General features: G+C 60.3%; 53 protein-coding genes and 4 tRNA genes (2 of these 57 only partly in view). 26 read left to right on the top strand and 31 right to left on the bottom strand.

The genetic code is table 11. The features are described from left to right. The 4 genes in view from rpoS to surE are tightly spaced (at most 2 nt apart) and all read right to left on the bottom strand, a layout consistent with a single transcriptional unit that may run on beyond the window. A protein-coding gene (gene rpoS / locus NZ453_RS04760) for an RNA polymerase sigma factor RpoS (protein ID WP_263769248.1) crosses the window boundary here: on the bottom strand, positions 1-257 show its 5' portion. The gene continues 703 nt to the left of window position 1, outside the view; 257 of the gene's 960 nt are visible here — the first part of the coding sequence; the start codon lies at positions 255-257; its stop codon lies beyond the left edge, outside the window. 2 nt (positions 258-259) lie between these two features. Beyond that, a complete protein-coding gene (locus NZ453_RS04755) occupies positions 260-1189 on the bottom strand; it encodes a peptidoglycan DD-metalloendopeptidase family protein (RefSeq protein WP_263769247.1) in 930 nt (309 codons plus the stop codon). Beyond that, positions 1186-1842, bottom strand: coding sequence for a protein-L-isoaspartate(D-aspartate) O-methyltransferase (locus NZ453_RS04750; protein WP_263769246.1), 657 nt, complete (start codon positions 1840-1842; stop codon positions 1186-1188). Before NZ453_RS04750 ends, NZ453_RS04755 begins: the two co-directional genes overlap by 4 nt. Continuing rightward, positions 1839-2582: a 5'/3'-nucleotidase SurE gene (surE, locus tag NZ453_RS04745; protein WP_263769245.1), complete on the bottom strand. Its 744-nt coding sequence runs from the start codon at positions 2580-2582 to the stop codon at positions 1839-1841. Before surE ends, NZ453_RS04750 begins: the two co-directional genes overlap by 4 nt. Positions 2583-2862: 280 nt before the next feature. Here surE and NZ453_RS04740 point away from each other — a divergent pair, with 280 nt between their 5' ends. Continuing rightward, positions 2863-4053: an aldose epimerase family protein gene (locus tag NZ453_RS04740; RefSeq protein ID WP_263769244.1), complete on the top strand. Its 1191-nt coding sequence runs from the start codon at positions 2863-2865 to the stop codon at positions 4051-4053. A 271-nt stretch (positions 4054-4324) separates the two neighbouring features. On the opposite strand, the gene NZ453_RS04735 is transcribed toward NZ453_RS04740, so the two are convergent. The 5 genes from NZ453_RS04735 to mnmC2 form a co-directional block, all read right to left on the bottom strand. After that, complete coding sequence (locus NZ453_RS04735; protein ID WP_263769243.1) at positions 4325-4864, bottom strand: TRAP transporter small permease; 540 nt, start codon at positions 4862-4864, stop codon at positions 4325-4327. A 40-nt stretch (positions 4865-4904) separates the two neighbouring features. Continuing rightward, the gene (locus NZ453_RS04730) at positions 4905-6194 is read right to left on the bottom strand and encodes a TRAP transporter large permease (RefSeq protein WP_263769242.1); all 1290 of its coding nucleotides are present in this window, start codon (positions 6192-6194) and stop codon (positions 4905-4907) included. Positions 6195-6310: 116 nt separating this feature from the next. Beyond that, positions 6311-7288 carry a TRAP transporter substrate-binding protein gene (locus NZ453_RS04725; protein WP_263769241.1) on the bottom strand — a complete coding sequence of 326 codons (978 nt, stop codon included), beginning with the start codon at positions 7286-7288 and terminating at the stop codon, positions 6311-6313. A 302-nt stretch (positions 7289-7590) separates the two neighbouring features. Beyond that, positions 7591-8889, bottom strand: coding sequence for a 23S rRNA (uracil(1939)-C(5))-methyltransferase RlmD (rlmD, locus tag NZ453_RS04720; RefSeq protein WP_263769240.1), 1299 nt, complete (start codon positions 8887-8889; stop codon positions 7591-7593). Positions 8890-8965: 76 nt separating this feature from the next. After that, entirely contained in the window at positions 8966-9676 is a 711-nt protein-coding gene (gene mnmC2 / locus NZ453_RS04715; RefSeq protein ID WP_338051142.1) for a tRNA (5-methylaminomethyl-2-thiouridine)(34)-methyltransferase MnmC2, read from the bottom strand. 197 nt (positions 9677-9873) lie between these two features. Between mnmC2 and NZ453_RS04710 the strand changes: the two genes are divergently transcribed. Next, positions 9874-10878, top strand: coding sequence for an ABC transporter substrate-binding protein (locus NZ453_RS04710; RefSeq protein ID WP_263769239.1), 1005 nt, complete (start codon positions 9874-9876; stop codon positions 10876-10878). Positions 10879-10896: 18 nt separating this feature from the next. On the opposite strand, the gene NZ453_RS04705 is transcribed toward NZ453_RS04710, so the two are convergent. Next, entirely contained in the window at positions 10897-12303 is a 1407-nt protein-coding gene (locus NZ453_RS04705) for a sensor histidine kinase (RefSeq protein WP_263769238.1), read from the bottom strand. After that, entirely contained in the window at positions 12300-12971 is a 672-nt protein-coding gene (locus NZ453_RS04700) for a response regulator (RefSeq protein ID WP_263769237.1), read from the bottom strand. The genes NZ453_RS04705 and NZ453_RS04700 overlap by 4 nt, the downstream gene beginning before the upstream one ends. Positions 12972-13241: 270 nt before the next feature. Between NZ453_RS04700 and NZ453_RS04695 the strand changes: the two genes are divergently transcribed. After that, complete coding sequence (locus NZ453_RS04695; protein WP_263769236.1) at positions 13242-14552, top strand: CitMHS family transporter; 1311 nt, start codon at positions 13242-13244, stop codon at positions 14550-14552. Between the two features lie 146 nt (positions 14553-14698). On the opposite strand, the gene feoB is transcribed toward NZ453_RS04695, so the two are convergent. Genes feoB through NZ453_RS04680 form a run of 3 tightly spaced genes read right to left on the bottom strand, consistent with a single transcriptional unit; the run spans position 14699 to position 17628 of the window. Further along, positions 14699-16579 (bottom strand): ferrous iron transporter B, encoded by a 1881-nt coding sequence (gene feoB / locus NZ453_RS04690; RefSeq protein WP_263769235.1) that lies wholly within the window; start codon positions 16577-16579, stop codon positions 14699-14701. Further along, positions 16576-16875 carry a FeoA family protein gene (locus NZ453_RS04685; protein WP_263769234.1) on the bottom strand — a complete coding sequence of 100 codons (300 nt, stop codon included), beginning with the start codon at positions 16873-16875 and terminating at the stop codon, positions 16576-16578. The genes feoB and NZ453_RS04685 overlap by 4 nt, the downstream gene beginning before the upstream one ends. Positions 16876-16899: 24 nt before the next feature. Then, positions 16900-17628 carry a transporter gene (locus NZ453_RS04680; protein WP_263769233.1) on the bottom strand — a complete coding sequence of 243 codons (729 nt, stop codon included), beginning with the start codon at positions 17626-17628 and terminating at the stop codon, positions 16900-16902. 286 nt (positions 17629-17914) lie between these two features. Between NZ453_RS04680 and NZ453_RS04675 the strand changes: the two genes are divergently transcribed. The 5 genes from NZ453_RS04675 (at position 17915) to cphA (ending at position 26346) form a co-directional block, all read left to right on the top strand. Then, complete coding sequence (locus NZ453_RS04675; RefSeq protein ID WP_263769232.1) at positions 17915-18373, top strand: ferritin-like domain-containing protein; 459 nt, start codon at positions 17915-17917, stop codon at positions 18371-18373. 194 nt (positions 18374-18567) lie between these two features. Then, complete coding sequence (locus tag NZ453_RS04670; protein ID WP_275983057.1) at positions 18568-20919, top strand: cyanophycin metabolism-associated ABC transporter; 2352 nt, start codon at positions 18568-18570, stop codon at positions 20917-20919. Continuing rightward, positions 20916-21389: a cyanophycin metabolism-associated DUF1854 family protein gene (locus tag NZ453_RS04665; RefSeq protein WP_263769230.1), complete on the top strand. Its 474-nt coding sequence runs from the start codon at positions 20916-20918 to the stop codon at positions 21387-21389. Before NZ453_RS04670 ends, NZ453_RS04665 begins: the two co-directional genes overlap by 4 nt. 129 nt (positions 21390-21518) lie before the next feature. After that, a complete protein-coding gene (locus NZ453_RS04660; RefSeq protein WP_263769229.1) occupies positions 21519-23690 on the top strand; it encodes a cyanophycin synthetase in 2172 nt (723 codons plus the stop codon). A gap of 73 nt (positions 23691-23763) precedes the next feature. Then, positions 23764-26346, top strand: coding sequence for a cyanophycin synthetase (cphA, locus tag NZ453_RS04655; protein WP_263769228.1), 2583 nt, complete (start codon positions 23764-23766; stop codon positions 26344-26346). A gap of 379 nt (positions 26347-26725) precedes the next feature. Here the strand turns inward: cphA and ahbB are convergent, their stop codons facing one another. Then, complete coding sequence (ahbB, locus tag NZ453_RS04650; RefSeq protein WP_263769227.1) at positions 26726-27697, bottom strand: siroheme decarboxylase subunit beta; 972 nt, start codon at positions 27695-27697, stop codon at positions 26726-26728. 385 nt (positions 27698-28082) lie between these two features. Here ahbB and NZ453_RS04645 point away from each other — a divergent pair, with 385 nt between their 5' ends. The 7 genes from NZ453_RS04645 (at position 28083) to NZ453_RS04615 (ending at position 32424) form a co-directional block, all read left to right on the top strand. Then, a complete protein-coding gene (locus NZ453_RS04645) occupies positions 28083-28556 on the top strand; it encodes a hypothetical protein (protein ID WP_263769226.1) in 474 nt (157 codons plus the stop codon). 13 nt (positions 28557-28569) lie between these two features. Further along, entirely contained in the window at positions 28570-29190 is a 621-nt protein-coding gene (locus NZ453_RS04640; RefSeq protein WP_263769225.1) for an SCO family protein, read from the top strand. A gap of 57 nt (positions 29191-29247) precedes the next feature. Continuing rightward, positions 29248-29727, top strand: coding sequence for a copper chaperone PCu(A)C (locus tag NZ453_RS04635; RefSeq protein ID WP_263769224.1), 480 nt, complete (start codon positions 29248-29250; stop codon positions 29725-29727). Positions 29728-29793: 66 nt separating this feature from the next. After that, a complete protein-coding gene (locus NZ453_RS04630) occupies positions 29794-30522 on the top strand; it encodes a FadR/GntR family transcriptional regulator (protein ID WP_263769223.1) in 729 nt (242 codons plus the stop codon). Between the two features lie 8 nt (positions 30523-30530). Then, positions 30531-31244 (top strand): FadR/GntR family transcriptional regulator, encoded by a 714-nt coding sequence (locus NZ453_RS04625; protein ID WP_263769222.1) that lies wholly within the window; start codon positions 30531-30533, stop codon positions 31242-31244. Positions 31245-31357: 113 nt separating this feature from the next. Next, positions 31358-31687: a YchJ family protein gene (locus tag NZ453_RS04620; RefSeq protein ID WP_338051141.1), complete on the top strand. Its 330-nt coding sequence runs from the start codon at positions 31358-31360 to the stop codon at positions 31685-31687. Continuing rightward, entirely contained in the window at positions 31684-32424 is a 741-nt protein-coding gene (locus NZ453_RS04615; protein ID WP_263769220.1) for a pseudouridine synthase, read from the top strand. Before NZ453_RS04620 ends, NZ453_RS04615 begins: the two co-directional genes overlap by 4 nt. A gap of 37 nt (positions 32425-32461) precedes the next feature. Here the strand turns inward: NZ453_RS04615 and NZ453_RS04610 are convergent, their stop codons facing one another. The 5 genes from NZ453_RS04610 to NZ453_RS04590 form a co-directional block, all read right to left on the bottom strand. Then, the gene (locus NZ453_RS04610; protein ID WP_263769219.1) at positions 32462-33628 is read right to left on the bottom strand and encodes a metallophosphoesterase; all 1167 of its coding nucleotides are present in this window, start codon (positions 33626-33628) and stop codon (positions 32462-32464) included. A 231-nt stretch (positions 33629-33859) separates the two neighbouring features. Then, the gene (locus tag NZ453_RS04605; RefSeq protein ID WP_263769217.1) at positions 33860-34735 is read right to left on the bottom strand and encodes an alpha/beta fold hydrolase; all 876 of its coding nucleotides are present in this window, start codon (positions 34733-34735) and stop codon (positions 33860-33862) included. 54 nt (positions 34736-34789) lie between these two features. Continuing rightward, positions 34790-36208: a tRNA lysidine(34) synthetase TilS gene (gene tilS, locus NZ453_RS04600; RefSeq protein ID WP_263769216.1), complete on the bottom strand. Its 1419-nt coding sequence runs from the start codon at positions 36206-36208 to the stop codon at positions 34790-34792. Continuing rightward, complete coding sequence (locus tag NZ453_RS04595) at positions 36177-37145, bottom strand: acetyl-CoA carboxylase carboxyltransferase subunit alpha (protein ID WP_263769215.1); 969 nt, start codon at positions 37143-37145, stop codon at positions 36177-36179. The genes tilS and NZ453_RS04595 overlap by 32 nt, the downstream gene beginning before the upstream one ends. A 130-nt stretch (positions 37146-37275) precedes the next feature. Next, on the bottom strand, positions 37276-38268 hold the full coding sequence (locus NZ453_RS04590; RefSeq protein WP_263769214.1) for a DMT family transporter: 993 nt from the start codon (positions 38266-38268) through the stop codon (positions 37276-37278). A 77-nt stretch (positions 38269-38345) separates the two neighbouring features. On the opposite strand from NZ453_RS04590, the gene NZ453_RS04585 reads away from it, so the two are divergent. Then, the gene (locus NZ453_RS04585; RefSeq protein WP_263769211.1) at positions 38346-39248 is read left to right on the top strand and encodes a LysR substrate-binding domain-containing protein; all 903 of its coding nucleotides are present in this window, start codon (positions 38346-38348) and stop codon (positions 39246-39248) included. A gap of 30 nt (positions 39249-39278) precedes the next feature. Here NZ453_RS04585 and NZ453_RS04580 read toward each other — a convergent pair whose 3' ends face one another. Next, entirely contained in the window at positions 39279-39896 is a 618-nt protein-coding gene (locus NZ453_RS04580) for a DNA-3-methyladenine glycosylase family protein (RefSeq protein WP_263769210.1), read from the bottom strand. Between the two features lie 119 nt (positions 39897-40015). Beyond that, a complete protein-coding gene (locus NZ453_RS04575; protein WP_263769208.1) occupies positions 40016-41248 on the bottom strand; it encodes an aminotransferase-like domain-containing protein in 1233 nt (410 codons plus the stop codon). A 289-nt stretch (positions 41249-41537) separates the two neighbouring features. On the opposite strand from NZ453_RS04575, the gene NZ453_RS04570 reads away from it, so the two are divergent. Next, complete coding sequence (locus NZ453_RS04570) at positions 41538-42755, top strand: EAL and HDOD domain-containing protein (protein WP_263769207.1); 1218 nt, start codon at positions 41538-41540, stop codon at positions 42753-42755. Between the two features lie 20 nt (positions 42756-42775). On the opposite strand, the gene NZ453_RS04565 is transcribed toward NZ453_RS04570, so the two are convergent. The 3 genes from NZ453_RS04565 to NZ453_RS04555 are packed head-to-tail and all read right to left on the bottom strand — an operon-like array spanning position 42776 to position 44319. After that, positions 42776-43186: a GIY-YIG nuclease family protein gene (locus NZ453_RS04565; RefSeq protein ID WP_263769206.1), complete on the bottom strand. Its 411-nt coding sequence runs from the start codon at positions 43184-43186 to the stop codon at positions 42776-42778. Beyond that, positions 43128-43784 carry an MBL fold metallo-hydrolase gene (locus tag NZ453_RS04560; RefSeq protein ID WP_263769205.1) on the bottom strand — a complete coding sequence of 219 codons (657 nt, stop codon included), beginning with the start codon at positions 43782-43784 and terminating at the stop codon, positions 43128-43130. Before NZ453_RS04560 ends, NZ453_RS04565 begins: the two co-directional genes overlap by 59 nt. Further along, a complete protein-coding gene (locus NZ453_RS04555; protein WP_263769204.1) occupies positions 43777-44319 on the bottom strand; it encodes a DUF2242 domain-containing protein in 543 nt (180 codons plus the stop codon). Before NZ453_RS04555 ends, NZ453_RS04560 begins: the two co-directional genes overlap by 8 nt. A gap of 285 nt (positions 44320-44604) precedes the next feature. Here NZ453_RS04555 and NZ453_RS04550 point away from each other — a divergent pair, with 285 nt between their 5' ends. Together NZ453_RS04550 and NZ453_RS04545 are read left to right on the top strand one after the other, a co-directional pair. Beyond that, positions 44605-45750, top strand: coding sequence for a glycerate kinase (locus NZ453_RS04550; protein WP_263769203.1), 1146 nt, complete (start codon positions 44605-44607; stop codon positions 45748-45750). 55 nt (positions 45751-45805) lie between these two features. Beyond that, positions 45806-47149: a GntP family permease gene (locus tag NZ453_RS04545; protein WP_263769202.1), complete on the top strand. Its 1344-nt coding sequence runs from the start codon at positions 45806-45808 to the stop codon at positions 47147-47149. Positions 47150-47204: 55 nt separating this feature from the next. Here the strand turns inward: NZ453_RS04545 and NZ453_RS04540 are convergent, their stop codons facing one another. Beyond that, positions 47205-48356, bottom strand: a complete 1152-nt coding sequence (locus NZ453_RS04540; protein WP_263769201.1) for a sugar diacid recognition domain-containing protein — start codon at positions 48354-48356, stop codon at positions 47205-47207. A 126-nt stretch (positions 48357-48482) separates the two neighbouring features. Beyond that, positions 48483-49328, bottom strand: a complete 846-nt coding sequence (locus NZ453_RS04535) for a substrate-binding periplasmic protein (RefSeq protein ID WP_263769200.1) — start codon at positions 49326-49328, stop codon at positions 48483-48485. A gap of 138 nt (positions 49329-49466) precedes the next feature. Between NZ453_RS04535 and NZ453_RS04530 the strand changes: the two genes are divergently transcribed. Continuing rightward, positions 49467-50126 (top strand): hypothetical protein, encoded by a 660-nt coding sequence (locus NZ453_RS04530; protein WP_263769199.1) that lies wholly within the window; start codon positions 49467-49469, stop codon positions 50124-50126. 218 nt (positions 50127-50344) lie between these two features. On the opposite strand, the gene NZ453_RS04525 is transcribed toward NZ453_RS04530, so the two are convergent. Then, positions 50345-50419: transfer RNA gene (locus tag NZ453_RS04525), tRNA-Val, on the bottom strand. 95 nt (positions 50420-50514) lie between these two features. Here NZ453_RS04525 and gltX point away from each other — a divergent pair. The 4 genes from gltX (at position 50515) to NZ453_RS04505 (ending at position 52294) form a co-directional block, all read left to right on the top strand. Continuing rightward, positions 50515-51909, top strand: coding sequence for a glutamate--tRNA ligase (gene gltX, locus NZ453_RS04520; RefSeq protein WP_263769198.1), 1395 nt, complete (start codon positions 50515-50517; stop codon positions 51907-51909). Between the two features lie 81 nt (positions 51910-51990). Continuing rightward, positions 51991-52066: transfer RNA gene (locus tag NZ453_RS04515), tRNA-Ala, on the top strand. Between the two features lie 31 nt (positions 52067-52097). Continuing rightward, positions 52098-52173, top strand: a tRNA-Glu gene (locus tag NZ453_RS04510). A gap of 44 nt (positions 52174-52217) precedes the next feature. After that, positions 52218-52294, top strand: a tRNA-Asp gene (locus tag NZ453_RS04505). Between the two features lie 195 nt (positions 52295-52489). On the opposite strand, the gene NZ453_RS04500 is transcribed toward NZ453_RS04505, so the two are convergent. Continuing rightward, a complete protein-coding gene (locus NZ453_RS04500) occupies positions 52490-53323 on the bottom strand; it encodes an AraC family transcriptional regulator (protein ID WP_263769197.1) in 834 nt (277 codons plus the stop codon). Positions 53324-53375: 52 nt separating this feature from the next. Here NZ453_RS04500 and NZ453_RS04495 point away from each other — a divergent pair, with 52 nt between their 5' ends. Further along, positions 53376-54596 carry an MFS transporter gene (locus NZ453_RS04495; RefSeq protein ID WP_263769196.1) on the top strand — a complete coding sequence of 407 codons (1221 nt, stop codon included), beginning with the start codon at positions 53376-53378 and terminating at the stop codon, positions 54594-54596. Positions 54597-54631: 35 nt separating this feature from the next. Here the strand turns inward: NZ453_RS04495 and NZ453_RS04490 are convergent, their stop codons facing one another. Both NZ453_RS04490 and NZ453_RS04485 read right to left on the bottom strand, forming a co-directional pair. Further along, the gene (locus tag NZ453_RS04490; RefSeq protein WP_263769195.1) at positions 54632-55606 is read right to left on the bottom strand and encodes a DUF72 domain-containing protein; all 975 of its coding nucleotides are present in this window, start codon (positions 55604-55606) and stop codon (positions 54632-54634) included. Positions 55607-55642: 36 nt separating this feature from the next. Further along, the gene (locus NZ453_RS04485; protein WP_263769193.1) at positions 55643-56281 is read right to left on the bottom strand and encodes an acyloxyacyl hydrolase; all 639 of its coding nucleotides are present in this window, start codon (positions 56279-56281) and stop codon (positions 55643-55645) included. Positions 56282-56553: 272 nt separating this feature from the next. Here NZ453_RS04485 and NZ453_RS04480 point away from each other — a divergent pair, with 272 nt between their 5' ends. Continuing rightward, on the top strand, positions 56554-57671 hold the 5' portion of the coding sequence (locus NZ453_RS04480; protein WP_263769191.1) for a LysM peptidoglycan-binding domain-containing protein. 670 nt of this gene lie beyond the right edge of the window; 1118 of the gene's 1788 nt are visible here — the first part of the coding sequence; it begins with the start codon at positions 56554-56556; its stop codon lies off the right edge, out of view.

Here is a 57671-nt window from a genome sequence, read left to right as displayed (position 1 = left end):
ATCATCTTCTGCCGAGCGATGAACTCGCCGTTCCTTGCCCGGCACGCCCATTCGAACTCCTCCTTGGGGGAGAACAAGGGCTTGGCACCAATTTCGTTCAGATAATGCTGCGTGACGTCGTTGAGCAGTTCGACTTCTGGCGTCGTGGCAACGGCCTCTTCCTCCCGCTCTGCCAGGAACCCTTCTTCCGCCGAAGTCGCCTCGTCGGGCAGATCGCCCTCGGCAAACTCGGATTCCGACTCAGCGTCCTCGCCCATGATCAACGTTGCGGAAGATATTTGGTCGGATCCACCGGCTTCCCTTGGCGCCGGACCTCGAAATGCAACTTCACCTGGTCGGCATCGCTGCTGCCCATTTCGGCAATCTTCTGGCCCTTGGTAACACTCTGGCCTTCTTTGACGAGCAGCTTGCTGTTGTGCGCGTACACGGTGACGAATTCGTTATTTACCTTGACGATCACCATGTTGCCATAACCGCGCAGCGCGTTGTTGGCAATGAGCACACGACCCGCGCTTGCCGCGATGACGGGGTCGCCCGTCTTGCCGGCAATATCGATCCCTTTGTTGCCTGCCTCGGAATAGGAGCCAATGACCTTCCCGCTTGCCGGCCAGATCAGGCTCAATTCGTCATTGGCGGGGACAGCGTCCGCTGGTCGAGGTTCAGGAGCAGGCTGGGGCGCAGGGGTTTCGGCCGGTTTACTTTGCCCTTGCGCTTGCGCCAGGGCCTGATCGGAGTACGGCTCTTTCCCCGCCTTCGGTGTACGTTTCAGGAGTTCGTTGTTGGTGCTCGCCGGTGGCGCCGGGACAGCACTCGTGTCGCCGATCGGCCTTGAAACGACGACGTCCGACGTCACAGGCGCTGTCGACGCGACCGCCGAGCCGGCGGCATTCGGATCAACCGGTGGCCTGACTTTGAGGACCTTTCCCGGGGTGATCCGGTTCGGGCTGTCGATACCGTTCAGGGCGATCAGTTCGCGAAAATCCATGTTGTGATCACGCGCGATGCTGTAGAGCGTGTCACCGCTCTTTACCACGTAAGTATCCTTGGAAGCCGGTGCGGTAGCGGCGGCACGGGGCGCACCGCGTTCCTCAACCGGGGCGGGCGCCTTGCTCGCACATCCTGCGACGGCGAGCGTGACAACGGCGATCATGCCGGAGCCGAACTTGGCGAAGCGGCAACTATTTTTCATTCGAGTCCTGAGAGTAACGGCACGAAGCGAACGGCATCCAGACGGGTTTCCACCAAGCCCTCGGGCCTACGCTCGATCAAGAGAAGGTACTGCTCCCCCGTCCCCAAGGGCAACAGCATTCTGCCACCAAGCGCCAGTTGCTGCAAAAGCGACGGTGGCACGCGGTTGGCGGCCGCCGCGACGATGATCGTGTCGAAAGGAGCGGCCTCCGGCAACCCCAATTGTCCATCGGCGTACTTCAAGCGGACCTTGAATTCCTGGATCGTGCGCATGTTCTGCTTCGCGCGCGCGAGCAGCGGTTCGATACGTTCGACGGCGTAAACTTCGTCGGTGAGCTGAGCCAGCACAGCGGCCTGGTAGCCACATCCCGCCCCCACCTCCAGCGTTTTCCCCAATTCCCGACCTTCACGAAGCACTTCGATCATGCGTGCGACGATGAAAGGTTGCGAGATGGTTTGCGAAAAACCGAGCGGTAAAGCCGTGTCCTCATATGCACGCGAAGCCAGTGCTTCCTCGACGAATACGTGGCGAGGGACGGCGGCGATCGCGGCCAACACGCGCTCATCGCGAATGCCTTTCTCGCGCAGACGCTCGATCATCCGCGCACGCGTACGCTGCGACGTCATCCCAATCCCGGCAACTCCCCGGCTCATGACTTCAGCCATTCCTTGATGAGAGGCAGTTGTCCACCATGTGTGAGATCGATCTGTAGCGGCGTGATGGAAACCAGGTTGTTCTGCACGGCGTGGAAATCGGTACCGGCGCCAGCGTCTTGCGCTGCGCCTGCCGCTCCTACCCAGTACACGGTCTCCCCACGCGGAGTCACCGTACGCACGACGGCCTCAGCCTTGTGACGTTTGCCGAGCCGGGTAGCGGCCCTACCGCGCAATTCCTCATAAGGGACGTCCGGCACGTTGATGTTGAGCAGCAACGGCTCACGGATCGGTCGCGCCTGGATCATCCTCACCGTCTCCAAGGCAATTCGCGCCGCGGTGTCGAAGTGGGCACCGACCTTGCTGCACAGCGATACGGCAAGAGAAGGCACGCCTAACAAAAAACCTTCGGTGGCGGCAGCGACCGTTCCCGAATAAATGGTGTCGTCACCCATGTTCGCACCGAGATTGATTCCCGAAACGACCATGTCCGGTACTTCTTCCAACATGCCGGTTACGGCCAGATGCACGCAATCGGTCGGCGTGCCGTTCACGTAGTAATAACCGTTCGCCGCGCGTTTCAAAGACAACGGTCGATCAAGGGTCAGCGAATTGCTCGCCCCACTGCGGTCACGCTCAGGAGCAACCACGGTCACTTCAGCCACCGCTTTCAGCGCGTTGGCCAGACAATCGATCCCCGGGGAAAAATAACCGTCGTCGTTACTCAGAAGTATCCGCAAATCTTCACCTGTGCAATTCGATGTAGTTGAGGTCGGCCGACAAGGCCAACCTGCGGGGAAAGTTGCCCTGCAAATCGGCGGAAACACGCCCACGGCAAGGCCGTCGGCCTTTTGCCGCATTCCCTTCCCTGCCTGGGTTTACGAGACGAATTATAACTGAGGGCCCTTGGCAAAAACGCTTTACCCAAATGGCAAAATCCGCCTATACTTTTTGTCGGGTGGTAAGGCCAATTTTCTTGGCCTTCATCCGCAGGTTACATAGACCACAAGGAGGGTTCGTATGAGAAAAGCACCTGGAATGATGACCTTGTTGGCGGCAGCGGTCACGGCCATCAGTCCGCAAGCCGCAACAGCGGCTCCCGCACAGCCGCCGTACGCCGAATTGCGCGCGGTTGATTTTCAGAAAGATGTCGACGGCAAGAAGGTCGATCTTTACACGATCAAGAACAAGAAGGGAATGGTCGTCAAGATCACCAACTACGGAGCGCGCATCGAACAGATTCTGGTTCCCGATCGCAACGGCAAACTCGGAGACGTTGCCCAGGGCTACGAGACAATCGACCAGGTAATGGGGGGGCAGGGTTCGATGGGGGCTTTCGTCGGCCGCTACGCCAACCGAATCGGCAACGGCACATTCACGCTCGATGGAACAGAGTACAAGCTTGCCATCAACGACCTTTCCACGCCGCCCGCACCGCCCCGGCAGAATACCCTTCACGGAGGCAAGAAAGGCTCGCGTTTCGTCGTCTTCGATGCCAAGCCCCTATCCGACAGTTCGGTGCAGATGACGATCCTGTTCAAGGACGGCGAGGAAGGCTTCCCGGGCGATCTTCCGGTGCGTGTCGTCTATAGCGTGACCGACAACAACGAGCTTGTCGTCGCCTACGACGCTGTCGCGGCGAACAAGAAGACAGTCGCAAATTTCACGGGCCACACATTCTTTAACCTCTCTGGAGACCTCGGTAGTTCGATCGAGGACCACATCCTGACGGTGAACTCGGACCGCGTCCTCGAAGTTTCCCCAGCACTCGTGCCAAACGGCAAACTACGCGATGTGGAAGGAACGCCGATGGATTTCCGCAAGCCGAAAGCTATCGGAAAGGACATCAAAGCGGATTATGACTTGCTGAAAGCCGGCAATGGGTACGACAACCATTACGTATTGAGCATGAAGCAGCCATCCGAGTTGGCGTTCAATGCTAGAATCATGGACCCGAAATCGGGTCGTGTGATGGAGGTCTGGTCGACCGAGCCCGGAATACAGGTTTATTCTGGAAACTTCCTCGAAGGGAAGGTACCTCGCGATCTCGGCAAAGGCTCCACGGTTTATCCTTTCCGCAGCGCGTTCTGCCTCGAGCCGTCGCGCTTCCCGGATTCGCCGAATCATCCGGGGTTCCCGACGACGGAAGTCAATCCGGGCGAATGGTATAGCGGCAAGATCGTCTACAAGTTCTCTACGGCAAAGAAATAATACGTCCAGCAAAAAGCCCCGGTTTGTCCGGGGCTTTCTTATTTGTGAGTTGGCATTGGGTTACCGACTCAGCGCTTGATTCACTCAGGTTGCCACCATCACCGACGCGCTGCGCGGCTGTCGGACCACCAGCCGGTCTTGCTTCTCGTGACTCGCCCCGCCGAGGGCCCTGCTTGGCAACCGTACCTGCAGCCGATCTCATCGCTAACGAAAGATCGGGCCGTATCCCGCTGTCGCGAAGCAACCCGATCGTTGCCTTCATGAGACCTTTTCAGTGATTGAGATCTTCCTTGGTCACTTCAATACTCGACGCGGGATTGATTACCTTCGCGAGTTGAAGATACATGTTCTTCACGCTGTACAAGACCATGATTGCGCCCGTGATCGGCATACAGGCATACAACCATTTCTTTGACATCGCAAAGGCCGTAGTCTGCTCTTCGGTATGCATCATCAATTCCACCGCATACCAGAAAAAGATGGCGATAAAAACCAGCGAGGCTAACTCGACCACAAAGCGATAGACGAACCGAGCGCGCACCCCAGGCAAATATTTCGAGATCCAATCTCCAACGCTAAAGTGGCTATGGCTTACCCATACGGCTGCCGCGCCATAGAAAATGAGCGCCCCGTACAAGAGTTCGAGAATCTCGTCAAACCAGTGCATCGACATCACTGGAACAAAGCGAACGATGATATTAAGGGTAAGAATCGCGGTGATCGCCGCAAAGAGTGCAATGCACACCCATTCGAGAACCAGCAACAATCCCTTGTCGATACGATTCATCACAAGAAGTGCCGAATTCTTCATGACTTGTTCTCCCTGGTTTCCTGATTTCCGTTTGGCATACTCAGCTCCCTGCCCCCATCACGTAGTTTGGTAGCCACAAGGCGATTTCCGGAACAAACGCGCACAAGATCGTCACCACCAGAATGGCGACCAGATAGGGCAGGCATTCGTAAGCCAGATTCCAAAGTCCGACCTTGGCGAAGCTTTCGACCGCGAAGAGGCACATGCCCACAGGAGGCGTCAAATTGCCGATCATGATCAGCAGCGTCATCACGACCCCGAAATTCACCATATCGATGCCGAACAACGGGCAGATCTTCATGAAAATCGGCAGGGTGATGAGAAAGATCGCGTTTCCGTCCAAGAAGCAGCCGAGAACAAGGATGATTCCGATCACGATCCACAGGAAAGCCGTGGCCGAGGCGCCGACCGATGTCAGCTGCATGATGAGGGCGTCCGGGATGCGTTCGAAGATCGTGAACCACCCGAAGAAATTCGCCGTGGCGATAATGAACATCAGGCCGCACGTCTGCTTCAGGGACGCGAAAAGGATCGCCGGTAGATCCTTTATACGCAAATCCTTGTACAGGAAGCCCAGCCCTGCGGCATAAAGCGACGCGATCACAGAGGCCTCAGTCGGAGTAAAAAATCCCGTGGTGATGCCGCCGATAATGATCACCGGGGCCATCAAGGGCAGGAAGGCTGCGTACGTGCTGTCGAGGATTTCGCGCAGGTTGGCGCGCGGATCATTCGGTAGTTCCCGCGGCTTGGCCATGATCCAGATAGCGATCATCATCGCCACCCCCATGACCACACCAGGTACGGCACCGGCCAGAAACAAACGGCTTACCGACACTGATGTAATCGCGCCGTAGAGCACGAACGGGATTGACGGCGGAATGACCGGCCCGATCGTGGACGCCCCGGCGACGATCGCGGCGGAAATCGTGGGCTTATAACCAGCATCGACCATTGCTCGGTGCTGAATCTGACCAAGGCCTGCTGCATCGGCAACAGCAGAGCCTGACATACCCGAAAATATCATTGAAGACACGACGCTGACTTGCCCAAGCCCGCCCGGTACGTGGCCGACCAGCGCGCGCGCGAACCGGAACAATCGTTGTGTCGTGCCGCCGGTATTCATCAAATTGCCGGCAAGGATGAAGAAAGGAATCGCCAGCAACGTAAATCCCGTGGTACCGGAATACATACGTTGCGGCAGCATCGTCAGAAAACCCGTCTGCCCCTGACCGACGAAGAAAATGACGGCCGTGAGCCCGATCGCCACCGCTATGGGCACGTCAAGCATCAACATCACGAGCAGCGTCCCGAATATTGCTAGGGTAAGCATGGGAACCTCGGTACGAGATGGCGGGGACAGCCTGGTCGGCATTTCCCGCGTACGAACATACTGACGGGACCGCGAACGGTCCCGCCAGGCATCATGACAATCGATTCGAACGAGCCTTACTTGCTGCTCTTCTCGACAATGTCCATGAAGCGCTTGAAGTTGTCAGCACCAACGCGGGCCTTCACCTTATCCCAAGCCGGGCCCATCGCCGCCTTCCACGGCCCGAGGTCCGGCCGGGCAACGACGATTCCCTTGTTCGTCTCGAGGTCCTTCAGCTGCACGGCTTCGTTATCACGCAACGTTTTGCGAGCCAGCTTGGCCGCAGCAATCGATTCCTCGGTCACGATCTTCTGTTGGTCCGGCGTGAGCTTGTCCCAACTCTTCTTGTTGACCACGTGAACCATCGAGCTATAGGTATAGTTCAGGATCGACATGTACTTTTGCGTCTCGTACAACTTAAGGTCATAGATCGTCCCAACCGGGTTTTCCTGACCATCGACCACGCCCTGCTTCATCGCCAGCACGAGTTCGGCAAAGGCGATCGTCACCGCATTACCACCCGCCGCCTCGACAAACGCCTGATACGCGAAAGCCGGCGGTGTGCGGATCTTCATGCCCTTCAGGTCGGCCGGTACAACGACCGGTCTCTTCGAGTTGGTGAGTTGGCGGAACCCCCACTCCCAGTCGGACAGGTGCACGAGGTTCTTCTTCAACAACTCGGCACTGGCCCAGGTTTTGAATTCGCCGTCGATGACCTTGTCCGCCATCGCGTAATCCTTGAACGCAAACGGCGTGCTGATGACGTCGTAGAAGGGCAAGTGCTTCGCGAGTTGGTCCTGACCGGAAAGACTCATGTCCACGGCACCGAGCATGACCTGTTCCAGCACTTCGGGGGGCGAACCAAGAATATTGTTACCGAAAAGCGAAATCTTCACTTCGCCGTTGGTACGTTTCTCGACGTTATTCTTGAACTGAACCGCGGCGATTCCGCAAGGATGCGTATCCGAAGCAAAATGACCGAGCTTGAGTTCCACGGCGGCCATGGCCCAGTTCGAGCCGAACGCCAGCATGAGCGCGACTGCGACTTTCTTCATTGATCCCTCTCCTGTCGATATTTTTGAATTCACCGGTAAACCGGCTTCCTCGTCGTCAAGATCACCACGGCGGGCAGTACAAATATACTCTCTTGGCTACCAGACCGCGAAACCTCGCGCAGAGGATACTTACCCGCAGATTTGTGTCAAGTGGCCTGACCAAGTAGAACTACACACTCCGGGGGAGGTGACCCAAAGGAGGATCACGCACTTAAGGACGTCTACCTGCGGCCCCGCCTTCAGGGGAACCGCAGAGAACCAGCTCGGAAGTTTCCGGCGTTGAGGTCAGCGCTTCGACGGGCCTATTGGGCTTCGAACAGGGCGATCGATTCGACGTGCGACGTGTTCGGAAACATATTGACGACACCCGTCCCACGCAAGCGGTAACCACGCTGCGTGACGAGGATAGCGGCGTCGCGCGCTAACGTCGCGGGGTTGCACGAGACATAAACGATACGCCGGGGGCCGTCCGGGCCGATGGCCTTCACGAGTTCTACGGCGCCTTCACGCGGTGGGTCGATAAGCATCTTGTCGAAATGCCCGAGGGCCGAAAGGCTTTCTGGCGTCGCCTCGAAGAGATTCGCGACGCCGTACTCCACTCGGTCGGCAAGCCTGTTGGCAGCGGCATTTTCGCCCGCGCGGCGGACCAATTCGGCACTCCCCTCGATACCAACAACATAAGCCCCGCTACGAGCAATCGGCAACGTGAAGTTGCCCAGACCGCAGAACATGTCCGCGATGCGCTCGCCCGCTTGCGGAGCAAGCAATTCGATCGCACGACGTACAAGCACGCGGTTCACGGCGTGGTTTACCTGCGTGAATTCAGTCGGCGAAAAGAAGTGTTCGATGTCGTAGTCCGGCAAACGATACGAGAGTTGCGGGCCTTCGACAGGATAGAAGCGATAGACCGAAGCGGGTCCCTTCGGCTGCAGGTAGAACACCACGCCGTGCGTATCGGCGAACGCTCGTACGAGCCCCTCATCCGCGCTATTGAGCGGCGCCAGAATCCGCAAAACGAGGGCCGTAACATGGTCCCCGACCGCCACCTCTATTTGCGGCATGGCGTCAGCAATCGACAGAGCACCGATCAGTTCACGCAGAGGGACAAGAAGTGCCGACACGCGGGGGGGCAAGTTCTCGCACCGGCGCATGTCGGCTACGTAGCTGCTCTTGCGTTCGTGGAAGCCGACCAACATGCCGCCTTTCTTCGGCACCAGCCGGGCAGACAGACGCGCGCGATGCCGATAGCCCCATGCCGGCCCGTAAATTGGCGCATAGATCTGTTCCGGCTCTATCCGGCCGAGATGCCAGAGGTTTGATTCGAGCACGCGCTGCTTGGCGGCCACCTGCGCCGCCGGCTCCAGATGCTGCATGCTGCAGCCACCGCAGACACCGAAATGCGGGCATCGTGGTTCAACCCGGCTCGGCGAGGGCTTGAGAACCCTGGTCGTATGAGCCACATCGAAGGTCGGCTTCTTACGGAACGCGACGTATTCCACGCGCTCGCCTGGCAACGCCCCCTCTACGAACACGGTCTTGCCCTCAAGCCGCGTGATTCCCCGCGCTTCGTGATCCAGCGATTCGATGACGCCCGTCGGCATGGTTGAACCTCAAAAAAACCGCTGATTCTAGCGGTGTTGAACCGGATGGTGAATCTCTAACCTTCCCGCATTCGATCTACAGGGGTAAATCGCGCGTACCGGCAAGCATTTGCCGCTTGCCGGCGAAACCGGGCCGCTTCTCCACGGAGAATCCGGCCTCCCTCAAAGCCCGGCGAACATGCCCGGCTACCGTCCATGTTGCCAGCGTTGCGGCGGGCGCACTCAATCGCGCGAGTATCTGGCATAACTCGAGAGACCAGAGCTCAGGGTTGCAGGCCGGCGAAAACCCATCGAGGTAAAGGGCGTCACAGGCGACCTGGAGCTTGGGTAATTCGATAAGCGCGTCGCCAAAAATCAGTCTCAAGGAAACCGCGCCACCGGCTAAGCACAGACGGTGCTCGCCTGGCACAAGGAGGGGCCATTGCGCACGAAGCTCCGCTGCGACATCGGCAAATTCGGGCCATGTTGCTTGCGCAATAGTCAGGTCGGCAATCGAAAACGGGTGCTTTTCGACGGAGATGAATTCCAGATTACTGCAGCGGCGAGGGTCTTCTCTCCATGCCAGCCAAGTGGCCAGAAAATTCACACCGAGCCCGAACCCGGTTTCCAGCACCGTAAAATGATCGCGACCCCGCCAGCGTTCCGGCAAACCATTGCCTGCGAGAAAGACGTGGCGCGCCTGCGCGTGTGCCCCTGCAGACGAATGGTAGACGTCGCCGTAACGTTCAGAAAACGGCGTACCGTCATCGGTGCATTTCAGAACGGCGGGTTCAACGAGCGACGACATGATTGAGACATACGAATGAAAGTAAGCGGCACGCAGAGGCCCGCAGGCGGTGGATTAGGAAGTCACCAAGAAACTGCCGCAAGACAGATACAATCCGAGGCGAAACAACCAACAACGACAGCCCCTCGCTTGGCATTAACGGTTTGCAAGCCCTCTTGGGAATAGAATAGTGTCGCAAAAAAGGGGAGGAACCAACAGTGAGATCTGGCTGGAAGCGTGCAGCGCTAGCTTGTTTGTTCATGGCGGGATTGAGTTCGAGCCTGTTGGCGGCGGACAAAATCACGATCATGGTCAGCGGAATCGACAAGCTGATCTATTTGCCGGCCAAGCTCGCCGACCGTCTCGGTTATCTCAAGGAGACCGGGCTCGACGTTGAACTTCTCAGCGAGGCGGCAGGAAGTAACGCGGAGACCGAAATGCTTTCCGGCGTGGCGCAAGGAGTCATCGGTTTCTACGACCACACGATCAGCCTGCAAGCACGTGGCAAGCCCGTACAGTCGGTCATCCAGCTCACGTTGACGCCAGGCGAGGCCATCCTCGTTTCGCAAAAGGCCGCAACTGAAATACGCTCCGTCGCCGACCTCAACAAGAAAGTGGTCGGCGTCACGGGGCTTGGTTCCTCTACTTATCATTTGACGCGCCACATCGTGGCGAAAGCCGGCCTCAAACCAACTGATTACCGCATCATTCCAGTCGGTGGAGGTTCTTCGTTCTCCGCCGCCATCTCCAAAAGCGAAATCGACGCGGGGATGACGACGGAGCCGACGGTCTCGAGGTTGCTTGCCGCCGGCACGGCGAGTCTTCTCGTCGACTTGCGGACGGCGGCTGCCACCAGTGCGGCACTCGGAGGGCCCTACCCTGGGGCCTGTCTCTACATGCCAACGAGTTGGGTCGGGAAGAACGAGGATAAAGTACGCAAGATCACCGGCGCGCTGGTGAAATCCTTGCGCTATATCCACGAACACACGGCAGAGGAAGTCGCTGCGCAGTTGCCGGAATCCTTCTTCGGAAATGATCGCGCACTCTATGTACGCGTACTGGAGGCAAGCAAGCCCATGTTCTCGCCGGACGGACTCATGCCCGACGGCGGACCCGCTACCGTCCTTGAGGTGCTCAAGACATCAGAGAAGTCGGTGCAGACAAAACCCGTCAACCTCGCCAATACCTATACCAACCGTTTTGTAGCTCCAGCGGCCCGCTAAAGCCGAACACGGCGTAACTCAAAGCAAGCTTGCCGGCACCCGAGGAAAGACGACGTCCACGCGAAGTCCAATTCCGTCGGGTGGCGCAGAGAGTGAAATCGTTGCTCCAAGGGCGTCACAAATCTCCCGCACGATCGCAAGGCCGAGACCGGTTCCCTCCGAATCCGCTTCGTCAATACGGTAAAAGCGCTCGAACACCTTCTCGCGCTGATCCTCAGGGATCCCGACGCCGTTATCGACGACCGACAAGCAGACGGCCTCGTTTCGACAGGAAACGGCAACCGTCACCTCACCGGGTCGCTTCATGTGCACGATGGCGTTGCCGATGAGATTGGTCGCCACTTCACGCAAGAATCGCGGTGAAGCCGCGACGATCGCTTTCTCGTCGAGCGCATCGACTCCCAGTTCGATGCCTTTCTGCTGCGCAAGCGGCGCGAGTTCCTCGATTACGGAGGTCACGACAGAGCCCATAACCGTGAGTTCGCCTCCGGAAGAGGCCGCGCTCGGCTGGTCCAACGTCGCCAGCATGAGCAGCTGGTTGATAATCCGCGTGCACTTGCCGGTGGCCTTTTCCAGTGCGCGAAAAACCTCAAGCTGCTCGGCATCCTCACGAGCCCTGCGTTTTCCAAAATTGACCTGCGCTCCGATGACGGCGAACGAGTTCCGCAAATGGTGCGCCGTATTGGCAACGAATTTCTCGTATGCCGTAAGGGTGCGGTCGAGCCGTTCGACATAATCGTTCAGCGCCTCCGCGAAGGGGCGTAGTTCGCTGGGTGCCTGAGACTCCTGAATGCGGATCAGCGAACCCGGTTGCCGTGATGCGAGGGCACGGCCGAACTCAACGATAGGCTTCAACATCCAACGAAAGGCCGCAACCAAGAAAACAGCCGTAATGACCGTCAGCAACAAGTGCCGCCGCACCGTCGATTGCAAAAGCTCTTCCTGCAGCGCTTCGTGTCCCCGAAGTGTTTGCGCCACTTGGGTAACGACGAAGTCACCGCTTTCCGACGTGGGGACGAGATGCGCGTAAGCGATCAGGCGTACCGGTTCGCCCCGCACTTGGCCCAGGAAAAAGGCTTCACTCTCTGCTGCCAGGCTGCCTTGATAGGGCGAAATGCTGTCGTCACCGGCAATGAGTTCGCCGCTTCGATCGTAAACGGCATAAAACACTCTGTCTTTGAAACGGTTCCTAAGCAGGTCGAAAGCAGCCGGCGGAACGCTCACCTCGTACTCGCCATCGATCAACACCACCTGCTCCGAGATCATTGTCGCCGCGCCATGCAGCAACTGTTGCTGAACCAGCGTAGCGATCTGTTCGCTACCTCGCCAGGCGACCAGGAGGTCGATCGCAATGACAGCCAACGACGGCAACAAGACCCATACGGCGAGCCGGCTTTTTAGACTGCGCAACTGAAAGAGCTTCATTCGTTCGACGACGTCAGCATGTAGCCGAGGCCACGTAACGTAACAATTTGCGCGCCCGTGTTCTCGATCTTCTTGCGCACACGGACGATGTATATCTCCAACGCCTTTTCGGACACCGTGTCATCGAGCGTGAACAGGCTTTCCTGCAGCTCTTTCTTGGACACCGTTTTCCCCGGCCGCCGCACCAAGGCTTCGAGCACGGCGTGCTCACGCGGTGTCACTTGAATCGTCTTGCCTTCACAGGAAAAGAGTTTCGAATTGGTGTCGTAGTGCAGTGCCCCGCAACTGAGGACGGGGCTGGTTCTACCTGTCGAACGTCTGAGCAGGGAGCGCAGACGGGCCTCGAGTTCAAGCATGTTGAACGGCTTCACGAGATAGTCGTCGGCACCGAGGTCTAGGTGGCCAATGATGTCCTGCAATTGGTCCTGAGCACTGATGATCAGCACCGGCACGTTGTTGTTCTTCTCTCGCAGTTGCCTCAGCAGGACCTCGCCCTTTGTGTCCGGAAGCATGAGATCGAGCAGGATTGCATCGAAGGTCTCTGTAAGTAACAGATGCTGTGCTTCCTTGCCGGTAAACGCCTGTTCGACCGCGTACCCCGACTGGGTAAGCAGTCTCGTCGTCCACAGCGACAACTCGCGGTTGTCTTCAACAAACAGCAGCTTCATGGCATGAGTTTATCAAGCCTGCAGGGTAACCTGACTCGCAGCGAAAAAACTTCCGCATTGAAGGCTAACAGAAGGGAAACGTTTTGTAGATTGACTCCGGGATGAGGGGAAACAAGGGGTGACGGCACAGAAACCGCTCGAACAACAAGAACCGGTCCGTCCCCACCACCCAATACTTCTTGATAGCAAGGCGGTTCTCCGGCGCTGACGGCGACGGAGGGCAATTCCGCTGCTCAACGCATTGGTCATTCATATAAAACGGGAGTTGTCATGACAGATCCAACCACGCTGGCCCTGGCCGGCTTCACGATGATCATCGTGTTCATGTACCTCATCATGTCGAAGCGCATGTCGGCCATGAACGCCTTGATTCTGATTCCAATCGTTTTCGCCATTGGGCTGGGCTTCTATGACGCGAAACTGGGCAAGATGATGTTCGACGGCGTCAAGAAGGTGGCGCCGACTGGCATCATGATCTGCTTCGCCATCCTCTTCTTCGGCATCATGATCGACGCAGGATTATTCGACCCGATCATCGGGCGCATCCTGCGCGCCGTACACGGCGATCCGATGAAAGTGTGCGTGGGCACAGCCATTCTCGCGGCCTTCATCTCGCTCGACGGCGACGGTTCGACAACCTACCTCGTGACGTGCTCCGCGCTCCTCGCCGTGCATCGCCGGCTGGGCATCAACCCGATCATCCTCCCGGCGCTGGCGCTCATGGAAAACAGCGTCATGAACATCATTCCGTGGGGAGGTCCGACGGGACGCGTTCTTGCTTCGCTCAATGTGGAAGCTTCGCAGGTGTTCGTGCCGATGGTCCCAGGCATGGTGCTCGGAACCTTGTTCGTGTGCTTTATGGCGTACCGCTGGGGCGTCAAGGAACGCGCGCGTCTCGGCGTTGTAGACATCATGCATGACGGAAGCCACGCGTCGGTATCCGAAGATCCCGATGCCGAAAGCCTCAAGCGGCCGGAGAAATTCTGGATCAACGCAGCGTTGGTCGTGGTTTTGATGTTCTGCCTGATCAAGGAAGTACTGCCCCTTGCCATCCTGTTCATCATCGGCACCGCACTGGCCCTGCTGATCAACTACCGGAACAAGGATCAGCAAGCCCGTATCGCGGCCAACGGCGCCAACGCCATGCCCGTCGTCGCCATGGTCTTTGCCGCCGGCATCTTCATGGGCATCCTCGCCGACACCAAGATGGTCGACGCCATGGCGAAGATGATCATCGCCGGGGTTCCCGAGTCGATGGGCCCGCACTTCGCCTTCATCACGTCGCTGATCAGCCTGCCCGGCACCTTCTTCATGACCAACGATGCCTTCTACTTCGGCGTTCTGCCCGTGTTGGCGAAGGCGGCCGCTACCTATGGCATCGATGCGGCGGAAATGGGCCGTGCAGCGCTGATCGGCCAAGGCGCGCACCTGCTCAGCCCGCTGGTGCCTTCCACCTACCTGTTAGTCGGCCTCAATAAGGTTGAGTTCGGCGACTTGCAGCGCTTTGCGCTACTGCCCGCCATCGGCATTTCCCTTGTCTGGCTGGCAACCGCGATGTCGCTCGGCTACATCCACTTCTAGCCGATACCGCTACAAAAGTTACCTTCCCTCGTTGTGGTGGTTCGCCTCTCGCAGAAATACGAGAGGCGCTTTTTTTGGCCGGACTCCTGAGGCGTTGCAAAGGCCGCCCCGGGAAGTCCGGCCCTTCTTTTCCGCGTCTCAGCCGTCTACCCCAAACCAAGCCATACCGCCGCACGGTACGTGAGGAATGACGCTAGGTAGGCCAGCCCGAACAGATACACCGCCATGATGATCGGCATCTTCCAGCCCCCGGTCTCGCGTTTCACCGCGGCTAAAGTAGCCAGGCATTGGGGTGCAAAGACGTACCAGGCAAGCAGGGAGAATGCCGTCGCCAGACTCCAGGTTTGGGAAATGACGGGCGTCAACTCCTTGGCCGCCTCTTCCTCATCTTCGGCGGAAAGTGAATAGACAGTCCCCAGCGCACTGACGGCCACCTCACGGGCGGCAAGGCCGGGAACCAGCGCGACACTGATTTGCCAGTTGAAACCGATGGGTTCGAATACCGTCGAGAGCGCCTTGCCCATACGTCCTGCATAGCTGTATTCAATAGCCGGTTCGGTAGCGCCATCAGGCGGCGAGGGAAAAGTCGCCAACACCCAAAGCGCAACCGTGAGGAAAAGAATGATGCCGCCGACACGCTTAACGAAGATCGTGATGCGCTGCCAGATACCAATGGCAACGTTACGCACGGTTGGCACGTGGTAGCTCGGCAACTCCATCATCAGCGGGCGGACCTGCCGTCCGGCGCTCGTGAAATGCTTCAGTATCCAAGCCACGGCCATCGCACCGACAATGCCAGCGAAATAAAGCCCGAGCAGCACCACGCCCTGCAGTTCGAGCACGCCCCAGAGCTCGCGTTGGGGAACAAAAGCCCCGATCAAGAGTGCATATACCGGAAGTCGCGCCGAGCAGGTCATCAGCGGCGCGATCATAATCGTCACTAGCCGGTCGCGTGGGTTGGCGATGGTGCGGGCGGCCATGATGCCCGGAATCGCGCATGCGAAACTCGAAAGCAACGGGATAAAGGAACGCCCGCTCAAACCGACGCTACCCATCAAACGATCGAGCAGAAAGGCCGCACGCGGCAGATAACCCGATTCTTCGAGAACGAGGATAAAGAAGTAGAGGATCACAATCTGCGGCAGGAAGACGAGGACGCCTCCGGCACCGGCGATCACTCCGTCAACCAGCAGGCTGCGTAGCATGCCGTCCGGCAGCGCGCTTGACACGAGTTGGCCGAGACCCGTGGTCGCGTCCTCGATCATGGTCATCGGTACTTCCGCCCAGGCAAAGACGGCCTGAAAGATAAGGAAGAGGACAAACGCCAGCAGCACCGGCCCAACGACGGGATGTAGAACGACGGCGTCGATACGGTCGCTCGGCGTATGAGGAACAACGTCGTCCAGACCGAGACGCTGCAGAATGTTCCGTACGGCCACGTGATCGCCCGCGTCATGAACACTGGGCGACGCGGGAGACGCGGTGCGCCACACGGCCTGGTCGTCGAATAACTCGAGCAGCGACTCAACCCCCGCACGTTTGATGGCTACCGTGCTCACGACCGGCATGCCGAGTTCGGCGGCCAGCGCATCCGGATCGATCCGGATGCCGCGGCTCTCCGCAAGGTCTGCCATATTGAGGGCCACCACGCACGGAAGGCCGAGTCGCTTGACGGCAAGCGCGAGGCGAAGATTGCGGCGCAGGTTGGTCGCATCAACGACGCAGACCACGAGATCCGGACGTTTCTCTCCCGTGGCCCGACCGAACAGCACATCGCACGTGACACGTTCGTCGGGCGAACGCGGGTAAAGGCTGTAGGCGCCGGGAAGATCGAGCACGCGCAAGGTTTTTCCGGCGGGCGTCGTGAACCGCCCTTCCTTGCGTTCAACCGTGACACCGGCGTAATTCGCGACCTTTTGCCGGCTGCCAGTCAAGAGATTGAAAAGCGCCGTCTTACCGCAGTTCGGATTGCCGACCAAGGCCAGCAGCGGCCCAGAAGGATGGACGTGAATGACAGCCTGGTTCATGCCGGGCTCCCTTCAAGCTGTAGTTCCAACGCCTGTTCAGGACTTACCGCGATACACGCGGCTTCCGCGCACCGCAACGCAAACGTCGACTGGCCGACGCGAACGACCAACGGGTCGCCTCCCGGTAACGCCCGGGCCATCAGCATCACGCGTTCGCCGACGACGAAGCCGATCTCTTCCAGCCAACGCCCCCATTCCGGGGCCCCGGCGGGAGCTTCGATGCACTGCACCGTCAATACCTGTCCGATCGTGGCGCCATCCAGCGTCCCACCCCTTTTTCCTTTTTCACCCCTCATCGCGTAACTCCTTCACCCTCAACACTAGAAACGCCACGTGACGCCCGCGGTCGCGGTACTCGTCGTCGTGCGCGGATGCTCGTCGTCTCTGGCACGCATCAGGCCGAACGCCAGATCAACGTCTTTGTTCAAAGAATGGATCGCTGCCAGCTCGGCATACTTGGTATTGACCCGGCTCCCCGCCGAACGGGCCGATTCGAGGCCGAAATCGGCGGCCAGGATCCACCCTTCGCTGACATTCCAAACGGGCGCAAGCGATGCACGGTGCGTCGTCGTATTCGGGTTGGACGCTGTGTCACGGAAGCGCTCGCGCCCGGTTCCCAGGTTGACATGCAAGGCACCAAACGGCAGTTCCTGCGACAGAATCAACGTAAGGTTGCCGGACGTTCTCCCGGTGCCTAGCCCTTCACTCTCCCTCGAGGAACTGACCGGGAACAGGACTTCGGGCTTGACGGCCAGGCTGGTGCCGCTGTCCGCGTTGTCGAAAAACCGCCACTTCAAACCCAGCGAAGGATTGCCGAGGCCGCTTGCGTCACCGCCGGGTCCGCTGGCACGGATTCTCGAGTATCCGACACCGGCAAAGACATCAACTGTTTCGCTGACTCCCCTCGTATACGTACCGTCGAGCGAATGCGTACGTTCGGTGTCACCCGCCACCTTGGCACGATCGCGGGTCAGAGAGAATTCAAGCTGATTGCCGCCAGCGCCTTGCGTTCCGGTATCGTCGGTAATCAATGGTTGCAAAGCGAACACAGTCGCGGCCGAACACGCGGCGACGGAAAAAGTGGCCGCGCGGGCGGCATGTTTTCGAAAAGACGGCGATAGGCAAGTAAACGACACGATCGAGATTCCTTCACAGTTTAAATTTTGAGAACGGTTCGCATCTTATATGAGAACCATTCTCACTATCAATATATTTTTCCCGATCGATATCGACGCACAACCGGATGCTGCGCAAAGCGAGCCGGAACCGTCGCCGATTGTGTAGGTCAGATGGATTCACCCGCGCCGTGGTCGGGGCATCAGAGGAGAGACCATCATGCCGAATGCAGAGAAGACGAATTCCCTCATCGCGATCCTCAACCGCATCCTGGAAGCCGAACTCGCCGGGGTCGTGCGCTACACGCATTACGCGCTGATGGTCTATGGCTACAACCGCATCCCGATCGTCGGCTGGCTCAAGGAGAACGCCGACGAGAGCCTGATGCACGCGCGCCGGGCGGGTGAACTCGTAACGTTGCTCGGCGGCCATCCGTCGCTGAAGATCGGGCAGTTGCTCGAATCGCGCAAACATGACATCGGCGACATCCTCCGCGAAAGCCTCGATCACGAGAAAGCCGCGCTCGAGGCCTACTACGAACTGCTCGGCGAGGCGGAAGGCCACTCAGTGCTGATAGAGGAATATGCCCGCGAACTGATCGTCGAAGAGGAAATGCATCTCGACGAGGTCAACAAGATGCTGCGCAAGCCGGGTGATATCGAACCTTTCAAGCCCTGACCCGGTTGGCAGGCGTCTTGACATCGATTCTTTGTGCCAGGACGCCCAGCCGGTACCGTTTGTCATCCGGCGTACCTGACATGCGTTAGGAGAAAGCAGAAGCCGGGGACTTCCGCGCGCTTCGCGGTCCTTGCGCCAAGGCGGTATACTCGCGTCCTTCGGTGGCATCGGGCCGCCTGTATAACACGCGAATAATGACTGTCCGCTCCCCGTCGTCCTCAACCCTACCGCCGCCTGCCGTCAACGCTTCCAGCCTTCCGTTTCCGGAGCACTGGCGGACGGAAGTGGACACGCAACTCGAGGCCGATGAGCGCATCCTTTCGTGGCTGGAGATCGACCTCGACGCCCAGCTTCATTTCACCTCAAGCATCGTTGTCCTGACCGATCGCCGCTTGCTGGCCGCCCCCGGGAATTCAAATACGGGCGAAGCGAGTACCCATGGACAGGGCTGGCAGAGCTTCTCTTTTCGCGATGGTCTGAGGCTCACCCGACGTGACCATGCGGGTGTCGGTACCCTGGAGCTTTTCGACATCTCCTCGCGGCTCGCCCACTGGCGCTATACCCTTGGGAGCGATATCGCCGCCGGGCGACTCATCGAGCATTTCGACCGTCAGCTTACCTACGTGCTGACGAAGCAAATGCCGCCTCCTCCGGCCCAGGCGCTGTGCCCGAACTGCGAAACGCCGCTGCTCGCCGGGCAGGAGGAATGCCCTGTATGCAGCAAGGAAATTCACACACCGCCCTCGACCTGGACACTGTTCCGCCTTTGGCGCTTCGCCCGCCCGTACCGTTGGCGTTTGCTGGCCGGTTTCCTGCTCTCGCTCGCTTCGACAGCCGCGACGCTGGTGCCGCCGTATCTGACCATGCCGTTGATGGACAAGGTGTTGATCCCTTATCAAAACGGTATGCCGATCGACCGCGGGCGCGTCACGCTCTACCTTTCGGGGCTGCTCGGCGCCGCACTTCTCGCCTGGGTGCTCGGTTGGGCACGCACGTACATCCTGGCGCTGGTTTCGGAGCGCATCGGTGCCGACCTGCGCACAACTACCTACGAACACCTGCTGAAACTGTCGCAGGAGTATTTCGGTGGCAAGCGGACGGGGGACCTGATGGCGCGCATCGGTTCGGAAACCGACCGTATCAACATCTTCATCTCACTACACTTCCTCGATTTCGCCACCGACGTGTTGATGATCACCATGACCACGGTGATCCTGGCATCGATCAACCACTGGCTCGCGCTCGTCACGCTCCTGCCCCTGCCCGTTATCGCCTTCCTGATCCATACCGTGCGCGAGAAGCTGCGCACCGGTTTCGAACGCGTCGACCGCATCTGGGCCGAGGTTACCAACGTGCTAGCCGATACGATCCCCGGCATCCGGGTCGTCAAGGCCTTCGCACAGGAACAGCGGGAAGCCGCCCGCTTCCGCGCCGCCAATGCGCACAATCTGGAAGTCAATGACAAAGTCAACAAAGTCTGGTCGCTCTTTGGCCCGACGGTGACGCTGCTCACCGAGATCGGCCTGCTCATCATCTGGGCGTTCGGCATCTGGCAGATCTCGCAAAACGACATTTCGGTCGGCGTGCTGACCGCCTTCCTCGCCTACATCGGACGCTTCTATACACGCCTCGATTCGATGAGCAGGATTGTCTCGGTAACCCAGAAGGCCGCCGCCGGCGCCAAGCGCATTTTCGACGTCCTCGATCATGTTTCCAGCGTGCCGGAACCGGCCAACCCCGTGCATCTGTCGTCGGTTACCGGCCGCATCGAGTTGCGCGGCGTCGGTTTCCGCTACGGGACGCGCAGCGTCACCCGCGATGTCAGCCTGACCATTGAGCCGGGCGAAATGGTTGGCCTCGTCGGCCATAGCGGCTCGGGCAAGAGCACGATGGTCAACCTGATCTGCCGTTTCTACGACGTGACCGAGGGCGCGATCCTGATCGACGGCGTGGATATCCGCTCGCTGCCCGTCGCCGAGTACCGTCGGCACATCGGGCTCGTGCTGCAGGAACCCTTCCTGTTTTTCGGTACCATCGCGGAGAACATTGCCTACGGCAAACCGGATGCGACACGCGAGGAGATTGTCGCCGCCGCGCGTGCCGCGCACGCCCATGAGTTCATTCTGCGCCTGCCGCACGGTTACGATTCGCTGGTTGGCGAACGCGGGCAGGCGTTATCGGGCGGCGAACGCCAACGCATCTCAATCGCGCGCGCGCTACTCATCGACCCGAAGATCCTGATTCTCGACGAAGCCACATCGTCGGTCGATACGACGACCGAGAAAGAAATTCAGAAGGCCCTCGACAATCTTGTGCGCGGACGCACGACAATCGCCATCGCCCACCGGCTGTCCACCTTGCGTGAAGCCAACCGGCTCGTAGTGCTCGATCGTGGCAGCGTCGTCGAGGTTGGCACGCACGACGAATTGATGGCGTGTGAGGGCCACTACTACCGCCTCTATCAGGCGCAGGCGCGCAACGTCGATTCCGAAGGCGAATCCCGCCCGCCGGTAATCGTCGGCAAGGACGAAGGAGATCGCGAATGACCGGTTTGCCCGATTACCGCCTCGAACGCGATGCCTTCGGCCGTCTCGTGCTGACCACCGAGGACGGCGAACGGCACGAGGGCGTGGTTCCGGTACGCGCTTTCCCGATCGGCGCCCCGGACCAGGGTATTGCCCTCGTCGATCCGCACGGCCATGAGTTAGCGTGGATCGACCGGCTCGACGACCTTCCCTCGCCTTTGCGCGATCTCGTTGCCAGCGAACTTGCTGCCCGCGAATTCATGCCGGTCATCGAGTGCATCTTCAGTGTTTCGAGCTTTGCCACACCGAGTACCTGGAAGGTCAAAACGAATCATGGGGATACCGACCTCGTGCTCAAGGGCGAAGAGGATATCCGCCGCCTTACCTCGCCGGGATTGCTCATTGCCGACAGCAACGGTATCCATTACCTGATCCGCGACCGGTATGCGCTGGATACGCAGAGCCGCAAGATCCTGGATCGTTTCCTTTGAACCTCGAATGTTCCCCCGTCATCGGCTGTCCAAAGGTCAAGCGTCAGCCGAATCCGCCGACCCGCGTTATTGGGTCAATAGACAACCCCTGATCAGCCCTTTCCGGCGCCCTTCGCCACCCCATCGACGATGAAAACGAAAGACATCAAGTTTCTCGAAGTCCGCTACCTGCGCGGACCGAATATTTGGACGTACCGGCCAGTCATCGAGGCCGTGGTCGACATCGGCGCGCTGGAAGACTGCCCGTCGAATGTCCTGCCCGGTTTTGTCGACCGGCTGAAAGCCTTTCTGCCCACCCTGATCGAGCACCGTTGCAGCTACGGTGAGCGCGGCGGTTTCCTGCGTCGCTTGGAAGAAGGCACGTGGCCGGCGCATATCATGGAACACGTTTCGCTCGAACTGCAGAACCTCGCCGGCATGCCGGGCGGCTTCGGCAAGGCGCGGCAGACGCATCTGACCGGTGTGTACAAGGTCGTCATCCGCGCCTGGCACGAGGAAGTCACGCGCGCCTGCCTGGAAGCGGGTCGCGAACTCGTCATGGCGGCCATCGAGGACCGCCCCTTCGACGTTCCTGCGACGGTGGAGCGTTTGCGCGATATGGCCGAGCGCAAGCTGCTGGGTCCCAGCACCGGCTGCATTGTCGAGGCGGCGACCAGCAAGGAACGGCGTATCCCCGCCATCCGCCTCCTCGCTGACGGGAACCTCGTCCAGCTCGGCTACGGCGTCCGCAGCCGGCGCATCTGGACCGCAGAAACCGACCGCACGAGCGCGATCGCCGAGACGATCTCCCGCGACAAAGATCTGACGAAAAACCTGCTCCAATCTTGCGGCGTGCCGATTCCCGAGGGCCGCATTGTCGACAGCGCCGAAGATGCGTGGGCGGCTGCCGAGGATATCGGCCTGCCGGTCGTCGTCAAACCGACCGACGGCAATCACGGACGTGGCGTGTTCACCAATCTGATGACGCGCGAGGAAGTCGAAAGCGCCTACGCCGCTGCCCTGGAAGAAGGCAGCGGCGTCATCGTTGAACGTTTCATTCGCGGCTCGGAGCATCGCCTGCTCATCGTCGGCGGCCGCATGATCGCGGCCGCGCGCGGAGAAACCGCGGCCGTAGTCGGCGACGGCAAATCGACCATCAACGAACTCATCGACCTGCAAATCAACTCCGACCCGCGGCGAGGTGCGGCCGAGGAGTTTCCGCTCGACGTGGTCGTCCTCAGCGAGAACCCCGTTGCCCTGCATGAAGTCACGCGCCAGGGTTTCACGCCGGATTCGATCCCCCCGGCCGGACGCGAAGTGCTCATCATCCGCACCGGAAATCACACCTGCGACATCACCGACTCCGTGCACCCGAGCGTGGCCGAAACCGCTTCGCTGGCGGCGCGCATCGTCGGCCTCGATATCGCCGGTGTCGATCTGGTGTGTGAAGACATCTCCCGCCCGCTCGAAGAACAGCGCGGCGCCATCGTCGAAGTCAACGCAGGTCCAGGCTTGCTCATGCACATCAAGCCGGCGACGGGCGAAGCACGCCCGGTGGGGCGCGCCATCATCGATCACCTGTTCCCCAACGGCGACAACGGCCGGGTTCCCGTCATCGGTATTACCGGGAGCTGCGGCAAGACGACGGTCGCTCGCCTCGTCGCTCGCCTGCTTACGCTGTCCGGAAAGCACACGGGGCTTGCTTGCAGCGACGGCTTGTACCTGGATCGCCGCCGCTCGGAGTCCGGAGACCGCGCAACATGGGAAGCCGCTCATCGCATTCTGATGAACCGCGCGATCGAGGCCGCGGTTTTTGAAAACGGCACGGATGAGATTCTCGGCAAGGGCCTCGCATACGATCGCTGCCAGATCGGCATCGTTACGAACGTTGACGTCGCCCGCCATACCGGCCGCTTCTACGTCGAAACCCCGGAAAACGTATTCACGGTCTTGCGGACACAGGTGGATCTCGTGCTGCCTGGCGGTGCCGCAGTGCTCAACGCCCGCGAGCCCATGCTCGTCGAAATGGCATCGTTGTGCGATGGCGAGGTAATCTACTTCGCCGCCGACCCGGACTTGCCGGCCATCGCGGCGCACCGCGAACAGGGCAAGCGGGCCGTGATCGTGCGTTACGGACACGTCATGCTCGCCAGCGGCCAAGGGGAACAATCGTTGGCGCGGCTTGCCGACATTCCGCTGACCGGCGGCGGAAACGACAAGGCCCAGATCGAGAACGTGCTGGCGGCCGTAGCCGCCGCCTGGGCGCTGGACGTTTCGCTCGACGTCATGCGCACCGGAATCGAAACCTTCTTCGCCGACTGAAATCCGCGCCGGCATGAGCCAGAACACGGATGACCGACATCCGGAGTAACCGAAAGACACAAGGAAATCGGATATGGACGTATCACGCATTCGGGCGCTGCGCGGCCCAAACCTGTGGAGCCGCCACACCGCCATCGAAGCCATCGTTTCATGCGCGGAAGACGAACGCGACATCAGCAATATCCCGGGATTCGAAGCACGCCTGCGCGAACGCTTCCCAGAGATCGCCCTACTGCAGCCCGTCGCGAGCGGCGATGTCGTTTCAATGGCGCACGCGCTCGAATTTGCGACACTGGGCCTTGAAGCTCAGGCGGGATGCCCGGTAACGTTCAGTCGCACCGCGCAGACGACCGAGCCTGGCGTCTATCAGGTGGTCGTCGAGTACAGCGAAGAGGCCGTCGGCCGGCTGGCGTTCGAGCTTGCCCGCGAGCTGTGCCAGGCCGCCGTCGACGACGCGCCTTTCGACGTGGCATCGGCCCTGACCCGCTTGCGCGAGCTCGACGAAGATGTCCGCCTCGGCCCGAGCACCGGATCGATCGTCTATGCGGCGGTAGCCCGCGGCATTCCTTACCGCCGCCTCACCGAAGGCAGCATGGTGCAGTTCGGGTGGGGCAGCAAACAGCGGCGCATTCAGGCGGCGGAAACCGATCGCACAAGCGCCGTTGCCGAATCGATTGCGCAAGATAAAGAACTGACGAAGACGCTGCTGCAATCGGCCGGCGTCCCTGTTCCCGTCGGCCGCCCGGTCTCAAGCGCCGAAGACGCCTGGGCGGCCGCCGGCGAAATCGGCGGCGCGATTGTCGTCAAGCCACAGGATGGCAACCAGGGCAAAGGGGTCACCGTAAACCTCACGACGCGCGAGCAAATCGAAAGGGCTTATGCGGCCGCCTTCAAGATCAGCGACGAGGTGCTCGTCGAGCGCTACCTCCAGGGCCACGATCACCGCATCCTCGTTGTCGGCGATAAAGTCATCGCGGCGGCGCGCCGCGAACCGCCGATGGTCATCGGCGACGGCGTCCACACGGTTCGCGAACTCGTCGAACAGGTCAACAAGGACCCGCGACGGGGTACAGGCCACGCCACCTCGCTGACGAAAATCCGTTTCGACGACATCGCCCTCGCCCGCCTCGCCGAGGACGGACTGACGGCGGACTCGATACCCGCCAAGGGACAGCGCGTCATCCTGCGCAACAATGCCAATCTCTCGACCGGCGGTACCGCCACTGACGTGACCGACGACGTTCATCCGGACTTTGCTGCTCGCGCCGTAGCCGCGGCACAGATGGTCGGTCTCGATATCGCCGGGGTCGATATCGTCTGCAACAACGTCTTGCGCCCACTCGAAGAGCAAGGCGGCGGAATCGTCGAACTGAATGCCGCCCCCGGGCTGCGCATGCACCTGCAGCCATCGTTCGGCAAGGGGCGACCGGTCGGCGAAGCGATCATCGCCAACATGTTCGAAGAGGGCGACGACGCCCGCATTCCACTCGTTGCCGTGGCAGGTACCAACGGAAAAACAACGACCGTGCGCCTGATCGCCAGCATTCTCGCCAACACCGGACTGCGCGTCGGGATGACAAGCACCGACGGCGTCTACATCGCTGGTCGGCGCATCGACACCGGCGACTGCAGCGGCCCGAAAAGCGCGCGCAACGTTCTCTTTCACCCGGACGTCGATGCGGCGGTGCTTGAAACGGCGCGCGGCGGCGTACTTCGCGAAGGCTTGGGCTTCGATCGCTGCGACGTCGCCGTGGTGACCAACATCGGCGCCGGCGACCATCTCGGGCTTTCCTACATCAGCACGGTCGAGGACCTCTCGGTCGTTAAGCGCGTCATCGTGCAGAACGTGAAACCAGATGTCGGCGTCGCGGTACTCAACGCCGCCGACCCGATGGTTGCGCGCATGGCCGACTCCTGTCCCGGCAAGGTAACGTTCTTCGCCCGGGACCGTAGCCATCCCGTCATGGCGATGCACCGCGCTCAGGGCAAGCGCATCATCTACCTCGATGGCAACGATATCGTCGCCGCCGAAGGCTCATTCTCCGAACGCCTGCCGCTTTCCCACATTCCGGTGACCGCCAACGGAACCATCGGCTTCCAGATCGAGAATGCCATGGCGGCTATTGGCGCCGGCTGGGCGCTTGGCTTCGAATGGGCGGCAATCCGCGCCGGGCTCGCCGGCTTCGTCAATGACGCGCAATCGGCCCCTGGGCGCTTCAACCTGTTCCAGTACCGCGGAGCCACGCTGATCGCCGACTATGGGCACAACCCGGACGCCATCCGCGCGCTCGTGCAGGCGATTGACGCTATGCCCACGCAAGCTGGCGCCCGGCGTTCAGTTGTCATCAGCGGTGCTGGCGATCGGCGCGATGAGGACATCCGCCAACAGACTGAAATCCTCGGTGACGCATTCGACAGCATCGTGCTCTATCAGGATCAATGCCAGCGCGGGCGCGCCGACGGCGAGGTGCTTGCCTTATTGCGCGAGGGGCTGGCAAACGCAAAACGAGCCAAGGACGTGCAAGAAATCCGTGGCGAGTTTGTGGCGATCGACACAGCGATGGCGGCGCTACAACCCAACGATATTTGCCTGATTCTCATCGACCAGGTGGAGGAAGCCCTCGCGCACATTGCCAAGCGGGTCGCTGAATCCTGAAGGAAGAGCCGCCGGATCCGAGTCCGCGCGACCATCGTCTTTCGGCCGTCGGGTCAATTGCCGCGGGGACGGCGGGCGAGCTTGACGCCCCGGGATCAATCAAGCCGAATAGCCGGCTTTTTCCCTCGCTTCGGCTCGAACTCGCTGCAAACCGAGGTTTGCGTAGGTTGCCGGATATCCAAGTGCGCCAAGCAAACGATCTGGGCCATTCCCCGGACGTCGACACTGTGCTGGCAGACCGCGCAGTGTTCGAGATCGTCAATCAATTCCAGAGAATCATTGCCTGCGGACATCGGTCTGCATCCGGTCCTAACGCGATACGTTACTGTAGGGCGCGACGCGATGACCGGCAAGGAAAAAGTTCACAACTGACCATCGATCACCGTGCGGATTTTCGCCGCTCGCGCGAGAACAGAACGTCGCTCGGATAGCGCGAAAGCGCCAGGCGATCGCGGAGGCCGGCAATCTTGTCCATGACCTCATCCCGCGAGCTTCCGTGAACCATGCAGAAAAGGTTGTAAGGCCAGCCGGGTAAAGCGCGTTGACGTTGCGCACAAAGGGATACGCCGGGTTCGGCGGCCAACCTTTCACCGATGACCTCCGCCTCCTGATCCGGCACGTCATGCACAAGGAGCGCGTCCACGCCGACGGCTGGCTCGGGCTGGCGCACGACCACCCCGAAACGCTTAATCAACCCCTCATCGCTCCAACTGCGTACCCGTTCGATGACCTCGCTCTCGTCACAGCCGACCCGGCTGGCAAGCACCGAGAACGGCCGGATGAAGAGCGGGATACCCTCCTGCAAAGCCACGACCAGCCGGCGATCCAATTCGTCCAGAGGCCGGGGCGGCGAGAAGGTTTCGGCCCGCACGTGCGGGGTCCCCGTATTCGCCGCCGTAGCGGGCGGTTCGGTCACGGATTCGGGTTCAACCTGGTATTCCTGAACCAAAGGCAGCGCAACGAGCGGATAACCGGCGGCACGGGCAATTGCCCCAAGCGCGGCTTGTAGCCTGCCGTCCGACCCGGCGGTCACCACGAACCAGAGGTTGTAGCGATGCTCGCGTTCGTAGTTGTGCGTGACTTCAGGGAAACGATTGACTGCGTCCTTGACGATGCCCGCTTTCTCTTCCGGCACGGCCATCGCCACCAAGGTTGAGGCGCCGATCCGCTTTGGCGCAAAAACGGCGCCTACTCGCGAAATCTTGCCGTCTCGGCGCAATTGCTCAAGCATCGCGAGAACCGCTTTCTCCGCCACACCGAGCTTCGCCGCCAACTCGGCAAAAGGAGCCGGGCAAAGCGGAAAATCGCGTTGAAAATCGTTCAGCAGATGAGAGTCGAGTGCGTTTTCCATGAATAGCTGGATTTCGTTTCCTCGGTGCAACGTCGCAACATCGAAGCGGAAGCCGCCAAACCCAATCCTCATCCGCCAGCCGACGTCAGTTTCGCGTGAAAGCGGCGAGTATCGTAGACGAACAACCCGTTCGCGTCACGTCTGCCGCAAGTTCCATGCCTATCGGATAAGAACAACCGCCGTTAGCCGGGGCGAAGCACCTGTTCGTGCGGCCTCTCGCCCGCCTTCCGCTATATACCTCGGAGTCGTTGACTTAAGGGGTACACGCTTCTAGATTCGGACATGGAGACCATCCGAAACAACGCCCATAACCGAATTTGTATAGAAAATCGGCGATACGCCAGCCCGTAATTACCTGAAATTCCACCGACGCTGACTAACCTGCATGCGCAAACCGATATTCCTTGTCTGCATCGTTGCCGTTTTAGCGCTCGCCGTCATCACTGTTATCGCCTACAAGTACTGGAAGGCCGCCCATCCGACACCTGATCTAGAGCTTCCGGTGGCGGCCTGCGATCTGAACAATAGTACTTGCACGGTGCCTCTGCCGGAAGCGGGCGAAATCGTCGTCGACATCACCCCGCGCCCAATCCCGGCTGTCAAACCCTTGGCTGTATCAGTAAAGCTATCCGACACCCAAGCGGAGAAATTGGAAGTCGATTTTCAGGGTGTCGACATGGACATGGGCTATAACCGAACTCCGCTGACGGCAAACGGCTCGCGATTCACGGGCCAAGCGATGCTCCCGGTATGCGTGACGGGAAGGATGAAATGGGCAGCAACGTTCATCATTACCCGAAACGGGAAGCGCCTCGCCGTGCCTTTCCACTTCGATGTTGCAGCGCACGGCGGTTCCTGACAAGGGCTCATCAATGAAGCAGCGTATCCTGATTGCGAGCGCGCTGATCCTGGGGGTCCTACTCGTCTGGCTTGCCTTTTTCTGGCAACCGCCGGCAACGGATACCGCTAACCGCGCATCGAACGACACGCCGGGGTCTCATGCCCCCTCCCTGCCTCCCGGTGGAGATTTTTCCTTGCAAGGACCCCAAGGACCGTTATCGCTCGCCGATTATCGCGGCCGCATCGTGCTGGTCTATTTTGGCTACACGTTCTGTCCCGATGTCTGCCCAACGGCCTTGTCGGCCATGGGACAAGCGTTTTCGATGCTGACTCCGGAAGAGCAGGCCGGTGTCGCCGGCGTATTCGTCTCTGTCGATCCTGAGCGCGACACGACCGACGTGTTGAAAGCCTATGCGCCCTTCTTTCACCCTCAAATCGTCGGTGTCACGGGGTCGGTGGACGATATCGCGCGGGTAGCCCGGCAATACGGCGTTCGGTACATGAAACAGAAGGCGGACGACGGCAAGCCGTATTCCGTCGACCACACGTCGTTCACCTACGTCATCGATGCCAGCGGGAAGCTGATTGCACAGTTGCCGCACGGCTCGCCACCCCAAGCGATCATTGATATGATCCGTACGTTGCGGAAGTGAGCAAACCGGTCAGGCAGCATGGCCAAGTCCTCCGTGACGTTTCCTAGGAGGAATACGATGCGCCGAGTACTGATTGGTCTGAGCCTGCTGCTGTGCGCGACATTGCCGCCCACGACCTATGCCGATGACGGCATCGCGGTCCAGGATCCCTATGTTCGTCTCGTGCCGCCCGGCGCGCCGACCACCGGCGCGTTCATGGTCATTTCCAACAGTAGCGCCGCTGATCGCAAGCTCATCCGTGCCGCAAGCCCTGCCGCCAAGACCGTCGAGTTGCATACCCATCTCAATGAAAACGGCGTCATGAAAATGCGCCCCGTCCCGGACATCGAGATCAAGGCGGGTGGCCGCACCGAACTCAAGCCAGGCAGCTACCATGTCATGCTGATTGACATGACGAAGCCGCTTCAGGAAGGCGACGAAGTGCCGATCGATCTCACGTTTGATGACGGCTCGACCCAGCACATTGCCGCTCCTGTCCGCCGCATACAGTCAGCACCTGCGATGCCTGCCGCGGCGCACGGAGGAATGAAGCACTGAGTTTCCTGGTGCTTGACGGATCGTTCCCTAACGAATCGAAGACCAGAACAATAAGTTGCACCCATCATGCCGATCGAAACCATTGAAAGCAGACGCCTGTATCGGCAGATCGCCGACCAGATCAGCCGGCTGATCGAGGCTGGCGAGTACAAGCCCGGCGAGCGCCTTCCCCCGGAACGCCTGCTCGCGGCACAGTTCAGCGTCAGCCGACCGAGCGTACGTGAAGCACTGATCGCCTTGGAAGTCGAGGGATGGGTCGACATCCGTGGCGGCACAGGCGTTTTTGTCGCGGAACGTAGCGATCCGCATCCGGAGGACAAAGCGCCTTCGTCGTTTTCGTCGCGACTCGGTAACCTTCCGCCCCCAGGCCCGCTCGAGGTCCTGTATGCGCGCGACCTGATCGAACAGGAGGTCGCATCGTTGGCCGCCAAGCACGCGACACCCGAATCGATATCGGTAATGGCACGTGCGTTAGGCGACATGGTCTGCTGCTCCGCCGGCGATCCGAAACACCTTGAACTCGACCACCAGTTCCATTTCAGTCTCGCCGAAGCCACCGGCAACACGGCGCTTGTCCATACTGTAGAGATTCTCTGGGTGATGCGGGCGGACCCTCTGTACATTCGTCTGCAGGACCACTTTCATAACGAAGCCGTCTGGCAGCGCGCCATCATCGAGCACCGCGAGATTCTCGAAGCGGTCAAACGCGGTGACGCCAAGGCGGCTCGCGCCGCGATGCACCGGCATCTGAACAACGCTCGCCGCCGCTACATATCCAACTGGCAAGAGTCCTGAGGAAGACCGTGCCCATCCAATCGATCGAAACCCGTCGCCTGTACCGCCAGATCGCGGACCAGATTGCCCGCGTCATCGACTCGGGAGAATACCGCCCGGGTGAACGGCTGCCCGCCGAACGCGCGCTCGCCGACCAACTCAGTGTCAGCCGGCCAACGGTACGGGAAGCGCTGATCGCGCTTGAAGTCGAGGGGCGTGTGGAAATCCGCGGCGGTGCCGGGGTGTTCGTCCTTGAACGGGCAAGCGAGCATACCTCCTCCGGAATCAATGGCACGAGCGTCACGCCCATGCCAGGGCCATTCGAGATCCTTGCTGCCCGCGATTTGATCGAACCCGATGTCGCTGCACTCGCCGCGAAGAATGCGACGCCGGCGAAGATCACCGCGATTGCCGACGCCCTGTCTGACATGGTCGTCTGCTCGGCAGGAGACAATCGGCGGCTGCAATATGACCGCCAATTCCACTTCGCCATCGCCGAGGCGTCAGGCAACAGTGCCCTAGCTCTTGTCATGCAGGCGCTCTGGACGACGCGCGAGCAACCGCTCTACCTGTGCCTGGAAGACCACTTCCATAATGAGCATGTATGGCAGCGTGCGATCCTCGAGCACCGGGAGATTCTCGAAGCAATCAAGGCCGGCGACACGAAGGCCGCGCGCGCCGCAATGCATAGACACTTGAAGAATGTGCGCACCCGCTTCGTTTCCAACTGGCAGGAACCTTGAGTCGCCGCTCTAAAAGTGCGCCGAACGACGGCCTCTTGCCGTCTCCCGACGATCCTTGTCCTTGCGGGCGCACGAAGTATGCCGCGTGTTGCGGGCGTTATCACGCCGGAGCCTTGGCACCCGACGCCGAAGCCTTGATGCGGTCGCGCTACAGCGGCTACGTGCTGCAATTGGAACCGTATCTACTCTCCACGTGGCATCCGAACACCCGCCCAACGTCGCTCGGCCTTTCTGCTGACGGTACGCGCTGGCTTGGGCTTGAAATAAAGCGAACGGAGTCCGCGACCCCCGATACCGCCATTGTCGAGTTCGTGGCCCGCTACAAGGTTGGCGGCCGAGCACATCGTATGCATGAGACCAGCCGTTTCGTGCGCGAGGGGGGCTGTTGGTGCTACGTTGAGGGCGACATGCACGCCGCACCGCGAACGGCGGAGCAAGAGTGAAAGACGAACTGATCGTCATCTACCGAGACGAATACCTGATCGCGGTCAACAAGCCCTCCGGCCTGCTAGTCCATCGCAGCTCCATCGACCGCCGGGAAACGCGCTTCGCTGTACAGATGCTGCGCGACCAGATCGGACGCCGGGTGTACCCTGCCCATCGTCTCGACCGGGGAACGTCCGGCGTGCTTCTCTTCGCCTTGACCCCGGAGGTCAATGCCCAACTGGGAGGGCAGCTCACCGCGCAGAAGGTCGAGAAGCGCTACTTAGCCATCGTGCGTGGATACCCGGACGAAGCAGGCCGTATCAACCATGCGCTTACCCGCGTCGTCGACGAGTACGATGCCCCCATCGGCGGGCCTGGCGCCGCGCAACCGGCGGCCACGGGCTTTCGCCGCCTGGCCACCGTCGAGTTGCCGTATCGCGTCGACGCATATTCCACGAGCCGCTATGCGCTGGTCGAACTCCTGCCCGAAACAGGCCGCCGACATCAATTGCGCCGACACATGAAGTTCATTTCCCACCCGATCATTGGCGATGCCACTTACGGCAAGGGGCGGCACAATCGATTGTTCCAGGATCTGTTCGGTTGCCGCCGGCTCCTTCTCGCCTGCACCTCCATTCGCCTATCCCACCCGGTAACGGGCCGGCCGCTCGAACTGCGCGCCGCGCTGACACCCGATTTCTCCTTGGTTGCCGATCAACTGGGCTGGAAAAGTGTGATGCCGCCGGGCGACTGACTCAGCGCTGCGGTTTTGTGGCAACACGCCCCGCGAATCAGGCATCAACAGCAAGCAGGCGCAACCGAGTGATTTCGGCGGGGGCGCCCAGACGTTTCGGCGGTCCCCAGTAGCCGGTTCCCCGGCTGATATAGATCCACATGTTGCGCAGCCGATGCAGGCCGGCAACATAGGGTTGCTGGAAGCGGACGAAGAAGTTCCAGGGCAGGAACTGTCCCCCATGGGTATGGCCGGATAACTGCAGATCGAACCCAGCACGTTCGGCCGCGTCCGCCGAGCGCGGCTGATGCGCCAACAAAATGCGGAGTACGGCATCCTCCGGCGCCCCATGCAATGCGACGGCCGGATCGCTGCGCTTGCGCTCGTCGAATTGATGTGCGCTGAAATCCGTCACGCCGGCAACGACCAGCGGCGCACCGCGATGTTCGAGCACAACATGCTCATTTTCCAACACCCGTAGGCCGAGCCGCCGCAATTCGGTCACCCATGCCGCCGCACCGGAGTAGTACTCGTGATTGCCCGTCACGAAATATGTTCCGTGCTTGGCCTTCAACGCCGACAACGGCTCGACATGCGCCGCCAGATCCCGGACGCTGCCGTCCACGAGGTCACCGGTAATCGCGATCAGGTCGCTCTCGATTCCATTCACCTTTTCGACGATCCGCTCGATGAAGCGGCGCCCGATCGTCGGGCCGACGTGAATATCGGAGAGCTGCGTAATCGTCAGCCCATGCAACGATGCATGCAGACGTGGCACACGAATATCGACATGAACAACGCCCGGCGTACGGCGCGCGTTGTAGAGGCCGATCGAAGTGAGCAGCAACGCTAATACTGGGACGGTGCGGGCGGAGTACAGCACAAAGGCGGATAGCGTCGGCTCATCGACGAACACCAGCGCCGGAACGAGCGCTACATCACGTAAGAGGGTTAGGACGAATAGCGAAGAGAAAAGCCCGATGGCGATCAAACCCGGCCAGACGAGCAACCCCACCAGCTTTCCGTATTGTTTTCCGAGCCGGCTCGGCAACGCCCGTGCCAGCAGCCCGACAGGAATCAGCAGCGCGGAGAGGACAAGGAAAAAGATCCCCGCCGCCGTGGCGGCAAGGCCGACTCGGGCGTCGGGCAAGATGCGCAATCCGATGTAGGCGTGCAAAACGGCGATCAGCGAAGTGGCAAAGAGAATGAAACGTCGAGGAGGCATTGGGGTAAGAACTCTATTGAGAGAATCAGGCAGGATACGGATAAGTCGGCGCGGCCCACGGGCAAGGATTTCGGCGTGCCGTCACTCCACATAGACCGCTGTACAACAGTGACCGTTCATCTGCCGACTGGCGACGATAGATGGACTACATGCCCTAACGGCGAGGACGAGACGCGCAGCACCGCGTTTGGCGGTCGCGTTCCTTTCCCTGGGCGTGAGTGGTGGCTGCGCTCAATCCCTGGCAAGGAATGCCTCGATGGCTTCCGCGACACGCTCCGGCTGATCGTGCTGGACGTTATGGCCGGAATCGGGAATGTTCACGATCTCCAAGCACTTGAACGCGCCAGTACGCCGCGCGAACTCTTCGGGCTCGTTGCCGAATCGGCGATTGACGAAGCCGTGGGTCGCGACGAGGAGTAAGACCGGCGCTTCGATGCGGCTCCAACTCGCCATCGCATCCTCGATCCGGTAGACGTTCGGCGACGGAACTCGATGCCACGGGTCGCACGCCATTTCGACCACGTTGCCCATCCGTACCCGGCTGACATTCCACGAAAGAAACGCCGCACGGCTCTCGGTAAGCCGCGGATTGAGATCCATCAGGCGAGCGGCAAGCGCCTCGCTGCTATTGAAGACGCTCAGCCGCGGTTGTTCCTGGACGTTATGGAGCCACTTGCTGATCAATGCCGGGGAATCGTCATCCACCGGCGGTTTGAGTCCGAGGAAATCGAGCATCACGAGTTGCGCGACCCTCTGCGGGCGCACGCCGGCATAAACTGCAGAGATGTTCGCACCCATGCTGTGGCCGACGATCCGGGCCGGCCGTCCGGGCGAGTAGTGGTCGAGCAAACAATCGAGGTCGGCGTAGTAATCCGCGTGCCAGTAGGGACGCGAGAGCCATTCGGACTCGCCGTACCCGCGCCAGTCGGGAGCGATGACGTGCCACGGTTGGCTCAACGCATCCACCAGAAACTGAAAGGTCGGCGAACAATCCATCCAGCCGTGCAGGAAAAACACCACCGGCGCATCGGCCGGTCCCCAGTGACGGACGTTGTATCGGACGCCACGCACGTCGACCTTCTCGGTTCTCGATCTGCTGTATGCCATACGTTGCCTCGTTCCGGGCGTTCTGCCCTCATCCATCCTTATCGCGCACTTGCGTCACTCGTGCTGTTCGATGCCCCTACCCGTAGCCGACAACTGGCCTGCCCTCTCCCAGACAGGCAAGACACCCGGTTCGCCTGGCCCACAGGCAAACGCGGCGTCGACACCGAGATCGCCGACCCAGGCGAGGCGATCGCCGCACCATAAGTACGGCAAAAGCGGGCGCTCCCAAGGAGGAACGCCGCTTTCCTGAAGAAGGTTGCGCAGGCTCCGGCGCGGCCGTGCAAGCTGCGGCTGCAGATGTTCCCCGCCTTGACGCGGGCGCAACCACACGGCATCTGCCGCGATCGCGCTTTCGCTGATCCCAGCGCCTTCCGTACGTTCCAGGCGGACGCACCCTCCCCCCCAGGGCAATGTGGCTTCTCCCTGCCAACGCACCGCTTCTACGCTCTTCTCGACGCGCGGCACGACGTAGAGTTCCTCGCGATAAACACGCAACGCACCTTCGGGCGTTGCGACGCATGTGGAGGCGCCGAGGCGGGTCCGGGTCAGTTGCCGCAACGCTTCGTCCAGCCAGGCGGTATCGGGAGCCCGCAACCCCGCCGCCACCCAGACGTAACGTAGGAGATTTCGCGCACGCGCAGCGGGCAATTCGTTGAAGGCAGCAAGCCCGAGCCGGCCACTCGGCGCGATAACGGCCGTACGGTCGATTTGTGCCAGGTCGTCGAGCAGCGTCGACGCTTCGGCAAAGTGTCCGGCCGCCCGCGCCAGCGACCGGCCTGCTCCGGGAAAGTGGCGCTCAAGCGCGGGCAGGATTTCACCACGCAGATAGTTGCGCCGGAAACGATGGTCGTCATTGCTCTCGTCATCGATCCACCGCAATCCGTGGTCCGCGGCGTACGCGGCGATCCTGTCACGCGGAACGCCGAGAAGCGGCCGCACCAGTGTCGGCCCGCGTTGCTGCGTGCGCTCGCTCAGCATCCCCGCCGCACCGGCGACGCCCGCTCCGCGCAGCAGATTGAGGAGAACCGTCTCCGCCTGGTCGTCGCGATGGTGCCCGAGCGCCAGCCATTCGGCATCGGCCTTGGCAAACTCTCCATGGCGGAGGCGCCTCGCGGCCCCCTCAAGGCCTTCGCGACTCGCCCGCGGCACTTCGACGTGCACGACGCACAGCGGCACGCCAAGATTGCCGCACAGTTCCGCGCAAAAACGCGCCCACTCGTCTGCGTTTGGGCTGATTCCATGGTGAACGTGCAGCGCGGAAAGCGCCGAGCATCGGTCGTCGCGCGCGACGATGTGCGCCATCGCATGCAACAGGACGACCGAATCCCGGCCGCCGGATAGCGCCACGCATATCCGTTGGCCACGAACAAGCCGCGGAGAGATGAACGCGGCGACGGATTCGATCAGGGACGGCGAGCCTTCCGGCTGCGCGCGCGAAGATTCAAGGCAGTGGTTGTTCTTTGACGCGGCCATAGGCCATCAGACGTTTGAAGCGTGCTTCAAGAAGCTCGCTCGTGGACAACCCCGAAACGTTCTTCAACGCATCCTGCAGAGCTTTCTTGAGATTCTGAGCCATCGCGGCAGGATCGCGATGTGCGCCGCCAATCGGCTCGTTCACGACTTTGTCGATCAAGCCGAGCGATTTCAGCCGGGTCGCCGTGATGCCCATGATCTCGGCCGCCTCACTGGCCTTTTCGGCGCTCTTCCACAGAATGGACGCGCAGCCTTCGGGCGAGATCACCGAGTAGGTCGAGTACTGCAACATCTGCACCACGTCGCCGATGCCGATCGCCAGCGCCCCCCCGGACCCTCCCTCGCCGATCACGGTGACGATGATCGGCGTCTTCAGCTCGGCCATCTCATACAGGTTGCGTCCGATCGCTTCGGACTGCCCACGTTCCTCGGCGTCGATTCCCGGATAGGCACCGGGCGTATCGATGAACGTCATGACCGGGATGCCAAACTTCTCGGCAAGGTGCATCAGACGCAACGCCTTGCGATACCCTTCCGGGCGCGGCATGCCGAAGTTACGGTAAATCTTCTCCTTGGTGTCGCTGCCCTTCTGGTGCCCGATCACCATCACGGACTGGCCGTTGAAGCGCGCCAGCCCGCCGACGACCGCATGATCGTCTGCGAAAGCGCGATCGCCATGCAACTCTTCGAAATCGGTGAAGATGAGCCGTACGTAGTCGAGGGTGTAGGGGCGTTGTGGATGACGCGCGACTTGCGCGATCTGCCACGGCGACAGCTTGGCGTAGACCTCTTTGGTCAGGGTCTGGCCTTTTTTCTCCAGGCGGGCGATTTCTTCCGAAATATCGACCGCCGAATCGTCCTGAGCGAAGCGCAGCGTTTCGATCTTGCTTTCCAGATCGGCAATCGGCTGCTCAAAGTCGAGGAAGCTTGTTTTCATCAGGCGTGGGCCGGTAATGGATCGACGGCCATTTTACTCCAAAGCCGGAAACCGGCCGCCGAGGGCCGATTACGGACGGGATGGCCCGTTCAGCCTTTACTTGAATCAGGTACCGGTTACCCCTTCGTCATTACTCCTTGGTCACCAGCCAGATGCCCGAACAGACGAGGATCAGCGCCAGCACGTTCTTCCATTCGAAGACGCTTTCGCCGAGGAACAGGGCAGACAACAGAGCACCGAAGATCGGCACCAGAAAGTTGAAGATGCTGACCATCGTCACGCGGTTGTATTTGAGCAGAACGCCCCACAGCGCCTGGGCAGCCGACGAATTGAAGATCATGTAGGTCATCAGCAGGGCCGAGTTCACCGTGAGCGCGGCCAAGCCGCCGCCCAGCGCATAGCCGGCCACGAGCAGGACTGCCCCGCCGATGGCGAGCTGATAGCCGGTCATCAGCGCCGCGTCCATGCGCCGCGAAATGTTTTTGCCATAGACCATCCCGACCGCCATCAGGAACGCGGCAAGAATGACGCTGCCCTCGCCGATCCAGGTAAACGAAAAGTCGAGCAGATCCTTGCCGAAATTGACAACGAGCACGCCGGCAAAGCCTACGATGCACCCGGCGCTCTTGCGCCACGACAAACGGTCGTTCCGGTACAGAAAGTGCGCCAGAAGCACACCGAAGAACGTCACCGACCCGTTCAACACGGAACCCTTTACGCCCGTGGTATAGGCGAGTCCGAGATAGAAGAAGGTGTACATCACCGAGGTCTGCAGGACGCCGAGCAAAGCCACCTCACCCAAGGTCCGCCGGTCGATACGAATGCTGACCTTGCCCGACGCAGCCGTGTACGCGACCAACGCCAGGCCGGCCAGCGTGAAGCGCCACCCGGCGAAGACGAATTTGCTGGCGATGTCGCCGGGAACGATGTCGAACAGCGCATAACCTGCCTTGATCGCCGGGAACGAACTGCCCCAAAGGACACAGCACAACGTCGCGAGGACGAACAAGGCCTTGCGGTTGGAGAAAAAAGGATGCGAATCCAGGATAGTTGCTCCGAAAACCGGTGTTCGCGACTTTGGCCAGAAAAGGCGTCGCCGAACACGCTTTTTTTGAAGCGCCATTGTCGCCGCAGTCTATAATCCGCATCAATCCTATCGTCACCACAGAATTAATACGTTTTTCTTATTGAAAGTGCGTCATGAGCTTAAGGCAGTTCCGCTATTTCGTTACCACGGCCGAGGAATTGCATTTCGCCCGCGCGGCCGAGCGGCTCGGCATTGCCCAACCGGCACTGAGCCAGCAAATAAGAGCGCTTGAGGAGCGCTTAGGAGCGCGGCTGTTTCATCGCGCCAACCGCCGCGTCGAACTGACGGAAGCGGGAAACGCCTTCCTACGCGAAGCGCGCGCGACGATCGATCTCGCCGCCAAGGCAGAACGGATCGCGCGCGATACGGCACGCGGCGAAGCCGGCCGTATCGACATCGGCATCGTCGGTTCAGTGGTGTTCGACCCGGACTTCCCGCACCTGCTCAACGAGTACCGCAATGAGCACCCGGGGATTCAGCTGTCCTTGCATGAAATGCGCATCCTGACCCAGATCGAAGCGGTGCACAACCGCCAACTCGACATGGCGATCATCCGTACGCCGCTGCCTTCCGACATGCCGGACAACCTCGACTGCTTCACGCTCTCCACCCAGAAGTCGGTGGCAGTTCTGCCTTCCACTCACCCGCTCGCCCACGAGACGTCGATCCACTTGCGCGACCTGGCCGAGGAGACCTTCGTGGCTTTCGAGGACCCACCGGGCGCCGGGATGGGCGAGATACTGCTGCGCGAGTGCCGCGGCGCCGGCTTTGAGCCGCTGATCGCGCAACGCGTATGCGAAATCGGTACGCTGATCAGCCTCGTCGGTGCCGGCTTTGGCGTAAGTCTTGTCGCCGAGACGATCAGTCATCTGCAATTGCCCGGCGTCTGCTATCTCCCCCTCGAGGATACCGAAGCGCGTTCGCAACTGGCCGTGATCCATCGGCGCTTTGAACGTTCGGCCGCCGTTGCCGCTTTGCTGGAGCGCATACGCGCCTCTTCGAAAGTGCCTAATTAGCGCTTACGGTCGGTGGGCGAACCCGTCCAGTCAATAATCAACCGGGAGTGGATCGAGGCTGCGCCAGAGGTACCACGTGGCCACCGAGCGCCATGGCCGCCAGCGCTCGCCATGCTCCAGCAAGGCTGTCCGCGCCGGCCGTTGCCCATCGAAATAATGCAGGGCGACGGCCTTCTGCAGACCGATGTCGTCCACCGGAAAAACGTCCGGGCGAAGCTGATTGAAAATAAGGAACATTTCGGCCGTCCACACTCCGATACCGCGGACAGCCGTCAGTTCGGCGATGATTTCTGCATCGCTCATCGAGGCCCAGTGATCGACGTGAATCTGCCCCTCGGCGAAATGCCGCGCGAGGTCGCCGATATACTCGACCTTGCGGGCCGACAACCCGCAGGCGCGCAAAACTTCAGTTTGGCAGGCGAGCACGTTAGCCGGCGTCACGGCGGGCAAAGCGGCGACAAAGCGCGCCCAAACGCTATCAGCAGCCTTCACGGAAATCTGCTGTCCGACGATCGAGCGCGCGAGCGTGCCAAACGGGTCGCCGCGCGAAATGAGCCCTCGACCGGGGTAACGCGCAACGATCTCGGCCATCACGCGATCGGATCGCGAGATTTCGGAAGCGGCTTGTTGCCAGTAGCTTGGGAGCATGAAGCCATTGTACCGGCGACCGGCGAAAAAACCGGAATGCCCGGGATAGCGCCAGGGTTATCCTCGGGGCATAGGCCGACGGCAGATCTCACCTGCCGTAGCAAGCACGGAAAAACCGCTCAGAGCGCCGCGCGAATTACCGCAGCGAGGCGCTCAATTCCTTCCTCGATGCGCGGCGGCGGCACGGTGACGAATGCCAGTCGGAAAGTCTCCTTGACAGGCGAACCGGCAAAGAACGGCGCGCCCGGGACGAAAGCGACATTGCGCTCGATCGCCCTCTCCAGGATGGCCGTCGCATCGATGCCCTTCGGCAGCTCGACCCACAGGAACATGCCGCCGCGCGGCGCATTCCAACGCACGCCCTGCGGCATATGACGCTGCAACGCACCAAGCATCGCCGCGCATTGTTCGCGATAGAGCGAACGAATCGTGGGGATGTGCGTATCAAGGAATCCGTCTTTGACTACCTCATGGACCGCCATTTGCGACAGCGTCGCCGTGTGCAAGTCGGTCGCCTGCTTCGCTTGCACCAGTTTTCCGCGCAGCATGGCCGGAGCGACCACATAGCCGAGACGCAAACCGGGTGCCAACACTTTCGAGAAGGAGCCCATATAGACGGTTCGTTCGGGCGCCAATGAGCGGATCGACGGCGGCGTCTCGCCGTCGTACGAAAGCGCGCCGTAGGGATCGTCTTCGAGAATCAGCAGATTGAGTTCGCGCGCCCGCCGCGCCAATTCGTAGCGGCGCGCCTCGGAAAGCAGACGCCCTGTGGGATTCTGGAAATTGGGCAGGCAGTAAAGGAACTTCGCGCCCCGCATCGACTCCGTCAGGCCCTGCGGCAATAGCCCATCGTCATCCGAGGCGACCGACACGTATCTTGGGGAAAAGAGCGAAAACGACTGCAAGGCGCCAAGGTAGGTCGGCGTTTCGACAAGTACGGTGTCGCCTGGGTCGATCAGCACTTTAGCCAGCAGATCGAGTCCCTGCTGCGACCCCGAAACCATTAGCACCTGATCAGGAGACACAGGCGCTGTCGACGTACTCAGGCGGCGGGCGATCCACTCGCGCAGTGGGGCAAAGCCCTCCGTTGTGCTGTACTGCAGCGCCTCGCGACCCCGAGAAGAAAGAACCCGATCGATCGCCGTATTCATCGCCGCAATGGGGAAGGTTTCCGGCGCGGGCAGGCCGCCCGCGAACGAAATCACTTCCGGGCGCTCGGTTACCTTGAGAATTTCGCGGATCGCCGAGCTTTCAATAGCGCGCGCACGCGCCGAAAAGAGATGGAGAAAATCGGGATGATCGAATTGAGCGGTCCCGCCCTCTGCCGCTCCTCCTTTTGATGCTGAATTCATGCGCGCGCCCACTCCGTCGTCAGGATGGCCAGAACCCCCTCCAGCCAAAGTCACAAGTCTACGCCAAATGACGCAGTGGGAAAACGCGGCCGTCTCGAAGCGCTATCGAGTCGCAGACTGCTCCATCGGGTTCCGCGACCATGGCCGTTTCTCAGAAATTGCCGGGTATTCGGACCGCGGCGTCCGTTCGTTTCGCGTACTGCCCTGCGGAGAACTGCGATAGAATCGACGCTTCTCGCGCCTTGCGAGAACAAACACGAAGCAAAAAAACGTCGCCCAAGGCCGATCCATGCCGTCGACATATTTCTTCTTCCGTCCGATTCTGGCGGCTGACCGTAGCTGGGCGGCTGCCGACTGGCAGCCTGGAACTTTCAGCCCAGCCCCGGACGCTGACTTTGCCGCCTGCTATTCCGATTCGGACGCAGCGTCGCTGGCAGGCCTCTTGGCGCTCGTGCGCCCCGCCCAAGCGAGCGGGCGCGAGGAACAACTGCAGACAAACGAGTTCGCCGCCCGGCACGTCGTTTTCATTGCTCCGTCGTCCGTGCTTCAAGACACCAATGCGGTCGAGCGCTACAAGGCGTTGCGCGCGCGCGGATGTCCGGTGGGCATCGAGCTGGACGACGTTTCCATATTGCGGCGGATCCCGATCGATGCCTTCTCGCACGTGCGCTTTGACGCGGCTTTCGTGCGTCAGGAATTCTCCACGGCCGATCTCTCCTACTTCCGCGATGCCGGATTTTTCAAGATCGCCGCGAACGTCGATTCGTACGAAATGTTCGGATGGCTCGCCGGACGCGGCGTGGAATGGAGCGCAAGCCATTTCCTGACAGGTCACAATCCCAATTTGGGCAAGGAACCGGACCTTACCCGCCTGAAGCTCCTCAAGCTTCTGAATCTCGTGCGCAACGACGGCGATACGCGCGAGATCGAAGCGGTATTTCGCGAGGAACCGAAGCTCTCGTACCATCTGCTGCGGCTCGTCAATTCGGTCGCCGTCGGGGCTCGCACGAAAATCAGCAGTTTCTCGCAAGCCATTGCCATCCTCGGCAGACGCCAACTGCAACGGTGGCTACAACTACTGGTCTACGCGAACAACCTGGCCGACGGCCATGCGCCGAACCCGCTGATGCAGCTCGCGGCGGCGCGCGGCCGCCAAATGGAACTCATCTGCGGAGCGATCGACCCCAAACCCGGCGTTCCAGACCTCGCGGACAATGCCTTCATCACCGGACTGTTCTCGCTGCTCGACGTTCTCATCAACCTGCCGATGAGCGAAATCGTCAAGGAGTTGCCGGTCCACGAGGCCGTCATCGAGGCGCTCAGTTCACCGAACACTGGCGGGGCGTTAGGCCGGCTTGTTTCCGCTGTCGCCGCCGGTGAAGCGGGTCAATTCGCCATGGCGGAACGGGCGCTGGCAGAGTTGGGCATCACTCCCGAACTGCATTCTCGAGCGCAAGTAGCTGCACTGCACTGGGCGAGCCGGATCAACATCGAGAACTCGGATTAGGGCCTGCTGCGCGGGTGCAATCAACGCACTCGCTTGAGGTGGCTGCCGCACCGATGGCGGCAATCGCTGGCCCCGAAGCCCGCAACAACGACCTCGCCCTTCGTGCGTTCGTTTACCGTACATTCGGCTTCTACGAAACGCCGTACCTCACAAATGCGCACGCCAGGTGCCGCAAGCAGAAAATCGATGTGCCAGCGGAGGCGCTTTTCCGTTGCAAGATGGCGTTTCACCCGCGCCTCGAGATTCCGCATAGCGCTTCCGGTATAGACGTATTGCCCGGCAGGAAACTCGAAAGTCCCAAAACACCCCACGCGGACCGTCACCGGGACCGCGACCTCGATCAACAGCTGGTAGGTACGCGGCGAGACCGGATCAGTCGCCGCAGAACGGGTTTGTGCGCCGCTCGGTTCCGAAGGTCGAGGTCGGGCCATGGCCAGGAACGAAAGTCACGTCATCACCGAGCGGCCACAGGCGCTCACGGATCGACGAAATCAGCGCATCGAAATCCCCTTGCGGGAAATCCGTACGGCCGACCGAGCCCTTGAAAAGGACATCACCAACGAACGCCAGCTTACCGCCGGCGTCGTGAAAAACGATGTGACCCGGCGTGTGGCCCGGGCAATGCAATACGGACATTTCTCGGTTGCCGACTGTAACGTGGTCGCCGTGCTCCAGCCAGCGATCAGGCACGAAGGCCTGCACTGGGGGGAAACCGAACATCCGGCTCTGTTGAGGCAAGCCATCGATCCAGAACTGATCGGCACGATGCGGCCCCTCGATCGGCACAGAAAGACGCTGCGCCAGTTCGGCGGCGCCACCCGCATGGTCGATGTGCCCGTGCGTAAGCAGAACCTTTTCAATGGTGAGCGAGAGCTTGGCCGCGGCGTTCACGATGCGCGAAACATCACCGCCAGGATCAATCACGGCGGCGCGCTGAGTCTCGGAGCACCAGACAAGCGAACAATTCTGTTCGAATGGAGTAACGGGGACGATTTGATATTTAAGAGACATCTTTGCCGTTTCAGCCATCAAGCGTCTTTATCAGCTCGAACAGGCGTTGATAGAACTCAGGAGCCGTGACCGTCGCTTCGCCGACCTTGACCAGCGTGCTCTTGTCTATGGACCATGGCAGCGACAGGGATCCGAGGCCGGATACGCTGACGCCGGCGCTGCTCCCCGGGGCCTTCAGCTCAAAATGGGTTTCCAGCGCATTGGCGTAGACCACGGCTCCCAGGCTGCTCGGGAGACACACCAACGTGATCGTTAGTTTCGTCGCCAGTTCGGTGGCCGGCTGGAAATACTTCTCGCCGCGCACGTTAAGCGGGGCGGACGCGTCCACTTGATACCCCTGGCTGAGCAGAGCGCGCTTGCCGATTTCGCAGGCTCCTTCCGGCTCGCGACTGCTGTAGTACTGAAACGGAGTCTCAGCGTTGAAGGTCTCGTCCTGGTATACCCGTGGTCGCGTCGTATTGCAGCCGGCCAACACCGTCAACACAGCGGCAAAGGCCACCTTACCCAACGGCAAACGGAAAAACCGGGCCCGGTTGTTCATGGTCTTCGTCATCGAGCCAAAAAATCCTCTCTTGCCACCCATCCCGCTATGATAAACCGGGGTGACTGGATTTGGTCTGTCCCATACTTCCGCCCCCCTGCGCGAGCGACGTCAAGGCTGTCCGGTACGCTCCTTGCAACAGCCGAACCGCATTTCACAATTGGGCGAAATGCCGAGAATCGGCGCATCTTTTCCGCAATTGTTGGGTATTGGCACGATGACCGTCCGAGGCGCGCTGCCTAGGATACGCAGATCGGGCCGCCCACCTAACAACACCTATTCAGCGGAGGAGTCGCTTTGGGTAGAGTCGTTATTGCACCGGATTCCTACAAGGGCAGTGTATCGGCACTCGGTGTTGCCGAGGCCATGGCGCGTGGCGTGCGACAGGTATTTCCGCAAGCCGACATTCGCAAGATACCGATTGCCGATGGCGGCGAGGGGACGGTAGAAGCACTGGTCTGCGCCACGAGCGGTCGGGTGCGCGAAGCGGAAGTCGTCGATCCCCTGGGCCGCAAGATACGCGTTCAGTGGGGGGTGCTCGGCGACGGCCGCACTGCCGTGATCGAGATGGCGGCCGCTTCCGGATTGCCGCTTTTGCATCAGGACGAGCGGGATCCGCGCAAGGCGACCACGTTCGGTACGGGTCAATTGATCCGGCGTTGTCTGGACGCCGGCCTGCGCAATATCATCATCGGCATCGGCGGCAGCGCGACCAACGACGGCGGTGCAGGAATGGCGCGGGCGCTCGGTGTGCGCTTCCTGGCCGACGACGGAAGCGAACTCCCCGAAGGCGGGGCGGAGCTGGCCCGGTTGAAACGGATCGATCTGACGGACATCGATCCCCGCGTTGCCGAAGCGACGATCACCGTTGCTTGCGATGTCGACAACCCACTCTGCGGGCCACGCGGCGCCTCGGCTGTATTCGGCCCGCAAAAAGGCGCGACGCCTGAGATTGTCGCCGAGCTCGACGCTGCCCTCGCGCACTTCGCCGAGCGCGCGCAGATCGCTACCGGGCGCGATGTTGCCACGTTGCCTGGGGCGGGCGCTGCCGGTGGCCTCGGTGCCGGGTTGATGTTCTTTACGCCGGCCAAGCTCAGGCCGGGTGTGGAAATCGTCCTTGACGCCGTCGGCTTCGCCGAAATCGTTCGCGAGGCGGATTTTGTAATTACGGGCGAAGGCCGTACGGATTTCCAGACGGCGTACGGCAAGGCGCCGGTTGGCGTAGCGAAAGTCGCCAAGCAATTCGGCGTACCTGTTTTCTGCTTGTCTGGAGGCCTGGGTCATGGAGCCGAGGATGTGCTTGCCTGCGGCATCGACGCGGTGATGAGCATTTGCGACCGTCCCATGGCGCTCGAGGAATGCATCGCTGGCGCTCCAGCCTTGATCGAATCCGGTTCGACACGCCTGTGCCGGATCATAAAAGCGGCTCGCATGGGCCGGTAAGAAAGCCGAAAGGCTCAATTCAACAGGGATATCACAACACTAGGAGGGAAGACGAATGGTACAAGGGCCGATGTTGCTCGTCATACTGGTCATCGCGATCGTCATGATCGTGGTGCTGATCTCCAAACTCAAGGTGCACGCATTCCTCGCCTTGCTCGCGGCCGCGTTTTTCGTCGGGCTCGCCGCGGGAATGAATCCGGTCGAAGTAAGCAAGGCGGTAATGAAAGGTTTTGGTGGTACCGCCGAGAAGATCGGCATCGTCATCATTGCGGGAACGATCATCGGCGTCTTCCTGGAGAAGACGGGCGCTGCGCTGACGATGGCCGAAACCGTGCTCAAGGTCGTAGGTGCCAAACGGCCGGCATTGGCGATGAGCATCATCGGCTATATCACATCGATCCCGGTTTTCTGCGATTCGGGCTTCGTCATCCTCTCAGCTCTCAACAAATCGCTGTCGCGCAAATCCGGTGTTTCGATGGCCGTCATGGCAACGGCGCTTTCGACCGGCCTGTATGCGACCCACACGCTCGTACCCCCGACGCCAGGACCGATCGCGGCCGCCAACAACCTGCACGCCGACCTCGGCATGGTCATCGCCGTCGGACTGATCGTGGCAATCCCGGTGACGATTGCGGGCTACCTCTGGGCAACGAAATTCGCAAGCCACTACGAGGTGATTGCCGAGTCATCGATCAGCTACGAGGAGCTGCTGGAGAAATACAAGAACCTGCCCAGCGCTTTCTCGGCATTCCTGCCGCTGGTGCTGCCCATCGTGCTCATCGCGTTGAAATCGGTGGCCAATTTCCCCAGCCTGCCCTTCGGAAATGGGATGTTGAAGCTGACGCTGGACTTCATCGGCGAACCGATGGTCTCGTTGCTGCTCGGATTTCTCTGCTGCTTCACCCTGGTTCCAAAGCTTAACGAAGAAGTTCTGTCGGGCTGGGTCAGCGACGGTCTGAAAGACTCTGCGGCCATCATCATGATCACGGCCGCGGGCGGATCGTTGGGCGCCTTGCTCGCCGCAAGCAAGATTGCCGACTACCTGGGCAGCAGTCTCGCGGCATTCAATCTCGGCATCTTCCTGCCGTTCATCATTGCCGCGGCATTGAAGACGGCCCAAGGATCGTCAACTGTCGCACTGATCACTACGTCGGCCATCGTCTACCCGCTGCTCGGCACCCTTGGTCTCGCAACGCCGACGGGTGCCGTCCTCGCGACGATGGCTGTCGGGTGCGGCGCCATGGTGATTTCTCACGCCAACGACTCCTACTTCTGGGTCGTATCGCAGTTCTCCGGCCTTAAGGTCGACCTTGCCTATAAGTGCCACAGCATGGGCACCCTCATTCAAGGGCTCGTTGGAATTGCAGTTGTCTACGTACTGAAGATCGCATTGATCTAGCGCTCGTAGGGGCTTCGGCTTCTCCGCCGGAGCCCCGATACCCATGTAGCGCGTATCAATCGAGTTGCAGTGCGACGTACAGCAACAGTCGGTCATCCGTATTACCCAGATCCAGGCCAGTCGCTTCCTCGATCTGATTCAGCCGGTAATCAAGCGTGTTGCGGTGAATATGCAATGCATTGGCGGCCGCCGCTGCATGACCGTTCTGAGCGAACCATACATCCAAGGTTCGCCGCAGCATGGCGCCCCGTTTGTCCGCAGCATTCAACCCCTGCAGCGGACGGCGCAATTGTTCGCCCTGCCAGCCTGATCCCAGGCTGGCAAGCAGCACGGGAAGGCTGAGGTCGTAGAACGAGAAGAGTCTTTTCTCAGGGCAACGTTGCCGCCCGACCCGATACGTCTTGCATGCGCTCTGGTAGGAAAGCGGCACGCCTTCGATGCCGGGCAAGGCGACGCCCATGGCGAGCGAACACAGTCGTCCACTTTCCCTTTCGAGAGCCGCAGCCAGAGCCGCCAATTCTTCGCGCGCCATAATTTGCCGCGGCTTCCGCAAGGCACGATCGTCGAAAACTTTGAGGATCGCCATCTCGCGCGGTGAAATCACGGCAGTTAGTGCCTCCGGTTGGCGGATGGCAAGTTGCGTCTGACAACGCTGAAGCTCCTTGAGCGCCTGGTCGGTTGGTAGCTCTTCTTCGGTCAAGTTGAGCACTAGCACGGCCCTCGGCACATCAAAATCGATGTCGAGCCGCAGAGCCCAAGCCTCAAGATCGGCACGCGATGTGTTCTCTTGATTAACCAGATGGAAGACGAACTCCTCGCGGTATCTCTTCTCGCGCTGCAACTCCCCGAGCAACTGGGCCTGTTCAAGGATCATTTCAGCGGTAATCCGGACGAGTTCGCCGAACTGTCGTACGACTCTGGGATCCCCGGTAAGACCGACCACGCCGCACAGCGCCCCGCGCACAGTCATCGGTAAATTCACACCCGGCCGGCTACCGGGCATATTGCGCGAATCGGGCAGTTCAATCTCGACCGTCTCCCCCCGCGCGAGGGCGAGTTGTGCGCCGGCGTGCACTTCGCCGATCCTTGCGCCCTCGCCGCTGCCGACGATCATTCCCCGTGCATCCATCACGTTGACGTTGAACGGGATGATTTTCATCGTCCGTTCGACGATTTCCTGCGCCAGCTTGGAGTCGATGGAAACCATTGCCCGCCTAACGAAAGACAGAACGGTGAGTCTACCCCGGAAGCGCGCGCGAAAGCGTCGCTCTATGGAATCGTTCGCCTCACAAGAGAATGCCCAATTGACCATCGGTGGCAGAGGAACCGACCCTCATCGCCGCATGATGACCGAGCCGTACTCCGAACTGGTCTTCACCCGTGCGATAGCCACGTTGATGCGCCGCATCAGGTCCTTGTCGATGCCCTTGCTGCATAGCAAGTAGCGCTTGTTTCCCGCAGGAGCGTCCGCCAGCGCGACTTTCACGAGATCGCGTGCGAACTCCGGATGTCGGCGCAACACGTAGTCCGCCTCTTCGACCACGGCGAACATGTAATCTACGCGGTCGGCGATGATCATCCTGAACAGCCGGGCCGTATCATCCCCGATATTGATTCGGCTCAGAGTCGGCTGGTATTGCGCAAGATTACGGTCAAGCCATTCGCCATACGCATACCCGTCGATGACTCCGGGACGAAGCGGACTCTCAAGGATATCGCGGACCGTAGGTTCCTTGGAAAACAGATGGCGATGCTTTGCGTTGAGGATGACCGTGAACGGCTGATCCTGGTAAATGAAGTCGTCGGAGTAGGCGTACGTCTTTTCTCGCGCTTCGGTTTTCAGAGCACCGAGCGTGCAGGCATTGAAGGGCTCCGCCAGCATCGCGAATATCCGGCGCACAGGAAGCACTTGGTACCGCACAGCGATTTTCGCCTCTGCGAAGACCAACCCGGAAATGTCGACCAACAGCCCGGCAGACCGACCGCTCTCAACGCCGAAGTATGGCATGCGTTCAAAATGCAGGATGGTGAGTTCGGGAGAACCCGTCTGGGCCCAGGCGAAGAATGCGCTTCCGCCAAGCACGATGGCAGCCACCGCGCGACGCAGCCATCCGGGACGGGACGGAGAGCAGCGTCGGCGCCGGATGCGTGCTACCGACGCGATGACAGAATGAAACATTTCGTTTCCCATTTCCACTCGATGAGCGTCCTCACCCCGCGCTATCGGCAGCCCTTATAGCAACAACTTTACGTCATCGCCTGCATTTTTCCCAATTGCGCGGCAGCCTGGATGAGAAGTGCGCGCTGAGCTGTTGTGGTGCCCGTCTCGGGTGGCGTTGAGGGGCTCCTCCCGCTTCTCGAAATCCTCATCGAACGGATGGCGGGTGGTAGCGTCACCACGTTCGCTCGGCGACTCGATCTATCCAAAAGCGGCGTGTGGCATTGGGTCCGTAAAGGCGGGTCGCCATCCCTCCCGGCCTGGCTGGCGATCGCTCGACACAGTGGCCTGCCATTGCGCCGGCTGTTTGCCGGCGACCTCTCGGATTGGACGCCTCCCGTTGAACCGGTGCAGCTCACCCTGCCTCTCTTGACCTCGCCCCGGAAGGGAATCCGTTCCCGCGAACTGGACTGGGACGCGATCCGAGAACAGTTGCGAACCCTGCTGGCGGAGGAAACTCCGATCACCCTGGTCGAAGCCTGCCGCCGCACCGGGGTTGAGCACAAGTTGCTCTACCTGCGTGCCAACGCGGAGACGCGCGCTCTTGTCGATCGCTCCCGCCGATACCAGGAAGCGTTACGACAAGGGAAGGTGGGGCGACTTCAGGAACAGGTGGGGCAGTTGGTTCAGGAACGGCTAGAAGAGGGCTACGAGGGAATCAGTGCCCGGGAGATCTGGGCGCGCTTGGATGATGAGCTGAAATCGGTTCGTCATACCTACCGACATGTCGCCAAGGCGGTCGTTGCGAACGACGCTTAATTACTCACTCCTAATCCAAAAATGCAAAACGGGACCTGCGGGTCCCGTTTTTATGCGTCGGCTGCCGGTGTGGCACCGTTTCGGAAAAAAACTTTTGACTGTACTTCAGACAACCCGATAAACCAAAATGTGTCCCAACGTGAAATAAAGCAATAAGCGTCCGCATGGCCACTTTATGCTTAACGGGACACAAAACGCTGGAAACGACACACAAACAATGGTGGGCAGTACTGGGATCGAACCAGTGACCCCCGCCGTGTGAAGGCGGTGCTCTACCGCTGAGCTAACTGCCCGATAGAGGGACGCGATTTAACCATACGTGCCGAGTCCGGTCAAATCGCTTTGGCGTTCCTTTACAATAGAATCTTTTCGCCAACGCCCTCAAACCATGATCCGCACTCGTTTTGCTCCTTCTCCGACAGGCTTTTTGCATATTGGCGGCGCGCGCACCGCCCTCTTTTCCTGGGCTTTTGCCCGGCATCACGGTGGAAAATTCGTGCTGCGTATCGAAGATACGGACGTCGCCCGCTCAACGCCGGAGGCAGTGCAAGCGATCATCGATGGGATGAATTGGCTCGGCCTTGCGCACGACGAAGGCCCGTTTTACCAAATGCAGCGGATGGACCGGTACAAAGAAGTCCTGCAGCAAATGCTTGAGAACGGCTCTGCCTACTATTGCTACACGACGCCCGAAGAGCTGGAACAGATGCGCGAGGACCAACGCGCCAAGGGTTTGAAACCGCGGTACGACGGAACGTGGCGCCCGGAACCCGGCAAGACTTTGCCGACGCCGCCAGCCGGCGTTCAGCCCGTAGTCCGCTTCCGTAATCTGACGGAAGGAACCGTCGCCTGGAACGACCTCGTGAAAGGCCGCATCGAGATCGCCAACGCCGAACTTGACGACCTTGTCATCGCACGGGCCGACATGACGCCGACCTACAACTTTTGTGTCGTCGTCGACGACTGGGACATGGGGATCACCCACGTCATTCGCGGCGACGATCACGTCAACAACACGCCCCGGCAAATCAATATCCTGAAAGCACTTGGGGCCGACGTCCCGCTCTATGCCCATCTCTCAATGATTCTCGGCGACGATGGGCAGAAGCTCTCCAAACGCCACGGAGCGGTGAGTGTCATGCAGTACGACCATGACGGTTACTTGCCAGAGGCCGTGCTCAACTACCTCGCCCGGCTCGGCTGGTCGCATGGTGACGACGAGGTGTTCTCAATGCAGCAATTCTGCGAATGGTTCGACCTCGATCACATCACACCGTCGGCGGCTCAGTTCAATACCGAGAAGCTGAATTGGCTCAACGCGCACTATCTGAAGCAAGCAGAGGACGAGCGACTCGCGAGGCTGGTGCAACCACGGCTTGAAGCCCGTGGGGTCATGGTGACGGTCGAGCCGTCGCTGGCCGCGATCATCGCCCTGTACAAAGAACGCGTGAGCACGCTGAACGAACTCGCTGACGCCGCCGAAGTGTTCTACATCGATCTGCACCCGGCTCACGAACTCGTTGCACAGCACGTTACGGCTGAGGCAAAACCGGCACTCGCTGATTTCCTCGCCGGTGCCCGCACCGTAACGTGGGAGGCTTCGGCGATCAGCGCATTGATCAAGGCATGCATCGGGAAACACGGCTTGAAAATGCCCAAGCTGGCCATGCCGCTACGCGTATTGCTCACCGGTCAGACGCAGACCCCCTCAGTTGATGCTGTCATCTCGCTCTTCCCGCGCGACCTTGTTCTCAAGCGGCTGGCGGCCGGTGGAATCGAGTAACAGGCGCTCTACGGAGGCCATGAATCAAAAAGCGCTTTACAAGCTTCGGGCTCATCCCTATAATGCGCGCTTCTTTCGAGCGGGGGTATAGCTCAGCTGGGAGAGCGCTTGCATGGCATGCAAGAGGTCAGCGGTTCGATCCCGCTTACCTCCACCAGAGCGCCGAAAGAAAAAGAGTTTTAGTCCGGGTCCCCATCGTCTAGAGGCCTAGGACACAACCCTTTCACGGTTGGTACCGGGGTTCGAATCCCCGTGGGGACGCCAAGATTAGGCAAATGCGGCAAAACGTCGCAATTGTTAGCAGTATTGGAGTGGTAGTTCAGTTGGTTAGAATACCGGCCTGTCACGCCGGGGGTCGCGGGTTCGAGTCCCGTCCACTCCGCCAATAATCAAACGACAAAGCGCCTTCCGAGGCGCTTTGTCGTTTTTGCCTTCTGCTCCCGCTTGCATTTCTAGGCGCGCTCGAATTACCGGGTGAAGCGCAAGTCACGGTTTCGGCCATCGCGACCCTCACTCCTTTGAGCATTTTCCTCAAGTGATCGCTCTTTCCTCACGGGTTGGAGAGGCATGCAGCACCTGATCAGGCGGATTCTTTCTCCCGATGGAAGTACGCGCTGGGCTGCACGCCAAAGTGCTTTCTGAACATGGTCGCAAAAGCGCTCGGGCCGCTGTAACCGAGTTCCAGCGCGACATCCACGACTTTGTCACCTCTCGCAAGACGTTCCAGGGCGGTAATCAGCCGGGCTTGTTGCCGCCACTGTCCGAATGTCAGACCCGTCTCGCGCAAGAAACGTCGTTCGATCGTCTTGGCATGAATCCCGAGACGTTCCGACCAAGACGAGAGCGGTTCTGCGTCTTCCAAGCGGGCGACGAGACCGCGGCATACCGAGAGCAGCACGGGGTCCGTCGGATAAGGCAGGCGCAATGGAAGATTCGGCATTACCGCAATTTCATCGAGCAGTAGCCGCATCAGGCGACCGTCTCGTGAATCGGCGGTGTATGGCTCGCGAACGTCGATTGCCGCCAGGATCAACTGTCGCAATAAAGGCGACACACCGACAGCGCGACACTGGTTGGGCAAGTCCGCAACCGTGGCTGGCTGGAAATAGAGTGTACGCAATTGCACCTCGCCCACCATGCGTACTTGATGGACAGTCCCGGCCGGTAACCAAAGCCCGTGCGTAGGCGGCACGACCCACTGTCCGGCATCGGTATTGGCCACCATAACCCCTTGTACCGCGTACAGCAGTTGAGTTGTCCGATGGCTGTGCGCCTTGATCTCAAACCCGGCCGCGAAATCCTTCGATTTGCCGGCGACGGGGCTTTCACCTCCGTCTTTTCCACCACCGGGAATGAAAGGCGAGCCGATGTCCATTTCGAGCAGATGAATGCCTGTTTTTCGAGAGACGGACAATCATCGTACGCTCTATAGTCACATTTGTCCTGGTATGACTCGGTTACCGCAAATGCAAGCAGCTTCCACCGCCCCCGCCCGTCCCGGGCCCGCGTTCAAAGTCCTGAGCGCTATCAGTTTTTCGCATTTTCTCAATGACACGATCCAGTCATTGATGCTAGCGATCTATCCTCTGTTCAAGACGGCCTTCGGGTTGAGCTTTGCGCAGATCGGATTGATCACGCTAACCTTTCAATTTACCGCCTCGCTGCTGCAGCCGTTCGTCGGTTTCTATACCGATCGTCATCCGAAGCCGTTCTCGCTGGCGCTGGGCATGGGTTGTACGCTTGTCGGACTGCTGACGCTCTCGGTCGCCAGCAGCTTCCCTGTGGTTCTGTTAGCCGCGGCACTCATCGGCACCGGTTCCTCGATCTTCCATCCTGAATCCTCGCGCGTCGCCCGCATGGCTTCCGGTGGACGCCATGGCCTAGCGCAGTCAATCTTTCAAGTCGGTGGGAACGCGGGGGCAGCGACAGGCCCTCTGCTCGCGGCTTGGATCGTGTTGCCCCACGGGCAACGGAGCATTGCGGTTTTCTCGCTCATGGCGTTGATCGCCATGATCGTGCTTACCGGCGTCGGCCGCTGGTACCGCGAACACCAACGGCGGCCAGCAGCTAAGGCCGTCGAGTCGGGGCATGGCTTACCAAGGTCGCATGTGCTGCGCACGCTCGCCGTGCTGTTGGCCCTGATTTTTTCGAAATTCTTCTATATGGCCAGCATCAACAGCTACCTGATTTTCTACCTGATGCATCAGTACAACCTGGATACGCAGACAGCACAGTACCACCTCTTCTACTTCCTGGCGGCCGTGGCAGCGGGCGCTTTGCTGGGCGGCCCCATTGGCGACCGTATCGGCCGTAAGCGTGTCATCTGGGCATCGATTCTCGGCATCGCCCCTTTTACGCTGGCCTTGCCTTACGTCGGACCGACGCCCTCCGTGATCCTCACGATGATCATCGGCTTCATGCTCGCTTCGGCCTTCCCGGCGATTCTGATTTATGCCCAGGAATTGTTCCCTGGAAAGATCGGCACGGTGTCCGGCCTCTTTTTCGGGCTAGCCTTCGGACTCGCGGGCATCGGCGCGGCCGTCCTCGGCCAGCTCGCCGATCACTGGGGCATCGTCACGGTTTACCGGGTTTGTGCTTATCTCCCGCTGATCGGACTGCTGGCCGTCTTTCTGCCCGACCTCAAATACGTTGGACGTCAGGAAGCCCTCGTGCCGGCGAAAGGCTGATCGCCACGGAATAGAGCAGACCGGTTTTTGGGCCCTCAGCCTTCTTCGCTTGACTTGGCCCGCTTTCGTTTCGACAAGGTGACTCCTTCCGGTACGGGAAAGTACCCCTTAGCATCGAGGCTGGTACGAAGCCCCAGCCGTTGCGCCAGACGTGCTGCGTCGTACGGCGCGCGCACCTTGATGTCGTTGTCGAAATAGCAGAAAACATCGCGGCGCGATGCCGGCCCGGCGGCCTCAGATGAGGCTAACCGCGCGTCCTCAACCTGCCCGCCCCGCCGCCAACGATCGATGCGCAGCGCCCAAAAGTCCAGCGCTTTGTCATCGTAGCCACTCGCATACAGCTCGATGTCGCCATGCAATCGCATGTAGACGAAGTCCGCTGTGAGATCCTCGAGCAATGGCCAGCGTTTCGCGGTATCCGCAACCACGAGCGCAAGTCCATGCCGTCTCAATCGAGCGATGAAGTCCGGATCGACAAAGCTCGGGTGACGGATTTCGATCGCGTGCCGTAACGGCCGATTTTCCTTCACATCCAGCCAAACGCGCCCATCCAGACGCTTGTCATGTTCGCGCGCGAGAATAACTGCCTGTCGGGTATCCCGTGGCAGCATTTCAAAGAATGCTTCGAAGCGTTCAGGCTTGTACGGCAGTTGCGGCGGAAACTGCCAGAGAATCGGCCCGAGCTTCTCACGCAATGCAAGGACTCCCGAGGCCAAGAAGTTGGCGAGGGGGATCTGCACCTCCTTCAAGCGCAAACGATGCGTGATGTAGCGCGGTCCCTTGACCGAGAAAACGAAATCGGCGGGCGTCGCCGCGTACCAGGACGCATAGAGCTCGGGACGCTGCAGCGAATAGAACGAGCCGTTGATCTCGATGCTCGGCAAGGAACGCGAGGCAAAGGCAAGTTCTTCGCGTTGCGGCAATTCGACGGGGTAAAACGCACCACGCCACGGCGCATAGCGCCAACCGGAAATGCCGACAAAAGCAGCTCCTGGCGATTCGATCACCATCGCGTCGAAATCCCGCTCTGCGCCGAGAGAGCTTTGTCAGAAAGAACGTGAGAACCGTATCCCAACGATCTCTGCTCCCGGATTGTGCTTTTTCAGCCCGGCGTTGGAGACATGCAGAACGTTCAAGCTCAGGTCGTAATCGCCGAAGTCATAGCCGACTCCCACTCGGGTGCCAAATTGCAGATGGCCACCGAGCTCGTGATGTCGTCCCCAATCGCTTTCGGAAAGGTAGACCACGCCAACGCCAAGTTCCCCAAACATTCCCCGCTGCGCCGCCTGGTAACGCAGAAGTGGCGTTACGTGGAAGCGTAGCGCATCATCGGCCTTGGTATTCGTATACCCCACGCCAACGTCCAGCCGGGTTGAAAGCCTCCCCTCATACCAACTCCAAGGAAGTACCCATCCAGCCCCTGCTTCGGCATCGTTAATGAGGTTTTTCCCGGAGGGGCGTGTTAGCGCCCCCCCTTGAAAATAGGCGCTTTCCTGCGCCATCGCCGGAGTCCCGCAGGCAACGCATACAGCGAGCAAGGACACAACATGGCCAACGCAATGGGCAACTGATGAGCGACGTGATGGCCGCTTTGAAGAGGACAACGTGACGTTCGGGTCTGGGTGCCGTGTGGCGACGCAGCCTTTCCCGCCTTCAATACAATTGATCACGTCGTTCTCGTTCATCAGGATGTCTCCAATTGGTGTTCGTTCCGTAGCCGGTGACTCACGCAGTTGCCCTGCGCCTGCAAGTTCTCCGTCGCAAACCGCGCTCCCCGTTGAGCAAGAGCCGTTCCCAAAGGGCACCGTTGAGTCTTGTCCCACATGAATCACGAAACTCTGCAAACGCCAGCGAGTCGGGAAGCATGGGCTATAATCGTTCGATTACGCCTTGATGAATTTCAGCCGTTCAGCCCGACCTTGCTCAGGGTGTGCGGTAGGAATCACTGGAACACCGGATGACACCAAGACGCACGATCAGCTTTTCCATGCCCCTCGCTCGCCTCATACGATGCGCAGCCGTCGTTGCACTGCTGGGCCTCGCCGGTTGCGCAAGCGTGCCGCAGAACAGTGGGCCGGTCGACCAACCCGATGACTCATCTCTACGCAGCCTTCGCATCGCGGACTCGGCCGCCGCTTCAGAAAAAGGTTCGCCGATTGAAAACACGGTCGCCGGTCTGCGCCGCTCGCAGCGGCAGCTTTCGCAGTCAGCTTCCGGCGCCCGTCTGCCGACGGTAGAACTACCACCGCCGTTGCTGGCAAAGCCCGTCGACCTGACGCGAGAATCGGAGGACCTCTTCCAGCGCATTCGCAACGGCTTCTCTATGCCGGACATCAATACGGACCTTGTTCTTTACCATCAGCAGTGGTACCTGAACCGCCCGGATTATCTGCGCCGAGTCATCGAACGAAGCAGCCGTTACCTGCATTTCATCGTCGAGGAACTGGAAAAGCGAGGTATGCCGACGGAGCTGGCCCTTCTCCCGATGGTCGAAAGCGCCTACAACCCGATGGCCTACTCGCGAGCCAAGGCATCGGGGTTGTGGCAATTCATTCCGGCTACGGGTAAGCGTTACAACCTGGATCAGAATTGGTGGCGAGACGACCGACGCGACATCGTCGCCTCGACCGCCGCTGCGCTTGACTACCTTCAGTCGATTTACGAGATGCACGGCGATTGGCATCTGGCGCTGGCGTCTTACAATTGGGGAGAAGGCGCCGTTGCCCGTGCGGTCAACAAGAACCAAGCGGCGGGTTTGCCGACGGACTACCTAAGCCTGACGTTGCCCAACGAAACAAAAAATTACGTCCCCAAGCTGCAGGCGCTCAAAAATATTATCGGCAACCCCGCCCTCGTCGCCGAACTCGATCTGCTCCGCATCCCGAACCGGCCCTACTTCAGTACGGTAACCCCGACCAGCAACATCGACGTGAAGATCGCAGCCAAACTGGCCGAAATGCCAGTGGATGAATTCCTGGCGCTCAATCCCGCACACAAAGGCCCCGTGATCATGGCTGACACGCCGCTGATCATCCCTACCGACAAGCTCGATACGTTCGTAAGCAATCTCGAAGA

The organism is Propionivibrio soli, assembly GCF_025770765.1.
Classification (GTDB): domain Bacteria; phylum Pseudomonadota; class Gammaproteobacteria; order Burkholderiales; family Rhodocyclaceae; genus Propionivibrio; species Propionivibrio soli.
The sequence above is the reverse complement of the archived record's forward strand: the minus strand, read 5'-3'. Positions and strand labels throughout refer to the sequence as shown.

Excerpts from the sequence above, each read along its gene's own strand:
- NZ453_RS04755 (WP_263769247.1), bottom strand. The coding sequence starts at position 1,189 with ATGAAAAATAGTTGCCGCTTCGCCAAGTTCGGCTCCGGCATGATCGCC.
- NZ453_RS04750 (WP_263769246.1), bottom strand. The coding sequence starts at position 1,842 with ATGAGCCGGGGAGTTGCCGGGATTGGGATGACGTCGCAGCGTACGCGT.
- NZ453_RS04740 (WP_263769244.1), top strand. The coding sequence starts at position 2,863 with ATGAGAAAAGCACCTGGAATGATGACCTTGTTGGCGGCAGCGGTCACG.
- NZ453_RS04735 (WP_263769243.1), bottom strand. The coding sequence starts at position 4,864 with ATGAAGAATTCGGCACTTCTTGTGATGAATCGTATCGACAAGGGATTG.
- NZ453_RS04730 (WP_263769242.1), bottom strand. The coding sequence starts at position 6,194 with ATGCTTACCCTAGCAATATTCGGGACGCTGCTCGTGATGTTGATGCTT.
- NZ453_RS04725 (WP_263769241.1), bottom strand. The coding sequence starts at position 7,288 with ATGAAGAAAGTCGCAGTCGCGCTCATGCTGGCGTTCGGCTCGAACTGG.
- rlmD (WP_263769240.1), bottom strand. The coding sequence starts at position 8,889 with ATGCCGACGGGCGTCATCGAATCGCTGGATCACGAAGCGCGGGGAATC.
- mnmC2 (WP_338051142.1), bottom strand. The coding sequence starts at position 9,676 with ATGTCGTCGCTCGTTGAACCCGCCGTTCTGAAATGCACCGATGACGGT.
- NZ453_RS04705 (WP_263769238.1), bottom strand. The coding sequence starts at position 12,303 with ATGAAGCTCTTTCAGTTGCGCAGTCTAAAAAGCCGGCTCGCCGTATGG.
- NZ453_RS04700 (WP_263769237.1), bottom strand. The coding sequence starts at position 12,971 with ATGAAGCTGCTGTTTGTTGAAGACAACCGCGAGTTGTCGCTGTGGACG.
- NZ453_RS04695 (WP_263769236.1), top strand. The coding sequence starts at position 13,242 with ATGACAGATCCAACCACGCTGGCCCTGGCCGGCTTCACGATGATCATC.
- feoB (WP_263769235.1), bottom strand. The coding sequence starts at position 16,579 with ATGAACCAGGCTGTCATTCACGTCCATCCTTCTGGGCCGCTGCTGGCC.
- NZ453_RS04685 (WP_263769234.1), bottom strand. The coding sequence starts at position 16,875 with ATGAGGGGTGAAAAAGGAAAAAGGGGTGGGACGCTGGATGGCGCCACG.
- NZ453_RS04675 (WP_263769232.1), top strand. The coding sequence starts at position 17,915 with ATGCCGAATGCAGAGAAGACGAATTCCCTCATCGCGATCCTCAACCGC.
- NZ453_RS04670 (WP_275983057.1), top strand. The coding sequence starts at position 18,568 with ATGACTGTCCGCTCCCCGTCGTCCTCAACCCTACCGCCGCCTGCCGTC.
- NZ453_RS04665 (WP_263769230.1), top strand. The coding sequence starts at position 20,916 with ATGACCGGTTTGCCCGATTACCGCCTCGAACGCGATGCCTTCGGCCGT.
- NZ453_RS04660 (WP_263769229.1), top strand. The coding sequence starts at position 21,519 with ATGAAAACGAAAGACATCAAGTTTCTCGAAGTCCGCTACCTGCGCGGA.
- cphA (WP_263769228.1), top strand. The coding sequence starts at position 23,764 with ATGGACGTATCACGCATTCGGGCGCTGCGCGGCCCAAACCTGTGGAGC.
- ahbB (WP_263769227.1), bottom strand. The coding sequence starts at position 27,697 with ATGGAAAACGCACTCGACTCTCATCTGCTGAACGATTTTCAACGCGAT.
- NZ453_RS04645 (WP_263769226.1), top strand. The coding sequence starts at position 28,083 with ATGCGCAAACCGATATTCCTTGTCTGCATCGTTGCCGTTTTAGCGCTC.
- NZ453_RS04640 (WP_263769225.1), top strand. The coding sequence starts at position 28,570 with ATGAAGCAGCGTATCCTGATTGCGAGCGCGCTGATCCTGGGGGTCCTA.
- NZ453_RS04635 (WP_263769224.1), top strand. The coding sequence starts at position 29,248 with ATGCGCCGAGTACTGATTGGTCTGAGCCTGCTGCTGTGCGCGACATTG.
- NZ453_RS04630 (WP_263769223.1), top strand. The coding sequence starts at position 29,794 with ATGCCGATCGAAACCATTGAAAGCAGACGCCTGTATCGGCAGATCGCC.
- NZ453_RS04610 (WP_263769219.1), bottom strand. The coding sequence starts at position 33,628 with ATGCCTCCTCGACGTTTCATTCTCTTTGCCACTTCGCTGATCGCCGTT.
- NZ453_RS04605 (WP_263769217.1), bottom strand. The coding sequence starts at position 34,735 with ATGGCATACAGCAGATCGAGAACCGAGAAGGTCGACGTGCGTGGCGTC.
- tilS (WP_263769216.1), bottom strand. The coding sequence starts at position 36,208 with ATGGCCGCGTCAAAGAACAACCACTGCCTTGAATCTTCGCGCGCGCAG.
- NZ453_RS04595 (WP_263769215.1), bottom strand. The coding sequence starts at position 37,145 with ATGAAAACAAGCTTCCTCGACTTTGAGCAGCCGATTGCCGATCTGGAA.
- NZ453_RS04590 (WP_263769214.1), bottom strand. The coding sequence starts at position 38,268 with ATGGCGCTTCAAAAAAAGCGTGTTCGGCGACGCCTTTTCTGGCCAAAG.
- NZ453_RS04585 (WP_263769211.1), top strand. The coding sequence starts at position 38,346 with ATGAGCTTAAGGCAGTTCCGCTATTTCGTTACCACGGCCGAGGAATTG.
- NZ453_RS04580 (WP_263769210.1), bottom strand. The coding sequence starts at position 39,896 with ATGCTCCCAAGCTACTGGCAACAAGCCGCTTCCGAAATCTCGCGATCC.
- NZ453_RS04575 (WP_263769208.1), bottom strand. The coding sequence starts at position 41,248 with ATGAATTCAGCATCAAAAGGAGGAGCGGCAGAGGGCGGGACCGCTCAA.
- NZ453_RS04570 (WP_263769207.1), top strand. The coding sequence starts at position 41,538 with ATGCCGTCGACATATTTCTTCTTCCGTCCGATTCTGGCGGCTGACCGT.
- NZ453_RS04565 (WP_263769206.1), bottom strand. The coding sequence starts at position 43,186 with ATGGCCCGACCTCGACCTTCGGAACCGAGCGGCGCACAAACCCGTTCT.
- NZ453_RS04560 (WP_263769205.1), bottom strand. The coding sequence starts at position 43,784 with ATGGCTGAAACGGCAAAGATGTCTCTTAAATATCAAATCGTCCCCGTT.
- NZ453_RS04555 (WP_263769204.1), bottom strand. The coding sequence starts at position 44,319 with ATGACGAAGACCATGAACAACCGGGCCCGGTTTTTCCGTTTGCCGTTG.
- NZ453_RS04545 (WP_263769202.1), top strand. The coding sequence starts at position 45,806 with ATGGTACAAGGGCCGATGTTGCTCGTCATACTGGTCATCGCGATCGTC.
- NZ453_RS04540 (WP_263769201.1), bottom strand. The coding sequence starts at position 48,356 with ATGGTTTCCATCGACTCCAAGCTGGCGCAGGAAATCGTCGAACGGACG.
- NZ453_RS04535 (WP_263769200.1), bottom strand. The coding sequence starts at position 49,328 with ATGTTTCATTCTGTCATCGCGTCGGTAGCACGCATCCGGCGCCGACGC.
- gltX (WP_263769198.1), top strand. The coding sequence starts at position 50,515 with ATGATCCGCACTCGTTTTGCTCCTTCTCCGACAGGCTTTTTGCATATT.
- NZ453_RS04495 (WP_263769196.1), top strand. The coding sequence starts at position 53,376 with ATGCAAGCAGCTTCCACCGCCCCCGCCCGTCCCGGGCCCGCGTTCAAA.
- NZ453_RS04490 (WP_263769195.1), bottom strand. The coding sequence starts at position 55,606 with ATGGTGATCGAATCGCCAGGAGCTGCTTTTGTCGGCATTTCCGGTTGG.
- NZ453_RS04485 (WP_263769193.1), bottom strand. The coding sequence starts at position 56,281 with ATGAACGAGAACGACGTGATCAATTGTATTGAAGGCGGGAAAGGCTGC.